The organism is Thauera sp. WH-2, from assembly GCF_048321015.1.
Lineage (GTDB): Bacteria > Pseudomonadota > Gammaproteobacteria > Burkholderiales > Rhodocyclaceae > Thauera.
Genome location: NZ_JBLWFG010000008.1, coordinates 57672 through 115342, shown reverse-complemented (window position 1 = coordinate 115342; position 57671 = coordinate 57672). Strand labels below are relative to the sequence as shown.

The window sequence follows — 57671 nt, the reverse complement described above, 5'->3', positions numbered from 1 at the left end:
CTTCCAGCGCTTCGAGGGCTTGCTGCTGCAGATGGACCAAGTTGCCCAGCAGCGCGGCCTCGCCCTTTATGGAGAGGTCGGGCAGGAGGTCGATTTCGCACCGAAGTATTTTCAGGCGGTGGGTGATGTGGCGCGCCAGAAGGTCATCGTCCGCCAGCCTGCGGTGGTGCGCATACGCAAGGACGGAACGGCAGGCGACGTGGTGTTGAAGGGATTGGTCGAATAACTCAGAACGCGGTAAAGGAGGCGGTAGGTGAATCCAGAGATTGCCAAGTTTCTGCTTGAGAGTTTGATCGAGCGTATCGATCGCAATGCCATCGGGACTGTTTCGTCTGCAGAGCGTCAGGCGCTGGGTGTGGCCTTGGCCGTGCTGCGGGGCGGAACTGCGAGTCCGTCTGCGACCCCAGTCGAAACACCTACGCCGCCGTCTGTGGCAGGCCGCGTAGCGGATGCCCCACCGACTACTGCGGAACAAGTCATCCCCGTGCCGCCACCCCAGGAGGATGCGCCCCCTCCTGAGGTGCCGAAAACGGTCCAGCCGAAGGTCGTCTTGGTTACCGACGCACTGGACAGGAGCACGCCTGATGACCCCGATGTGCTGCTTTGCCTGGACTTCGGGACGGCCATGTCCAAGGCGTTTGCTCAGTCGGACGATGGTCAGCCGTTTGAGCTGGAGTTGGGCGCGCAAGCCGGCGGGGAAGGCTATGCAGTGCCGTCATCAGTCTTCATTACCGATGGCGGAAAGGTGCTGTTTGGCTTCGAAGCCGTGGATGCAAGCCAGGAGCTTTCAGACTCCAACCGGGCGCGCCTGGATTCGATCAAGAGTTGGCTGAGTCAGCGCTCGGATGGGAATCTCGATGCCTACCCTTTGCGGGCCGAAATGAATCCGACGCAGGTCAAGCTGACCGAAGGCGATTTGATCCGGATTTATTTGGCCTATTTGACTGATCTGGCCGTTTCTCAGGTTCAGACTTGGTCGGTGGAAGACACGAAAGGCCCGCTCTCCCGCTATGTACGGCGGAGATTTGCGCATCCGTGCTGGCCGTCTTCGGCGCAGAAGTCTTGGGCGGACCGGTTGATGCGCCACTGGATGGCCGAAGCGCAGATTCTTGCGGACACCTTTCACGGACGGTGGCAGGGCGGTCTGGATGTGGCAGAGGTTAAGGCGGCTGTCGATCTAGTGCGCGCCTTGGAGCGGCGCCCCGAGTATTTGATCGCCGACGGTGTCCCCGAGCCTGTGGCCGTGGCGGCTGGAGCGCTGGTCGACGGTGAAGACAAGCGTCTTCCTTTCATGGTGATCGATGTAGGAGCAGGCACGACCGACTTCGGCCTCTTCCTCCTCCGCGAGGATGAGCAGCGAGAGATCACACGGGTGTTTCAGGTGCCGGGCTCGATCAAGGCCCTAATGCAGGCCGGCGATCGGATCGACATGATGCTGAAGAAGTTCATCCTGGATGCCCAGGGTGTCGACCTGACCGAGCCGCACGGTCGGCTGGTTGCAGCCGATCTGAGCCGTCGCATACGTGGATTGAAGGAGCGTTTGTTTGCGGACAACAGGGTCCAGTACGTGCTTAGCGACGGTACGCTCGGAAAGATCGAACTGGGCGACTTCATGGCTTCGCGGCCGGTCAGGGAGTTTTCCGAGCGTGTCGAGCAGGGCTTCAGGGATGTGCTCGAAGGGCTACACGACACGTGGCTGAGCTATCTCACCAAGACCGATCTCACGGTGATTCTGACGGGTGGCGGCGCAAGTCTGCCGATGATGCGCGCGCTGGCCGAGGGGTGGGTAGAAGTGCGCGGCAAGCGGATCGCACGCAAGCTCGTGAATCCGTTACCGAGCTGGATTTTGGGCGAGAGCCCGGAGTTGGAGCCTGTCTATCCGCAGCTGGCAGTGGCGATTGGCGGCGCGGCACATGAACTTCCGGAGACTGTGGATGGCCCCGAAGCCTTTGCCGGTGGTGGGGGCAGAACAGCGTATGCGGTAGGGAACCTGCAGGTGAGTGGGGCCTAGACCAAGTTGAGTCAAGAATATTGGCGGTATCGAAGTTGCCGACGCGACGTGCTGCTGCAGCTTCATGGGAGATGATGGGGATGAGTTTGAAGCCGTGGCGCGAAATCGCCGTTCCACACGAGGACGTGCTCAAGGGCACCTTCCAGCAGGCCGAGTTCGCGGCCGACCTGTCGCGCGTGCATCTGGGCACGGCGACCGCCGAGTACCAGGACCCGTCGCTGTTCTTCCAGCGCACCTTCATCACTGAAGGCATGCGTCTGCTGCTCGACTCGGTGGTCCATCGCCTGACCGGCCGCGGTGGCGATCCGGTGATCCAGTTGCAGACCGCCTTCGGTGGCGGCAAGACGCACACGATGCTGGCGGTGTATCACCTAGCCAAAGGCGAGGTGTCGGCCTCGGACATGCCCGGCATTCCGTCGATCCTGAACGCGGCCGGCGTGGTGGAGATGCCGCGGGCGCGCATCGCGGTGCTGGACGGCATCCGGCTGTCGCCCAACCAGCCGATGAAGCGCGACGGACTGGCGGTGCGCACGCTCTGGGGCGAGTTGGCTTGGCAACTCGGTGGTGCCGAGGGCTACGCGATGGTGCGCGAGGCGGACGAGTCCGGCACCTCGCCCGGCAAGGGCGTGCTCGCGGACCTGCTCGGCCGCTACGCACCCTGCGTAATCCTGATCGACGAGCTCGTGGCCTACATCCGCCAGTTCGAGGAAGGCAAGACGCTGTCGGGCGGCTCCTTCGATTCCAACCTGAGCTTCGTGCAGGCGCTGACCGAGGCGCTCAAGGCCGTGCCGACGGCGGTGCTGCTCGCCTCGCTGCCCGAGTCGGACAAGGAAGCCGGCAGCCAGCGCGGCGTGAAGGCGTTGGCTGCCCTGTCGCACTACTTCGGGCGGGTCCAGGCGCTGTGGAAGCCGGTGTCGTCCGAAGAAGCCTTCGAGATCGTGCGTCGTCGGCTTTTCTCGAGCATCGGCGACAAGCTGGGCGCCGAGACGGTATGCCGGGCCTTTGCCGACTACTACATCGCCAACGCGGCCGACCTGCCGCACGAGACCCAGGAGGCCCGCTACTTCGAGCGCCTGATGCACGCCTACCCCATCCACCCCGAGGTCTTCGTGCGCCTCTACGAGGACTGGTCCTCGCTCGACAACTTCCAGCGCACCCGCGGCGTGCTGAAGCTGATGGCGAAGATCATCCACCGGCTGTGGAAGGACAACAATTCCGATCTGCTGATCATGCCGGGCAGCCTGCCGCTGTACGACGCCGACACCCGCAACGAATCGATCTACTACCTGCCGCAGGGCTGGGACCCGGTGCTGGAAAGCGACGTCGACGGCGAGCGCGCGGAGACGACCGAGCTGGAGAGCGTGGATACCCGCCTGGGCAGCGTGCAGGCGTGCAGGCGGACGGCGCGGACGATCTTCTTGGGCAGCGCGCCAACGACCTCCAGCCAGATGGTGCGCGGCATCGAGCTCGAGGGGGTATTGCTGGGATGTGTGCAGCCCGGGCAGCAGATCGGCGTGTTCAAGGACGCGCTGCGCCGCCTGAACGACCGCCTGCACTATCTCAACTCGGGCAACAACCGTTTCTGGTTCGACACCCGGCCCAACCTGCGCCGCGAGATGGAAGACCGCAAGCGGCGCTTCCAGGACAAGGACGATGTGATTCCTGCCGTCCGCGACCGCGTGCAGCGCACCCTGGCGCCGGGGGTGTTCAGCGGGGTGCATGTGTTCACCGCCAGTGCCGACATTCCCGACGACTGGGCGCTGCGTCTGGTGGTGTTGCCGCCGACGGCCGGCTACAGCCGCAGCGGCGATCAATCGGCGATCCGCTACGCAACGGAGATCCTCAAGCACCGCGGTGAGCAGCCGCGCTTCAAGCAGAACCGCCTGATCTTCCTGGCCCCGGATGCGGACAGTGTCAGCCGCCTGAAGGATCAGGTGCGCTCGGTGCTGGCTTGGCAGTCGATCGTCGCCGACATCAAGGACCTCAAGCTCAACCTCGACCAGTACCAAGCTCGGCAGGCAAGCCGCAGCCTGGACGACGCTAACGATGCACTGCGCGGAATGGTGAAGGAGAGCTACCGCTGGATGCTGGCGCCGGCCCAGTTCGCCGAGCGCGGCAAGGGGCTCTCGGAGCTGCAGTGGGAGCCGTACCAGATCAACTCCGGCGCGCAGAACCTGACGCAGGAGATCGAGCGCGTGCTGCGCGAGAACGAGCTGCTGATCACAGAGTGGGCGCCGATCCACCTTCACAACGCGCTGAAGGCTTGGTTCTGGAAGGACGGCACGGGCGAGGCCAATGCGCTCAACGTCTGGCAGCAGACCTGCCAGCAGCTGTACCTGCCACGTCTGCGCGACGACGCCGTGTTCCACAACACGCTTGCTGCGGGTGCTGAGAGCCGGGATTTCTTCGGCTTCGCGCAAGGCAAGGAGGATGGTCGCTACCTCGGCTTCAGCTTCGCGAAGCGGACGACGCCCATTCTGGACACCGCGCTGATCCTGATCGAGCCGTCGCTCGCACAGGCCGAGGCCGAGCGCATCGCCGCCGAACGCGCGCAAGAGGCTGCGGGCGCTGCAGCGGTCACCTATCCGCTTGGCACACCGCCCAGTGCGCAAAAGGCTGCAGACTCGGGCGCCACCACGCGCGTTCTCTCCACTCCAGCCGCGGCCACCACGGCGCCACGGACACACTTCTTCGGGACGATCGACCTCGATCCCGTCATGGCGAAGCGGCAGTTCGCCGACATCATCGACGAGGTGGTGCTGAACTTCACCGCGAAGCCGGGCGTGAAGGTGCGGATCTCGATCGAGATCGACGCCGAGAGCGATGCGGGCTTCGAGGACGGGTTGCAGCGCGCAGTGAGGGAGAACTGCAACGTGTTGAGATTCAAGAACGCGGAGTTCGACTGAGCCCGATCTCTGAACCGATCAACGCCCGGGAGCGCGCTGTCGAGCTTAGCTCGGCGATAGCTGCATCCTGCTTCGGTTCCCGCCGGGACGAACGTCAGCGTCGCGGCGCTGACTTCATAACGAGACAAGAAAATGCTTTCTGAACTTGGTTTGAGCGTGGCCCGTTCCATCCCCGTTGAGCAGGTGATTGGTTTGGCGACGGGCAACCTGAGCCTTCACGGTGGGGTGATCCGGGACGCTGCAGGTCGAATCGTCTCCCACTTGGCAATGCCGGCTTCTGCTGGCCTGCTTGGTGCGGTTCCAGGCTTGGGCGCGATCGGGTCGGTCGTGACCGGAATCCAGATGCAAGCCTTGAGCGCGAACGTGGCTGCAGTGAAGGCGGCGACCGATCAGATCCTGAACTACTCGATCGCGACCACCGCGCTGTCGGGCTTGGGTATCGTCACGTCGGTAACTGGCTTCGCCTATCTTGCTTCTCGCCTGAACCGCATCGACAAGCGGCTGAGCACTCTTGAGAAGCAGACGAAAGCCATCAAGCAGTTCCTGCAGTCTTCGCAGCATGCCCAGCTTATGACCGCGGTCGATCACCTGCGTCTGTCTCAGCAGGCCACGGATGGCGAGACGCGGCGACACTTGCTCCTTCAGAGCAAGCAGCTGTTCACGACCCTGGCCCATCACTACAAGGTCCAGCTCGGGGAGATCGACGACATCACCGAACTGAATGCGACGGAGGACTGCTACGTCCTCGCCTGCCTCGGCAGCGTGATGGCGATGAGCGACCTCGGCATGGGTGAGGCCGCCCGGGATGAAATGCTTCGCCACTACGCCGACTGGCGTGTGATCGCTCGCAAGCACTGCGGCAAGCTGCTGCTCAAGGATGACCCTGCACGCCTGTTTGACGCCCGGTACGTGCAGTCGGTGCCGGCCGCAAACCTGATTCGCTTCCTCGACTTCACGAACGACAGCAACCGCGGCGTGCAGTGGTTTGACGAGTTACGGCGAACTCTTGACAAGGCCACACTGGTCCGCAGCGCGATGTCAGTCGTCGAGCCCGCCTGCATCGAGTACGCAAACAAACTGCTGGTGAAGAACGAGGTGTTGCAGGGCTTCAACGCCCATATGGGGTTCCTGGCCGAGAAGAAGCTATCGCTCTCGTACTTTGCCCAGAGGGTCGAGGAGATCCGGGAACGAGAGGGCGCGAAGTTCCTGGTGCTGCAGAACACCGCTTCAGCGTAGCTGCATGGCAGACCGTCGGATCGATGAGCAGGGAAGACGATTGACCCGTCACCTGCTGTTGCTGGGGGTATCTTTGGGGGTATGAAAGGACTTAGAGGTCTTAAAAGGCTTTCGTTATGTGGCTTTTAGGCAACAGTTCGATAGCCCTTCGGCACCAAATACAAAAGGCCAGACATTGCTCTGGCCTTTTTCACGCCTGCCCGAATCCCCAGTGTTGGCGCGGGTTTCGCGTTTCGTGCGAAAAGGGGCGCCAGCCCCGCCACCCCTGTTTTGGGTGGTTTTTCTCCCTTCCTGTTCTCTGTTTCTGCGAAAATCCATTTTCGCACGCGGCCTATAAAAATCAATGGGTTGCAAGAGAACGGTTTGGCCTGTCACTTGGCAGGCGAGGGCGACAGTGGAGCAACGGACACCGATCGGTATCCTCCAGGTGTTTCAGCCGCCAACACCCCCGCTACTCGGAGCGGGCTCTTGTCCGTCCATCGCTACCCCCCGCGCAAACGCTCGCACTGGCTACTGCTGGTTTGCCTGGTCACCGGACTTTCGGGTTGTGCCGTGATAACCGTCGCTGACGCCGCGGTATCGGTGGCCGCGACTGCGGTTAAAGTCACCGCGAAGACCGTTGGCGCGGTGGCCGACGTGGCGATCCCTGATGGGGACGACAAAGAGTAAGGCGCGCGGGTCGGTTTGACCCGTTACATGGCAGGCGAAGGCGACAGATCGGTGGCTGAGCGGATCAGCGCGGTGCCGGCTCGGCCACGAAGTCGCGTGCGTCGAAACCCCGGAAGAACGCCTGCGCCGCGCTTTCGGACTTTGCCCGCAGCCAGTCTCCCCAGGCGTCGTCGGGCAGGATGACTACCGAGCGCTTCTCGTCGCCTAGCTTGTGGAATCGCTGCATGAGGGGATGGCCATCGGCGTTGATCGTCAGCAGGGTCATCGACCAGAAAGGCGCCCCGGCCTCGTTCTCTTTGCGTTCCCACAGCCCGGCAATGCCCATCGGCTTGCCATCGGCGCGTCGGATCGCCCACCGCACCGCCTTGCCGGTCTCGTAGCAGGGCTCGTAGAGCACCTCGGCCGGCACGATGCAAAGCTGCCCGCGCTGCCAGGCCTGGCGAAACGACGGCTTCTCGCCTAGAGTCTCCGATCGCGCGTTGTAGTTTGAGCGCATGATCTTCAGGTCGTCTGCCCATGTTGGCACTAGCCCGAAAGTGGCGGGTGTCCACTGGCGCGGGGCGAAGTTGGTGACAATCGGCACGACCGAGGCCGGATAGGCCTCGCCATAGGCGAAGTCCGGTGGCGGGAGCGGGAGCGCGGCGAGCGCTTCGCGCGAGGCGGGGCGGTAGTTGGCGCACATGGGATACGATGCAACGCATCTGCAAGACGAGGATAAATCATGGCCCAACGAAAAGGCGAAAAGCTCGGCTGGACCTGGGGCTGGATCGGCGGCTTTGTCTGGGTGGCAATCGTCGGGGTGGTTTTTCTTGCACAGGGCCAGGTAGCGGCGGGGAGCGTCGGGATCGGCCTCTTTACAGCGGCCTGCTGGGCCATCCGTCGTTTTGCCCCGTGGCGCCACCCGACAACGCCTTACTGGCGCCTGTACATCGTACTGTACGTCCTTTTCTTTGCGACGATACCTTGGGCCCTGTGGGGGTTTGGCGCGCGGGATGACGAGTCATTCAACGGCTGGATGCTGCTCATGCTGTTGCCCACTCTGACGCCCATACTGATCATGGGCCGGAAGACCTGGGTTGATGGCGAGCCGGGGGCTCAAGAAAAAAGTTGATCTGTCTCAGACGGCACCACACCGCGAGCAAGTGCCACGACGACAAGTGTGCGGAGTTGCGGGTCCTTGATGTGGATCGGCTACAGGACGAGGCTCGCAGTGCCAGGCGAGGGCTCTGGGCGGACAGAAGCCCGATGGCGCCTAGGGATTGGCGGAAGCGTTAACCAAGGTGGTTTCGAGCAAAGTGGGTGCTGCTCCGCGGCGGCGGGATCCGGCCAACTGCTGCCGGCCACCATCACTCCACACCGGGCGCCTGAATGACTGCTTGAGTCTGAAACCCGCCAGAAGGGCAATTCCAGCAGGGCTTCCGCAGCTACGCATTCATCATTCATCGTCATCCTCGTCAGGCGCTTCGAAGCCCAGCAGTGCTGCGCGGAACTTGTCGGATGTCGCGGCCAGTAGTCGCTTGGTCTTGATGCTGGTCTTGATCGAGGTTTCGAGTCGGATGAGGTTGAGGGCCATGTGGCGGACCAGCTCGAGGTTGTGGGCGACGTGGCCGGAGCGAGCGCGGGCGTAGTCATCACCGAACTGAACATCGAGACACCAGTGCAGACGATTCTCGACCTCCCAGTGGCTTCTGACTGCCTGCGCGATCCGCTCGGCGTCTGCGGGCAGGCTGCTGATGTAGCAGACGCGCTCGATGCTGGTGTGATCGCCCACCGTTCGGATGCGTTCGATCACGGCGAAGCTGGCGACATCCTTCTAGGCGGCGGGGTTGTGAAGCCGATCGGCGGCATCGTAGACGCGGCAGCGACGCACTTCGATCCTGCCGTGCCCGGTGCTCGTGCTCTCGTGGGTCGAAGTCGGTGTCAGCGGGCCGCGTGGGTCGAGGTTGGCGAGGATGATCGAATCGTGCAGGTTGCGGTGGTTGTCTTTCACACACAGCACGTAGTGCGCACCACGTTCGCGAATGGTGCGCGCGATCTTGGTCTGCGTGCCCATCGCGTCGATGGTGACGACGCAGCCCGCGATGTCGAACACCTTGAGCAACTCGGGAATCGCTGTGATCTCGTTGCTCTTCTTCGCCGTGGCCGTCTGCCCCAGCACCACGCCCACGTTGGCCGCAAACGCACTGACCATATGCAGCGGCGCAGCGGCCGCCTTGCTCGTGGTGCGTCGGCTCGCCTTGCCATCGATTGCGATCACCTGATCCTGGGCCAACGCCGGAATGATGCCGCCCACCCAGGTGCGAAAGGCCTGCTCGAACTGCTTCGGATCGAGCAGCGCGAACACCCGCTCGAAGGGATCGGGGGAGGCCACGCCGTAGTCGAGCCGCAGAAAACCCCGCAGCCACGGCAGTTTGGCCTGTCCCCACTGCGAGATCTCCTCGAAGTCGTCCGCACCGCTGAGCGCCGCGCACACCGCCACGGTGAGCAGTTCGCTCAACCTGTGCCGCGTCTGTTGCGCGTTGCGCCAGTCCTCGAGCCCCTCGAAAACCTCCACCAGGTCGGCCAGCTTCCCTATGTCCATCGGTCGCCCAAAAAGATAGGAAGCTACACAAAACAAGGGCTTGTGAACAGGGGTGTCGCAAGTGCTTGATCGTGAACATCATTCTGGAGTGGTCAACGACAAGCGGCTAGCTGCGGGAGCCCTGGCTCGCCTCCGGGGATTGCACCCGGACTGCATGAGGCTGTTTGGGGGAAAGCCCTGGCGCCCCTGGACGCGGTCGTCCGAGTCAGCGTCAGGGTCCTTTCCTTTTCGTGAGATCGAAGGGGGCGTTGCCTGGTGGTCACGAGTTCGATTGTCAGGAGTGGGATCGAACTCGGAACATCCTGGGGTCGGAACGCGGGCTACGTCGTCAACCAAGGGTGCCAGGCTGCTTCCTAACTAGATTGCGTTTGTCGATTGTACTAACATTGCGTCAGTTGAACTAACAAACGAGGTGCCACTATGGTTTCCATTGCATCTTCTCCTGCTGTTCGTTCCGCCCGCTTGGGGCTGCGCGCCACGCCTGAACAGGAAGTCGTGCTGCGCCGTGCTGCCGAAGTGGCGCGTAAATCCCTGACCGATTTCATTCTTGACAGTGCTTGCCTGGCCGCCGAACAGACGCTGCTCGATCAACGATTGTTCATGGTCTCAGGCAGCCAGTACCAGGCCCTGTTGGATCTGCTGGATCGCCCTGAGCAGCCTAATGCAGGCTTGGCCGATCTGTTCAGCCGAAAAGCACCGTGGGATGCCCAGTGAACTTGTCTCGACCAGAACCTCTGGGGAGTCAGCATGAACTCGATGGTTTCGACTGCGGCAAGCCAGCCCTGAACGACTGGTTGCTGCGCCACGCCCGGCAAGCCCAAGGCCGCGGATCTGCCAAGACCTTTGTGGTGGCGGACGATGGTCGGGTTGCTGGTTACTTCAGTTTGACCGTCGGCCAGATCGACACCCTGGAAGCACCGGAGCGCATCCGGAAAGGGATGGGGCAATATCCGGTGCCGGTGGTGATCCTGGCAAGGCTGGCCGTATCCCAGCAGGATCAGGAGCGCGGCATCGGCTTCGGCCTGTTGCAGGATGCCATCCGGCGCACGTTGCTGATTGCCGATCAGGCTGGCATCCGGGCCATGCTGACACACCCCATTGACGAGGATGCCGCGAAGTTCTACACCCGGTTTGGGTTCGTCGCCTCGCCACTGCGGGAGCGGCAATTGCTGCTGCTACTCAAGGATGCTAGGAAGGTCGTGATGGCCTGAGTTCAATTCTAGGCGCGGGATCGAACTCATGGCACCCTGGGGTCGGAACGCGGGCTGCCGAGGAAAGCTCGCATACGGGTGAGCACAGCCTGCTGCTCGGGGTTGAGCTTCACTTCTTCGGGTTGGGTAGGTGGCATGGTCTCTTGAGCGACCGGCTGGCGGGGAGGGGCGGGCTTGACCGTGCTGTTCGCTTCAAAAGCCCTCACCGCGGTGAGCGGGTAACGAATGAAGTTGCCGAGTCTGATGTACTCCGGGCCTTTTCGTAGTGTCCGCCAACGCTTGAGTGTGCTTGTGCTCGTACCCAAGTAGGTTGCAAGTTCCTGCTCGTTCAAATATTCCGCATCCATGGCCAGGGTCCTCCTGCGTTGTTGAGTGGGTCCGCATGAAGGCGCTGCGCGGGGGACGAGTCAACCCCTTTTTCCGGTTTGAGCGCTAGATCGCGCTATAATCCGCCAGAAGAAGTTGACGCGATCAGAACTTGAAAAGCCGTCAAAATTCGACGAAACGCGCCGATGATGTCTGCAATGCGGAGAGCATAATCAGTCATCTTGAGTCCATGTGCCGCGTCAGCACCACCAAGAATTCCATGAAAAAAACAGCGCATTACACTTTGCAGTGTGATGCGCTGTTTTGCTTTTGGCTTCTGGAGTTCGTCTCCCGGATGCTGCGCGATTTCGGCTACAACGCCTTTCAGCGCCCGCAGCCCTGGCGCCACATCTCTTCCTTGTGATACCGGCGCTGTTCCCGCAGGCGTTCCATTTTCCGTGACGTGCCGCCGATCCGGCCGGCCGCGTCGATTCTCTTGATTTCCCGTTCGTGCCCCTCGCACGCACCTTCGCTATCGATGAACTCGGGAGGTGTGCGCGCGATCATGCCTACGCCAGCACCGCTATTGCGTGCTGTTGCCAGCGACGAATACTGCACTGCCGGCCCGGGCGGGGGCGACACGAAGCTGACCGTTCCGCCCACCACGGCTGCCTGCTTTGTTCCGGTCGGGCATGGCTCTGCCTGGTAGAGGACGCCGCTCGATCCCTAGCAGCGGTAAAGCCCGTTTGCCGGGGGCGCAGCCTGCCGGCCCAACGCTGGGGTGTTGTCCGGTGCGAGCGGGTCGAGCCGCGACCTTGTTTCCGGCGTGCCTGTTCTTGGTGCTGCGCTCTCATGCATCGGGGTCGGGTGCAGTGCGTCCCACCAAAGCAAGCCTCCCACACCGCAGCCCGTAAGCACCGTCAGCACGAGTGCCAGTATGTTGTTCTTCATCTTCATGACATTTCTCATAAGCATTCCTGCGTAACTGTATCCATCCAGGATTGATTGGTCTGTGACCTCCGGTACGGTGCCGACATTGACACTTGAGGGGCGAGCCGCGTTGGCGTTAGGCCATCCGCTCCGGTGGACGCGTCTGGCGCTTGGCAATCTCGGCGATCAGGTTCGTGGTTTCGTTTGCTCCCTCGCCCTGAGGTTGAGCAATGCCCTGATCACCAGCGGCCACATCATCAACCAGGACAAGGCGGGGCAGGGGAGGTGCTGAGAAAATGTCATCTATGCGCTGCGTTTGCGCAGCGATTTGGCTGCTAACAGCGCTTTACAGGAATAAGAATAAATATCAATAAGCTCTGTCTATCATATATTTCAAGAATTTAATCTCACGCATTGATTCCTTGATCTATGTGGCACACCGCTTGCTAGATCCTGCTTTACAAAAAGTGAGCTACGCCAGCGTGCCCTTGGACAATTACGAATGTCCAGGCGCTTGCCTCAAGCAACCAAGACAAGGAGACAAAGCCATGAAGAGTGCAGGCCCCTGACGTAACGCATTTGCGTTTCGCGACCCCAGTTCATGGTTCCAGTGTATGCGCCGAAAGCGGTGTGATACGCGTGTGCTCGCTCGGGGAATGCGTTCGCAAATGTACGCAGGCTGTCCGCCAGATAGAAAACCGATGCCCCGCCTCGTTGTACAGCAAGTGTGATTCTTCACGCACATTCTGTGTCTGCGAATCGCACTGTATTGCGGGCGGTTTAGGAAGATGCCTCTGATCAGAGGCTCAGTCGAGAATGCCGGGCCCGGGATGTGAAGCCTGGTGTACCTGGTTTCCAGATCATTTCGCACCAAGATGCGAGGAGACAGTGAGATGAAGCAAAACAATACTTATGGAAAGCCCTTGCCGGGTAGAGCTCTGGGGTATGAGCTGAGGGCTTTCAGCAGTACTTCGCTCATGAGCATTTCAAGCGTGGTCGTCAAGAAAGTGGCTGTCGAAGAAGGGGGAGTGTGATGAAGAGTCTACGTAATCTTGCCCCGGAAAACTGGGGTCTCGTCCTCTCTGCGTTCGCATCGGCTTACGGCGTTGGCCTGCTCGGTCTCTGGGCGCTGCCCTATCTGATGGGCGCCATGATTGACGGTCTTGGTATCGACGAGGCGCAGGCGGGTCTCCTTCTTTCTGCAGAGTTCGTATTCGCTACGGTGGCGTCTTTGGTTGTTGCGCCGGCTATGGGGAGAGCCCCGCGGCGAACCTTGGCGCTCGTCGGTGTCGCCATCGCAGTGGTCGCGAATATCTTCTCGGCCTCTATCCAGGATATTTACATCCTTACGATGATGCGGTGCATCGCCGGGATCGGCGCTGGACTGTGCCTGGCTTCGGGCAATGCCTGCGTTTCAAGTGCAGAGAATCCAGACCGGATGGCTGGGCAGATGAATGTGTTGATCGTGATTCTGTTCGTCGGGATCATGTACAGCTACGCGCACGTGATGTCCTCTTTCGGGCTGTCGGGGCTTTTCTACGCGCTCGCTGCGACGCAGGCAGCAATGCTGCTTTTCATTCCCCTCATGCCGCAGCGCCCCCCTGCGCACCACTATGAGCATCATGCTCACAAGCCGGGGCGCAACCTCTTTTCGATGGCCTCGGTGTGCATGATGGCTGCGGCGTTTTTCTTCGCCATGCGCGATGCGATGGGATGGTCCTTCGTGGAGCGTGTCGGTATCAATGCGGGTTATGACGTCGAGGATCTTGGGCTTCTGTTCTCGGCCCAGGCCATGGCTGGCATCATCGGCCCAGCATTGGCAGCAATCGTTGGCAAACGGTTTGGTTTTGGGATCCCGCTGTTCATCGGCATCATCGGGTCCGGTTTGGTCAGCTTGGGATATGTGCTCAGTGAAAGCTCCATCCTTATCTACTCCATCGCAGTGATGGGTATCACGCTGACATATTTCTACACGCTCGCCTATATCACTGCGCTCGCAGCCGCGCTCGATCGCCAGGGGCGTGTGGCCGCAGCAGCAGGCAGCTTCCTGATCTTGGGGGTTGCCGTGGGGCCGGCTGTGTCCGGGTTGCTTGTGACTACCGGCGGCTATCCCCTGGTCGGTTGGGGGATCGGTGTGGCGGTTCTGGTCACTGCGCTTGCGGCGCTGGTGCCTCTTGCTGCCCTCCGACGTGAGCATCAACCAATTGCGCCGCCGGTTGCAGAGTCGCTGACCTGATTCGAAGAGAAGGGCTGGCCGTTCCCGGTACCCGCCAACTCGGCGAAGGCGCTGTCTGTCCTTGGATCTTCCTGTGCGCTTCAGCTCAACCCGTAGGTTGAACTGAAGCGCAGGGTCCGACGTTCCCCAATTCAAGCCCCTCTTGTGTGCAAGGCAGCCGCTTGGTTGCCGGAGTGCTCATGCGCTCGTGCGGGCGATTTCCGCGCACAAGGCATCGATTCAACAAGTCAAAGGAGGTTTACGCGATGAAAAACACCTATTTCAAGAGCGCGGTTCTTGGAGTCGTTCTTTCTGGCCTTGCAGTGGCAACGCCGACTGCGTTTGCGAGCGATGCGGTAGAGCCCGCTTTTACGGCGAGCGCAAACGTTGCAATTGTTTCGAACTACACGTTCCGCGGGGTTACCTATACACAAGGCAAGCCGGCGGTACAGGGAGGTTTCGATCTTGCCCACAGTAGCGGAGCGTATTTGGGCGTTTGGGGTAGCAATGTTAGTGAATCGCCGCTCAACGGGGCGGCAGGGGAACTTGATATCTATGGAGGCTATGCGAATTCGGTCGGAGCGATCGGCTACGACGTCGGCTTCCTGAGGTTCATTTTCCCGGGCGGGCAGATCGCAGGAACCGGCGAGAAGTACGACACGCTTGAGCTCTATGCGAGTCTCAGCTGGGAGTTCTTGAATATAAAGTACTCGCGCACCTTGAGCGACTACTTTGGATTCAATGACAAATCCTTTGGTCTGGGGCGTGGGGACTCCAAGGGATCTCACTATGTCGAGGCGAATGTCGCCTATGAGTTCATGCCGGGATGGACATTTGTCGCGCATGCCGGCCATCAGTCCGTGAAGAACTATGGAGAGTTCGACTTCAGTGACTGGCGGCTGGGGCTCACTCGAGACTTCGAGGGGGGCTGGCAGGCGGGCGTCGCCTGGGTCGATACGGATGCCGACAAGGCGCTCTACACCATCTGCAATAGCGGGGGCGGTGCGTGCAAGGACACCGGCGCCGGGAAGTGGGTCGTGCACCTGAAGCGCGCCTTCTGAGTCTTCGGACTTCGATGCAAGCGGCATTGTGCGCTTGAGTCGCCCTTCGTTCGCGAATCCCCGGATGCAGAGGGCAACGGGCTGGCTGATCGTGATCTTGGGGGCAGCGTCTACCCGGTTCCAAGCACGAGAAGATTGCGATTCAGCGCATTGCAAGCAGATTCGCAGCGCGCTGCAGAAATGCAGCAACCCCCGTGCCGCCATGTAAGCCGTCGCGCTCGATGTGAAGACGAAGCCGCGGAAATATATGGATTATTAATGGTGGCACTAGATTTGCTTAAGAGATCGAGACTAATCGCCGGCGTTCGTTCGGCAGCTCTCACGAAGGAGGAAGTTGGAAATGGCACGTGATCCGAAATATGACATTTTGTTCGACAAGGTAGCGATCGGACCGAAGGTTTCACCAAACCGGTTCTTCCAGACCTCGCACTGCGCAGGTATAGGTTCCGAGCGTCCGGGAACGCAGGCGCTGTTCCGTGGGACGAAGGCCGAAGGTGGTTGGGGGGTGGTTTTCACTGAGTTCTGCTCCATTCATCCTGAATCCGACGAGTACCCGTACACCTCCGCCCGGCTCTGGGATGACGGTGACGTGCGTAACCTGCGTCCGATGTGTGACGAGATCAGAAAGCACGGTTCCTTGTCCGGGGTTCAGCTTTGGTACGGTGGAATTCACTCTCCTCGGCTTGAGTCGCGTGCCGTCGCCCGTTCGGCCTCCTGCCTCCCTTCCAACCTTCTGCCCGCACGCACGCTCTATGCCTCCGAGTGCGACGATGACGATATCCAGGCCGTGATCGACATGTATGTCCTGGCTGCCAAACGCGCGCAGGATGCGGGGTTCGATCTGCTCGAAGTGACCGGTGGCGATAGCACGTTCCCGATTCAGTTCCTTGAGCGTCGCTACAACAAGCGCACGGACAAGTATGGTGGCTCGCTGGAGAACCGGGCCCGGGTGTACATCGAGCTCATGACTGCGCTCAAACGGGCCTGTGGCGACACGAGCGCCATCACCACCCGCTATGAGATTGATACCCTTCAGGGCCCGCATGGTCTGCAGGCGATGGACGAGGGGATCAAGTTTGTCGAACTGATGCACCGCGAGGGGGTGTGTGACCTCTGGGCGGTCAAGATTGGCGACTACGAGGAGTGGGGCGAGGACGCGGGTACGTCCCGATTCCGCAAGTCGGGCTGGATGCTTCCGTTCGTGAAGGAAACGAAGAAGGTCGTCGGCAACGTTCCGGTCGTGGTGAACGGCCGGTATACGAGTCCGGACGACATGATCAGCGTGATTCGGGGGGGCTTTGCCGACATCATCGGTGCAGCGCGTCCGTCCATTGCGGATCCGTTCCTGCCGAAGAAGATCGAAGAAGGGCGCCTTGAAGACATCCGCGAATGTATCGGCTGCAACCAGTGCGTTTCGAAGTTCAACCAGTGTGGCCTGCTGAACTGCACCCAGAACGCAACCGCGATGGAAGAGTACCGCCGCGGCTGGCACCCCGAGCGCTTCGAGAAGGCCAAAGACACGTGCTCCGTGCTGGTGGTGGGCGCTGGACCTGCGGGCCTCGAGTGTGCCCGGGTGCTCGGTGAGCGTGGCTACGATGTCCACCTGCGCGAGGCTGAGGCGGAAATCGGTGGCCATCTGCGCAACGTGATCCGGTATCCGCGTATGAACGAGTGGGGGCGTGTCATTACCTACCGCCAGATTCAGCTCTCGAAGATGAAGAATGTCGAGGTGCACGTTGGGGTTGGCAAGATGACTGCCGATGATGTGCTCAACTACGGCGCAGACAAGGTCGTGATCGCGACTGGATCGCATTGGGCGACAAACGGTCTGGGTGCCGAAGGACATAGCCCGCTGCAGGGTTGTGATGCCTCCCTGCCGAACTGCCTGACGCCCGAGCAGATCATGAGCGGCAAGCCCATCCCGGGTAAGCGCGTTGTGGTGCTGGATGGTGATGGCCACTTCACCGGCATCAGCATGGCTGAGCTTGCGGCGGATCTGGGCAAGGAGGTCACGCTCGTGACCAACATGTCCGATCCCGCGGAGTACAGCCAATTCACCATGGAGATTCAGAACAACAAGCGATTGATGCACGAGAAGGGCATCACCGTGATGCGAAACCACTGGGTCGACTCCTTCGAGAACGGAAAGCTGACCCTGTTCCATTTGTATCGCCATGGTTGGGCGCTCACCGAGCCCGAGAACGGAAAGATGCCGCGCCGCGAAAGCACGGATGTTGTGGTGCTGGATGTCGATGCGGTGATCCTGGTCACCTCCCGTGTGCCCAATCACGATCTGTACCAGGAACTCAAGCAGCGCAAGAGCGAGTGGGAGGAAAACGGCATCGAGGCCATTTACCGTGTTGGTGACTGTCATGCGCCGCGCCAGATCTCGGACGCCGTGTTCGACGGACATCGACTGGCGCGCGAGTTCGACAGTCCGAATCCGCAGTATCCGCTGCCCTGGATCCGCGAACGGCAACTGTGGGGATCGGAGACGGTTCCGACCATTCAGGACCGTGAAATCTGATCGTTAGCGTTCTCCTCGACTGCACCGCATCCCTTGGGTGACTCCTTGGGTTGTGGTGCAGCTTCGTTCTGCTTGGCCTGATCATTTCAGCCCTTGACCCCAACAAGGCAGGGCCTGCGGCTGGAGTGTCTTTGTTCCGTTTCAATGCCAACGAATCCTCTTTCGTCGCGTCAGCGTGCGCTGAGCATCGCAGCTGTCGTCATCTCCACCCTTGGCGTGGGGATATCGTACGGTATCGGCTATCCACTGACCTCGCTGACCTTCGAGAAATGGGGCTTGGATGCCTGGATGTCCGGGCTGGCCGGGGGTGCGCCAGCGCTTGCCATCTTTCTTCTTCTCCCGCTCTTTCCGCGCTTGGTCGGATGGCTTGGTCCCGTGCAATCGATGACCTTGGGTTGTTTGATTGTTGCCAGTGGATTCATGCTGATGGCGGTGCTGCCCATCCCGGAAGCATGGATTGCGATCCGTTTCCTGATGGGGGCCGGGTTGGCTCTGCCTTGGTTGGTTGGTGAAACCTGGATCAACACGGTGACGACCGACGCGGCAAGGGCGCGGATGATCGCGCTCTACTCGATCGCGCTGTTCTCGGGTTTTGCGGCGGGTCCCTTCTTGCTCGAGATCGTCGGGATAGACGAAATCTGGCCGTTCCTGATCGGCGCGCTCGGAATCATCCTGGCCGTCGTGCCGATTCTGCTGGCCACTCGCTTGGCGCCCGTGCTGCCGTGCCACTCCGAGACTGGCGTAGCCGGGGCATTGCTGCTCGTTCCGGTGGCGATGACAGGCGCTTTTCTGGGAGGCTTCCTGGAGATGAGCCACTTCTCGCTGCTGGCAAACTATGCGGTTCGCAACGGCATGACCGGTGAGGAGGCGCTGCGTTTTCTTACCGTCTGCATGGCGGGCGGGGTCGTGTTGCAGTTCGCCATCGCGTGGCTTGCGGATCGATTGCCGCGGGCCCTCGTGCTCATCGCACTGGCTGTCTGTTTCGTCATCACAAGCACAGTGACGGCGGCGTTGATCGATACGGGCTGGCTGGCCCACGTCCTGATCTTCATTGTCGGCGGGCAACTCGTGAGCTTCTATACCCTCGCCCTTGCGATCATCGGTGAGACCGTTCCAGGCCGAGATCTGGCCGTCGCAAATGCGGCATTCCTGATCATGTACCAGGCAGGTGCGATCCTTGGCCCGACGGTCTCGGGCCTTGCCATGTCAGCCAGCCCTGATTTCGGCTTCATCGGAACGATGATCGTGGGCACGCTCGTTGGAATCCTGGTCCTCTGCTTCTTTGCGCGCAGGCAACCCAAGCATGGACGGGGCCTGCCAGGTACCTCTGCCCCTTGATTGGTGCTAGTGCGTGGTCGTAGCCACCCGCTACGGTCCTCGGAAGACTGAAGGGCGGGCGCTCATGCACCCGCCCTTACGCGGAGGAAGGGTAGCCTCGATCCGCGGTCCATCCCAGGCTGGATCAGCTATTCGAGCTCATCACATGCTTGACGCGTGTGTATTCCTCGAATCCATAGGCCGACAAGTCCTTGCCGTACCCGGAGCGCTTGAAGCCGCCATGCGGGGCTTCGGCGGTAAGCGGAATGTGTGTGTTGATCCAGACTGTACCGAAATCCAGCTCGCGAGAAAGTCGCACGGCACGCCCATGGTCTCGCGTCCACACGCTCGACGCCAGCCCATACTCGACGTCGTTGGCTTTGTCGATCGCATCCTCTTCGTCCGAGAACTTCTGTACCGTGATTACCGGGCCGAAGATCTCGGTCTGGATCGCTTCGTCATGCTGCTCCAGACCTGTGATCACAGTCGGCTCGAAGTAGTAGCCGGCACGGTCGCCTTGCTTGCCTCCGGTCTCCACCTTTGCATGGGGCGGAAGGCGATCAATGAAGCCCTTGATTCGCTCCAGCTGGCTGGCGCTGTTCAGCGAACCGTAGAGCGCATCCTTGTCGTCCGGGGATCCGAAGCGGGTATTGCGCGCCGCCGCGACCAGTTTGGCGACGAAGGCATCGTGTACGGATTCCGCGACCAGAACGCGTGCGGCAGCCGTGCAGTCCTGGCCGGCATTGAAGAAACCGGTTGTGGCGATATGGGAGGCAGCAAGATCCAGGTCGGCATCCTCAAAAACCACAACGGGAGCCTTGCCGCCAAGTTCGAGGTGAGCGCGCGTCAGGTTGGCGGCTGCGGACGCCGCAACCTCGAGTCCCGCGCGCACGGAGCCGGTGATGGACACGAGCGCCGGGGTTCTGTGCGAGACGACCTTTGCGCCGGTGCTTGCATTGCCGAGAACGACGTTGAAGGCGCCCGGGGGAAAGTGGGGTGCGGCGAGTTCAGCCAGCAGCAGGGTGCTTTCGGGGGTTGTGTCGGCGGGCTTCAGAACGACGGTATCCCCCGCGGCGAGCGCGGGAGCAATCTTCCATACAGCCATCATCAGCGGGTAGTTCCAGGGGGTTACCTGGCCCACGACGCCCACGGGCTCCCGGCGGATGCTGGACGTGAGGCCGTCCATGTACTCCGTGGTTGCCTTTCCCTCCAGAAAGCGGGCAGCTCCGGCGAAGAACCGGATCTGATCCACGGAAACCGCAACCTCTTCGGCCGCAATCATGTGCTTGAGTTGGCCGGTATTCCGGCTTTGCGCCTCGATCAGCCGGTCGCCATTCTTCTCCACTGCATCAGCCAGCGCCAACAGGGCTTTCTGTCTTGCAGAGGGCGTGCTGCGTCCCCAGGTCTTGAATGCAGCGCGCGCAGCGGCGTAGGCCGCATCCACGTCTGCATCGTTCGAATTCGGGCTGCGTGCATATGCTTCGCCCGTCACAGGGCTCACCAGCTCGAAGAATTCGCCGCTTTGAGAATCGACGTACTGCCCGTTGATGAAATTCTTGAGTGTATTTGTACTCATGGCGTCTCCTTCTTTCCAGGTATGGACAATCAATTGGTATTGCCGGTCATCGTCACACCCGAACAGGGGCGCTGAATATGTGCGGTTCACAGGCGTCAGCCGATCGCCGCAAAGCGGTCTGCGATCGGAATGCGCTCGTTCTTTTGCATCTGCAGAGGGGGCGAAGATCCACTGCCGTGCTGCGAGACCGAATGGGCGGTTCGATGTGGTGATCCTTTGCCGCCCACCTTGACTCAAGCGCAAATATTCAGCGTGAAAATACGATCGGGCTTGACGGACGAATTAAGCATGTTCCATGCCAGTCTGGGAGGGCATGCTTTGCTGGATTCTGCTGGGTGAGCGCAGGATTCGTTCGCGGATTGACGGTGCACTTGCAGCGGATGTGATGATTTTCTGCAGCACTCTGAATAGGTGCGCTCGACACACACCGGTATTTAATTCGCCTTGCTCTTGCGAACGATCGTGGCGATGTCGACGCCGAGCAGTTCAGCCGCCTTGCGTTTGCTGCCCTCGGACTTGATCGCCGCGTCGATCAGCTGAGATTCGTAGCGTCGCACAGCAGAGCGAAGATCAAAACTGGAGGAGACTGGCGGAGGGAGTGAATCCTCGGTGGATTCGTTAATAAGCTCGGAGGCCAATGGTGGCCGCGCCAAGTCAATACTTCTGTCAATCGGAAGGTCAGATGCTGTCGCCACGCTGTCACACACGACTGCAAGGTATTCGACTATGTTTTCCAACTCTCGAATGTTGCCTGGATACGAATAGCCTTGAAGATGGGCCTGGCAGCCACTATCAAGCTTGAGTGGTGTCGCGCGACGCCGATTCACTTCGGCAAGAAAGCGCTCGGTCAGTGGCGCAATCAACTCCTGCCTTTCCCTCAGTGGGGCAAGGTGCAGGGTGACTACGCTTAGGCGATAAAAAAGGTCACGTCGGAATCGACCTTCCGACACAAGTTGCCCAAGGTCCCGGTTGGTTGCGGTAATGATCTGCAGGCGCAGCTTTCGTGGAACAGTCGCTCCGACCCGTTGCACCATTCCTTCCTCGAGAACCTGAAGAATCTTTGCCTGACAGTGGAGGGGAATCTCGCCGATCTCGTCCAGAAACAGGGTTCCTCCATCGGCAGACTCGATAAGGCCCTTCTTTCCCTTGTTCAAGGCACCGGTAAATGAGCCGCGCTCGTAGCCGAACATTTCAGATTCGAACAAAGAGTCAGGGATGGAGCCACAGTTCACATGAACGAAGGGGCGGCCACTCGAGCCCGAACGCCGGTGCAGGACGCGGGCCAACTCGCTCTTGCCGACGCCGGACTCACCCAGGATCAGCAGGCGACTACCCATCGAAATAGCTCGAAGTCCGCGCTGGAGCATCGTGGTGGTCGCATCTCCGATGATGACGGGATCCTTCCCGCCGCGCCCGTTTTCGTTCGATTGCGATCCAGGCGGGGCGGATGCATCTCCGCCTTCCGCTTCGGCAACGAGTTTCTTGAACGCACTGAGATTTCTCAAAAGGATGAGAAAGCAGTTCTTTTCCCCGTCGATATGGCGATGAATGCGGGTGGATAACAGATAGCTTCGACCTTCATGGTCGCTGATCACCTTGTTCACCCTGCCACCGCGCACAAAGATGTCGATCACGTCTGCGAACTGAAGATGCGATTCTGACGCGAAGCCTGAAAGCGTCTGCCCGACCACTGTCTTCCGTGCCGTCTCCGTAATGCTCTCGGCCGCGGAGTTGATGTATCGGATGATTCCGCTGCGGTCGACCAGAATCAACCCGTCCGGCATCATGTCTCCGAGCGCTTGCCATCGCTTGTCTGCGAACAGGGGCTCGAGGTCGACACCTGAAAAGCCGTTGGAAAAACTCTCCGCACTGCTCAGGAACTTCATTCCCATCCTCCTCCTCCGTGCCTATGGAAGGCAGGGGCTCGTACTCACCCGATCTAGGTCAGGTTCTCTGTGGTGTTTGCCGGGCGAAGTGACAGTACGAAGCGCTCAGGCGCTTCTTCATCGACTGGTGCGCTCTGGATATCGCAGAGAATCGGCTTGCCGGCCTGTGCTTTGATCTCGGCCAGCCAGCGTTGGCGGTTTATGCTGTACCAGCATCCGCCGCCGGGCAGTGGGCAGTCAAGGTCGAGAATGGAATTGATGTCGTTCTCCAGTAATTGCTCGGCGTTCCATCCTGAAAGTCGTTCGAATGCCGGGTTCAGGGCAATTACCTCTCTGTTGCGGTTCACCACGACAATCGCGTCAGGAGCTGCACCCAGAATGCTGCTCACATCACGGGCTTCCTCGCTTAACCGGTTGTTCGTCCTGCGGAAATCCGTGACATCCCGAACCGTACCCCACATTCTCAATAAGTGGCCGTCGTGTATCTGGGTCCGTACGGTGTTTTCAACGTAAATCGGAGCGCCATCGTGGCGGGTATCGATGCTGAGGACGCCGTCGATCGAAAAATTCGCCTCCAGAATCTGACGAACGAAAGCCTCATTCTCGGCCGTCCGTGGAAAATACTGGGCGACGGGCTGCTTGTTCAGGTCGAGCCCTGGCGGCAGGTTGTAGATGCGCGCCATGGAGCTGTTGCACATGAGCCAATGACAGTCATTCTCGAACACCTGCCGAATCACGTCGTCATCGTCGACGGAGAGGTCCACTGGCTCCGAGAATTCGATGCACCACATCGCTTCCGATGAGAGTTCTGCAAAGCTCTCGAGCAGCGCTTTGGACTGCACGAGGTCGTTGATCCAGCGCTCGAACCCGGGAGTTGGAATGGCCGTCACGCGCCATGCGGATGAATGGTCCGGGAGCGTGATTCTTCCGACCTGGGCGGCGACGGCAATCATGCTCCCCTCGCGGGTGAGGAGGGTCAGCATGCTGGGTGTCGGGGGTACGCCAACCGGGAGCGTTGTGGCGAGTTCGAGCAGGATCTTCGTGCTGGCTGCTTCGACAAGCTGCGAAAGATGCCGTTGCCCACACGTGCCCAAGAGGTTCTCTGCCGATGGGCTGCAATACCTTATCGTCTCGGTCTCGTCGAAAACGAAGATCAGCATTGCATCAAGATCGCACGTGCCATCAATAGTCATGACATTTCTCTAGCGGCAATGAGGGGATACCGGGACGAAGCATTCTACGGTCGTTTGGATACGACTGGGCAGGGGCCAGCAGTTCCTGCATCTGGCTGTCGCACGAATCTCGCAGCCGCCCGGGATGTCCGCAATGAGTCGTTTTTTCCTGTGGCCCAGCGTCGAGCGACGCTAGATCGGATTGGCCGGCCCCGACCCGGCCCGGTGCTCAGGCGCTCGTCCCTTCGATGGCTTTCTCGAGCGCGTCCGCAAACGCGAAGACATCCATCACGCAGCCGTAGGTGGCGACGTTGTAAATGGGTGCGTTCGGATCCGTGTTTACGGCGATGATGGTTTCGACGTGCTTCATTCCGTGCAGGTGCTGTACTGCGCCCGAGATGCCAAGGGCAAGATAGAGCTTGCAGTTGCCGGCAACCTTTCCGGTAAGGCCGACCTGGTGTGCCTTGTGTAGCCAGCCGGAGTCGGCGATGGGGCGCGAGCACCCGAGGGTTGCTCCGATTCGGTCTGCCAGGTCGGCGAAGCGCGGCACGTTCTTTTCGTCCTGGATGCCGCGCCCGATGGACATGATGAAATCGGCTTTGCCGATGTCGACGCCCGACGATGGGGCTTCAATGAAGTCCTCATGGGCGTACCGTCCAGTGACCGATTCGAGATCGAGTTGAAGAGGTGTGACGACGGCTTCTCCGCCGCTGAGAGGGGGCTTGAAGGTTGCGCCGCGTACGGTCAGAACCACGATCGGTTTCTGGGGAAAGTCGATTTCCACGTTCACCTTGTTACCGTAGCCACTGCGGGTGACGCGTAGGCCATGCTCGGCGATGTCGATCCCGAACACATCTGCTGCAAAGCCGCTTCCCAGGCACACCGCTAGTCCCGCCCCAAAGCTGAGGCCATTTGCCGAGTGCCCGACGAGGATCAGCGATGGTTCGCACTGCTTGGCGGCTGCCAGCACGGCTGCTTCGCTGGCGGCGGCGTCGAAATGCGGGTTCTCGGTGCGGGCAAGGAGGATTTCATCGACACCTTCGAAGCGAAGGGCTTCGACAAATGTGTCCGGCTGCTCTCCGACCACCAGCACGCGTACGGGGCCGCCGATCTTGTCCTTGATCTGCGTGGACGCACCGATCAACTCGCCGGTCAGATCCGACAGCGCGCCGCGCGTGTGTTCTGCAACAACCAGGATTCCGCTCATGCCTTGGCTCCCATCTTTTCCTGAATGATCTCGATTACTTTTGCAGCAACTTCGCTGGCATTGCCTTCGAGCATTTCTGCTCGGGTCGCGGGCGGAACGAACATCCTGTTCGTGTGCGCCGCACGGTAGGCGGCCTCGTTTTCTTCCACCGTGATTTCCACGATCGGCTTTGATTTTGCGAGCTTAACCATCCGCATCGTGGCGTAGCGCGGTACGTTCGCGCCGGTCTGCATCGTCACCAGGGCGGGGGTTTCAATCCTGACCTTGTGCCGGAGCCCGCCTTCAAGCTCTCGGGTCACGGTCATTGCATCCTTGCCGTTCCATTCCGTCTCGACCACCAGTGCAGCGCAGGGCAGCTTGAGCAGCCGTGCCAGCGCAGTGCCGGTTGCGCCGTTCGATTGGTCTCCCGACTGCGCGCCGGTGATGATCAGGTCGGGCTTTTCTTGCTCCGCCACGCCGGCGAGCAGGCGTGCGACCGCGACTGGATCGGCGTCGGACAGCGCGTCGTTCCAGACCCTGATGCCGCGATGAGCACCTTTCGCGAGCGCCTTGCGCAGGGTGTCCTCGGCCTCCGGGGGTCCGACGGTGACTACGACCACTTCTCCGCTCCCCAGGGATTCGATGGTTTTGAGCGCCTGCTCCAGCGCAGTGTCGTCCCATTCATTGAACTGGTATTCGAAGTACTCGGCCGGGATGCTGCGTTGGTCGGATGCGAACTTGAACTCGTCACCCAGCTTTCCGATCTGTTTGACCGGCACGAGGATACGAACGCCTTCGCGTGGCGCAAGCTCATAGGGGCTGAGCTTGGCGGCACTCACCGGCGTTGCCTGCCAGGCGGGCGTGGCGGCAATCGGTGCATTCGGGGCGGCGACCGGCGTGATGGGCGCGGCAGGAGCGTGGGGCGGGGCGTCACTGGAAAGGCTGGCAGGGCCAGCGGATTGAGTTGGGAGTGGGGTGGGAAGGTGGGTTGGGAGTGGGGTTGGGATGGGCATGGCGCCACGGCTGCTGAGCAGGGCGTCCAGGCGATCGGCGACCGCTGTTGCCACGCGCTCGGCGATGGCGGCGGTGATCTTTTCCGTGAGGTTCGGCAGATCGCGCAGATCGATTGCGTCCAGTTCGATGGCCTTGGCGACCAGGTCAGCAATATCCTCGACGACGAAGTCCTTTTCGTAGCCGGCGGTTTTCCGTGCATCTTCAAACATGGTGAGATCCTTGGGACAACTGGTGACGAATACATCGATACCGCCTAGCTCGGCTGCTTCCTGAACACGCATCTGCGACGGCTTCTGGGTGCCGGGGCGATCGGGAATCCAGATGCGGCCCCCGCCTGCGCCGCAGCAGAAAGAGTTGTCGCGGTTGCGGGGCATTTCGATCAGCTCGCATCCGATCAGCTCGAGCACACGACGCGGCGCGTCATAGCGCTTGTTGAGGCGACCGAGGTGACAGGGATCGTGGTAAGTCACCCGCAGGCCGAGCGGCTTGGTTACCTTCAGCGCGCCGCGCTCGAGCAGGTCCTGGAGCAACTCCGTGTAATGGAAGACGGGTGCAAGCTCACCGTATTCGGGGTACTCGTTGTGAAGGGTGTTCAGGCTGTGCGGGTCGGTGGTGACAATGCGTTGGAAGGGTTTTGCTGCCTTCATCTGCTCAAGGTTATGGTCCACGAGCGATTCGAACAGGCCCTCCTCTCCGATGCGGCGCACATCATTGCCTGCGGTTTTCTCGCCTTCATACAGCAGCCCGAAGTCCACGCCGCCAGCCTTCAGCAGACGGGCGACCGTACGGCTTACCTTCTGGTTGCGCGGGTCGAACGAGGCTTGATCGCCTACAAACCACAAGGTCTCTGCCTGGTCGTGGCGGATATCCTTGATCTTGAACTCCAGTTCGCGGGTCCAGGCGGCGCGTTTTCGCGCGGGCTCACCGAAGCTGTTGCCCGACGTTCCAATCGTGTTGAGCATTGTTCGCAGCAGCGGGTCGAGCTGGTCGCTTTCGATCAGCTGACGGCGCATCTGCACGATCTTTACCGGGTGTTCGATGCCGACCGGGCAGATTTCCAGGCATGCGCCACAGGTGCGACAGGACCAGAGTGTCTCGGGATCGATAACGTCCCCGATCAGACGGACGGACGGATCCTCTTTACCCTGTGTCTTCTGATTATGGAGACGGAGGTCGAGGATCAGGTCGCGCGGGCTCAGGGGGTAGCCGGCTGCGCGCGCTGGGCACGCCTCGTGGCAGCGGCCGCATTTCGTGCATGCATCGAAGTCGAGCATGTCCTTCCACGAGAAATCGGACATCTTGCTGACGCCGACCGTAGCGGCATCGGGTGCTGGCTTGGGGAGGCGTTTCAACGCTAGCGGATCGCGTGCCGCGAGCGAACCCATTGCCGCGATCATGTGCTTGGCCTTGTACCAGGGCAGTGCAACTATGAACGATAGTGCCGCGATGCCGTGCAACCACCAGTTGGCTGAACGGATGGAGGCGACACCCTCGGACGTCAGGCCAAGACCGAGGAAGAGCGTGCCGAGCGCATTTCCGACGGGTTCCCAGGCGCCCCACGAAGGTTGTTCCAGTGCATGGCGAAGACCTTCCTGGACAAAGCCGGTAAGGATGATCACCAGCAAGGCGACGAGAAAGACCCAGTCCTCCACCTTCCATTGACGACCCACTTCGCGAAGCTCGGTTTCGCCCGCGTAGGTGCGTCGATAATCGAGCTTCTCCAGTTTGAAGGTGGCGCGCCTGATCATCATGGTGACGACGCCGCCTGCCACGGCGAGCCCTGCCAGGTCGAGGGTCAAGCTGAAGATGAGGAAGAAGGTTCCCTTCCAGAACGTGACCCCGAACAGGGGGTTGAGGATGTCATATTCAAGGGTAATGATTGCGGTGCCGATGAAGAGCACCAGAAAACCGAAGAAAATTGCAGCGTGCGCAGCACCAGCGACCGGGTCGCGACGGCGCAGCGTGCGATGCGACAACAGGTCGGACGCCATGCGCTTGATTCCAGCCGTCCAGTCCAGTTTCACCGGGGACGGTTGTCCCCGTCGGTACTTCGCAATGCTGCGGGTGACACCCCAGAGAAACGCTCCGATGGCCGAGAAGCCGATCAGATAGAAGATGATCGTTCCGAAGGATGTCAGGCCCCAAAAGAGCTCTCTTGTTTCCATCACGTACTCTTCGATTTGGAATAAAAAAACCGGGCGGGATGGCGGTTGCTCCCGCCCGGAAGCCAATTGCCGACTGAGAAAGCCCGGCAAGTGAAGGGAGCCTTTACGCGACTTTGCTCAAGTCGATTTGCAGATCCGGGGCGAGTACGCACCGATCCACGACCTCCCGGAGCGGGTGATGGCTCTCCCCGCGCACGCGCCCCTTGTGCGTTGTGGAATGGCGCGCAGGTTGTGGCGGGAATGCGGCATTTCGGTTCTTCACCTTGTTGCTCCTTCTGGAGACGCGTTGCTTGCTAGACCGCCTGGCCGCACATCAGCGGCACCGGCGTACCTGCCATTCAATAATCGTGCCAGCCTTGGATTTGGAACGTTTTTCCTTGAATTCAAGGATCTAATGGTTGTTTGACGTGGGTTCTGCGTGATGCAGGAATAAGCTCATTTGCTGAGGGTGATGCAGAAATGCAGCATAGGGCTCGGAAGGTTGCTATCCGCGTTGTGGCTGGGTTGGGGTTCTGGATGGCACGAGAACAGTCCATGCGGCGTAGGTGCAGCACGTCATGGCAAGGGAGGGCTATCCCTCGTGTGGGCAGAACGGCTGGCGCGCCTGCATTTCCGCGGGCTGCACGGCGGCGCAGGGGCGGGTGGGGGGATTCTTTGCCCGCGATCTCGACCTGCTGCAGGATGGCAGCACAACGGCTTTCTGCGCATCGAGCTGGAGAGCGTAGATCAGCGGAATCAATGGATTAATAAGCCGGGCGCGCTTCTTGCTCAGGGAGTCCAACCGAAAGCCAAGGAACTGCCATGGACCACGTGATTGCTGAGAAGATCGACCCTGAGACTGAGTGGAAACAGTATCGGCGCGCTTTGTCGAGGTTTGCCACCGGGGTGACGGTGATGACGACAACGCAGGAGTGCGGTGCGCCCGCGGGGGTCACCGCCAACTCCTTCAGTTCTGTGTCGCTGGATCCACCGCTGGTGTTGTGGAGCCTTGCGCTTAACTCTTCCTCGTTTACTCACTTTGAACGCGGGGACCGTTTCGGGGTGAATGTCCTGGCCAGCGATCAGACTGACTTGTCCCGCCGCTTTTCCACCAAAGGACTGGACCGATTCGCAGGGGTGCCGTGGCGGCTCAGCCCGAGAGGTGTTCCTGTGCTGGATAAGGCGCTTGCAATCTTCGAGTGTGCGGTGCAAGCGCGGCATCTGGCTGGAGATCACATGATTTTTGTGGGACGGGTACTGCATTACGATGACTGTGCCGGGGAGCCGCTCGTTTTTCACTCGGGGGCCTACTGGCAAACACGCGCGCTCTGAGTTGCCCGCCCAGTCGCTGCAGTGGCCGAGGCTTGAGGTGCGCCGGAGGGGGCTTGGGGCGGTTATGTCCCCGGTTGTGCCGGGGCGTTCGTGCGTGTTGGTTATTTCGTCGCGCCATGGGGCGTGGCCGTCTGCAGCCTTATCCTCTGTGGGACGTTAGCTGGCGCTCGATCAATCGGACCAGAATTTCGGCGGGGGCGCGGATCCGCTCGGCCGGGACGGGTGCGAACCCCAGGACCATGCCCGCCTGGCGCGTATCGACACCGGTGGAATAGCTCGATAGGGGCATGCAGATGACGCCCATTTGCAAGGCCTGGCTGGACAGCGCTCGGTCGTCAACTGGCACTTCGAACCGCACGGGCAAATGCAGGCCCGCATGTCCGCCCATACAGGTTGCGGCGCCACCGAGCTCGCTGTGCAGGACGCCTCTCAAGGTATCCAGGCGTTCATGGTAGATCGCGCGCATTCGCCTGATGTGCGCTCCGAAGTGGCCGTCCTCGATGAACTCTGCCAGCGCGGCCTGTTCAGCCAGGCGCCCCTCCCTGTAGAGCTCTGTATTGCCGACCGTGAAGGCGTCCACCAGGGCGGGCGGAACAACCATGTAGGCCAGACGCAGCCCCGGGTAGAGCACCTTGCTGAAGGTTCCGACGTAGATCACGCGCTGTGCCGCTGAGAGGCCGAAGAGGGACGCGAGCGGTTGCGGGTGATAGCGGATCTCGTTGTCGTAGTCGTCCTCGACAATCCATGCGTCGTTGCGAGCGGCGTAATCCAGCAAGTCGAGCCGGCGTTCAAGGGACATCACCGCCCCGGTCGGGTATTGACTCGATGGGGATACGAAGATCAGCCGCGGTGGTCGGTCGCGGTCACCGGGCCTGATTGCCAACCCCTGAGCGTCAACGGGCTGCGGAACGACGTCAAGGCCGCTCGCGCGCAGAACGTTGCGAGCGCCCCAATACCCGGGATCCTCCATCCAGGCCCTGTCCCCCGGATCGGCGAGGAGCCGCGCTGCAAGGTCCAAGGCTTGATGAGTGCCATTCACGATGATCAGCTGTTGTGGTGCGCACGCCATCATGCGCGTCACTGCAAGGTAGTTGGCCAGTGCAGCTTTTAGAGGGCCATAGCCGCCAAAACCATACTGTGCGAGCTGGCGATGCTCCGGGCGCAAATGGCGGGCAAGCAATCGACGCCAGATCGAGAACGGAAAGCGGCTGATATCCGGGACCCCCGGGACGAACGCGCCGGCCTGCAGGCGACTGCTCGCGGCCCCACCCAGCAGGTCTTGCCCGCGCCTGCTGAGGACCACCGGGGCAGACCGACCCACATTCCGTTGAACGGCCCCTTGATCGGGCGCAATCGTGTCTGACACGAAGGTCCCCGAGCCAGGGCGGCCAGCCAGGTAGCCCTCTGCAAGCAACTGCTCGTATGCCCTGACCACCGTGTTGCGCCCGACCCCTAACTCGGCGGCGAGTGCGCGGGACGAGGGGAGCTCGCTCCCCGGTTGCAGCCGACCGGTAAGAATGGCTTGGCGAACGGCAAGGTAGAGCCGGTCGCGTAGCCCGCCACGCTCTGCCTGGCGAGAAAAGGCGTTGGCAATCAGTTCGGTGTTCAGGTGGTCATCCATGCTTCCCGATTCCGGAAAAGTGGTTCCATCAATTTAGCGTGAACTGGTTCTATTGTGGTTCCAGTTAGTTCTTAGACTGCTTGCGTGCACCGCCTGCTTGATGGATTGCCGCAACGCTGACGGCCCCGAGCCGGTTGACCGATCGTATCGGCGCAAATGCGCACGACTTCTTGACCACTCGACGGAAACTCGCCATGACCCTGAACCTCAAAGACCCCGACTTGTTCCGCACCCGTTGCTACGTCGACGGGCAGTGGATCGACGCCGATGATGGCGCCACCTTGACCATCCACAACCCTGCCAACGGCGAACGGCTTGGCACCATCCCCCGAGTGGGTGCAGCAGAGACCCGCCGCGCGATCGAGGCTGCCAATGCGGCCTGGCCGGCGTGGCGTGCGCTGACGGCGGGTGCCCGGGCGAAGATTCTGCGGCGCTGGTTCGAGTTGATTCTTGCAAACCAGGAAGACCTTGCAGTGCTCATGACCAGCGAGCAGGGCAAGCCGCTTGCCGAGGCGCGCGGCGAGGTGCTTTATGCAGCCTCCTTCATCGAATGGTTTGCTGAGGAAGGCAAGCGCATTTATGGCGATGTGATCCCCGGTCACCAGTCGGACAAGCGCATCGTCGTAACCAAGGAACCGATCGGGGTGTGCGCGGCGATCACCCCGTGGAATTTCCCGGCAGCGATGATCACTCGCAAAGTGGGGCCGGCGCTCGCAGCCGGGTGCACGATGGTGCTCAAGCCCGCGAGCCAGACGCCTTACTCTGCGCTCGCGCTGGCCGTCCTCGCGGAACGCGCCGGCGTGCCGAAGGGTGTGTTCAGTGTGGTTACAGGCGGAGCGGCGGAGATTGGCGGCGAGCTTACCGCCAACCCGATCGTCAGGAAGCTGACCTTCACCGGCTCAACGGAGATTGGCGTCAAGCTCATGTCGCAGTGTGCACCGAGCATCAAGAAGCTCTCGCTCGAACTCGGCGGCAACGCGCCCTTCATCGTCTTCGATGATGCCGATCTTGATGCTGCGGTCGAGGGAGCGCTTGCCTCCAAGTACCGCAACACCGGGCAGACCTGCGTCTGCGCCAACCGCTTGCTCGTACAGGACGGCGTCTACGATGCCTTCGCGGCCAAGCTAGCCGCCGCGGTTGCGCGGCTGAAAGTGGGCAACGGTCTGTCTGAAGGCACCACCCAAGGTCCGTTGATCGACATGAACGCGGTTGCGAAGGTTGAAGAGCACATCGCCGATGCGGTGCAGAAGGGCGCTCGTGTTCTTGCTGGGGGCAAGCGTCATGCGCTCGGCGGCAGCTTCTTCGAGCCGACCATCCTTGCAGACGTCACGCCGGCGATGAAGGTGGCGCGCGAGGAAACTTTCGGCCCGGTCGCACCCCTGTTCCGATTCAAGGATGAAGCCGAGGCCATCCGAATGGCCAACGATACCGAGTTTGGCTTGGCCGCCTACTTCTTCGCCAACTCGATGAACCGTGTTTGGCGAGTGGCCGAGGCGCTCGAGTACGGCATCGTCGGTATCAACACCGGCCTGATCTCGACTGAGGTCGCTCCGTTCGGGGGGATGAAATCCTCCGGCCTCGGGCGAGAGGGCTCCAAGTACGGCATCGAGGACTATCTCGAGATCAAGTATCTGTGCATGGGTGGTGTGCAGTGAGCCCCCCGATTCACCAATCGACTCATCAGGAGACAAGCATGAACGCCAATTCCCTTCCCTCTGCGCCGACAAATTCCGGACTCATGGAGCGCCGTGCTGCCGCACTGCCGCGCGGTGTCGGCCAGGCACACCCGCTCTTCGCGGCCAAGGCACAGAATGCGGAACTATGGGATGTCGAAGGCCGCCGCTACATCGACTTCGTCGCGGGTATCGCGGTCGTCAACACGGGTCATAACCACCCAAGGGTGGTTGAGGCTGCGCAGCGACAACTCGAGTGCTTCAGTCACACTGCCTTTCAGGTCGTTGCATACGATAGCTATCTGCGTCTGGCGGAGCGACTGAATGCCCTTGCCCCCGGAGACGCACCGAAGAAGTCCATGTTGGTGAGCACCGGCGCAGAGGCCGTCGAGAACGCGATCAAGATTGCGCGTGCCTATACGGGGCGCCCGGGCGTGATTGCTTTCAACGGTGGCTTCCATGGGCGCACGCTGTTGGCTCTTGGCCTGACTGGAAAGATCGATCCGTACAAACTCGGGGTTGGCCCTTTCCCGGGAGAGATCTACCACGCCCCTTATCCATGCGCGTTGCACGGAATCAGCGTCGATGACGCCATCCATGGCATCGAGCTTTTGTTCAAGAACGATATCGAGGCGAGCCGCGTTGCCGCATTCATCATCGAGCCGGTACAGGGCGAGGGGGGCTACTACCCGGCGCCTGCAGAATTCCTGCAGCGACTCCGCGCCCTCGCCGACAAGCATGGCATCTTGCTGATCGCCGATGAAATTCAGTCCGGGATCGGTCGCTGCGGCAAGATGTTCGCGATCGAGCACAGCGGCGTGGTTCCTGATCTGATCACGCTTGCCAAGGGCTTGGGCGGCGGCTTCCCCATATCTGCGGTGGTGGGCCGTGCCGATGTGATGGACAAGCTCGGACCGGGAGGTCTTGGTGGAACCTATGCTGGCGCCCCGATTGCCTGCTCGGCTGCGCTTGCGGTTCTTGATGTAATGGAAGAAGAGAGCCTCTGCACGCGAGCCCTGGAGGTGGGTGATCACATGCAGATGCGGCTGCGCGAGATGGCTGCGCGGCACAAGTGCATCGGCGATGTGCGCGGTCTCGGTGCGATGGTGGCAGTGGAGTTCTTCCATGACGGCGACCATGCGCGCCCGGCCCCGGAGATTGCCAAAGCGGTCATTGCTGCGGCCCTTCAGCGAGGTCTGTTGCTGCTGTCGTGCGGCAGCTACGGGAACGTGCTGCGGCTCATGGTGCCTCTGACCATCGAGCGTGCAATTCTCGATGAAGGCCTCGACATCCTGGCGGCGGCAATGGATACGCTCGCCTGAGCGGATCCTCAAGCAGTCTGGTGAGCAGGCGGGTGCGTCATCGACGCGCCCGCCTTGTGTGCCATGCGGGTTTGAATTTCACGCTAAAGCTCTTTGTCGCCTGAAAAGAATCATATAATATGACTCTTTAAGGCGCCAACAAGAGATCAAGATGTTCTTCACTCGACAGAAAGCTCGGCTGCACACTGCCGAGGCCGAGAATCTGCAACTGCAACAGGCCAACGCCTCCTTGCATGAACGTGTCCGCTTGCTTGAGGATGAACGGCTTGAGCTTCGCGCGCAGACAGAGATGCTGCGCCGTGAGCGTGCGGTTCTTGATGGCGTATTCACGAGTTTGGGAAGCTTTGGCGATTCGCTTGGCGGCGTGCGTGAGTCCTTTTTCGGCCTCGCCACCACGCTCAACGACGAGAAGGCATCTGCACTCGAGGCGGCGGCGCAGTCCGACAGCAGTCGCAGCGCCTTCGAGCGCATCGCGGACAACCTGCACAAGATGTTCGAGCGCATGGAAGAGGCCTCCAGGAATGTCGGAACCCTCAGCCGGCGTGCCGAGGAGATCGGCGGTATCGTGCGGCTGATCAAGGAGATCGCCGATCAGACCAACCTGCTCGCCCTCAACGCGGCGATCGAGGCGGCGCGCGCCGGCGATGCGGGCCGGGGATTTGCAGTTGTTGCCGATGAGGTGCGCAAACTGGCAGAGCGGACGGCGGGCGCGACCACCGAGATCGCGACCCTGGTGGAGAATATCCAGGAGGAGACGCGGGCCGCACGCGAAGTCATGGAAGTCGGTGCGTCAGACGCTGGCCGGCACTCCGCCGAGAGCAAGCAGGCGGTGCAGAGCATGAAGAACCTGCTCGAGTTGTCCCGCCGCATGGAGCAGGCGGTGACCTCTTCCGCATTGCTCTCCAATGTTGAGCTGGCGAACATCGACGAACTCACGCTAAAGCTCGAGGTGTACAAGGTGTTCCTTGGTGTTTCGAGCCTGCGTCCGGAAGACTTGCCTGACGAGAAGCACTGCCGACTCGGTCGGTGGTACTACGACGGAGAAGGGCGTGAACGTTTTGCAGGGCTTGCTGGATATGCAGAGCTCGAAGATCCGCATCGCGCAGTTCATGTGCACGCACGGCGCGCGGTGGAACTGCATGCGCGCGGCGAGCTCGAGGCAGCGCTGGCTGAGCTGCAGGCAATGGAGAAGGCCAATCTCACCGTGATGCGCGGCCTGGACAAGATGCTCGAAAAGGCTGTCGCGCGCTAACGGCGCTCGCTTCTCCCGGAAATGAACATCACACAGCACACCGACTACGCGCTTCGGGTTCTTATGTACCTTGGGGCATGTCCCGAACGGCGCGTCACCATCAAGGAGGTGGCCGAGCGCTTCGACATCTCGCGTAGCCACTTGATGAAGATCGTCACCGAGTTGGTCGGAAAAGGCTTCATCGACGGCGCGCGTGGCAAGGGGGGAGGAATGAAGCTGGCGCGACCCGCAATCGAGATCGGCTTGGGCGACGTGGTTCGTCAGATCGAGCCCAGCCTCGCATTGGTCGAGTGTTTCGGAACGAAATCGCACTGCTTGCTCGATCCGGCCTGCCGGCTAAAGGGCGTCCTCGATGGCGCTTTGCATGCATTTCTCTCTGCCTTGGACGGTGTGTCGCTTGCAGACCTCGTTGGTGATGATGCGTGCCTCCGCGAGGCGCTCGGCCTGGAAGGACCGGATCGCAGCGGATGGCCGGTCATGATCCTGCGTCAGGAGGGGCGCCGGGCAGGGGAATGATCCGCGTGGTTTCACGCGGGTTCCCTGGAGACATGCCGCTCGCGTCTCCGATGCCGAAAACGGGTGCGCGGCAGCCCGCGTCTCTCTGGCAGTGAGTCAACGCTCTCCGCCCCCGGCTGGCAGTTCGTTGAGTTCGCGCTGGTCGCCGCGCAGTTTGTTGGTTTCCTGATGACATGCGGGCTGATCGGAGCCGTCGCGGAAACCCATGGCGCAAAGAAGAGGGGCTTTGGCCGCCTGATTGCGGATGCTCGGGTCAGGGCTCCTCCGCCTCCTCCGTTTCGTCCGTTTCGTCCACGGGCTCCGGAATGAGCGCTTCGCGGCTGAGGTTGAGGTCTTCGCCATCCAGAACGAGGTCCTTGCGCAGGGCGCTGATGGTGAATGCGCTGTTGGCGCCGGCAAAAGTCATCACCAAAGATTCGGCGCTGGCGCCGAATATGGCGCCGTGGACCGCCTGCCAGCGATCGGTTACCGTCGTCAGTGGTGCGGTGCTGATGTCGTTGGGGCGGATCGTGGCCGTGTAGCCCACCGCGGGTGGCTGCACCGGCGCGACGATACGCGACGCCGCCACGCCTGGCCGCTCGGAGGACACAGCGCCGCCAAGTTGCGCGCTGCCGATGTCGAGTCGGCTCCCGGTCGAGTTTGCGTCGCAGGCGACAATTCCCGTCAGGGCGATGGATCGGGTCGCGGCATCGAGCGTGAGCGTCACCATGCAGCCCGCCGATCCGAACTTCAGCCAGTCACTCTCGGGGGCGCTGATCGGGCTGCCGTCCCCGGCCGTCATGCGCAGAATGCCCACGTAGTCGATCCGGGAGCGCATCAGATTTGCGGCATCGCGCTGATCGGTCAAGGTGCCCAGCCAGCCCGACCAGCGTTTCTCGTCGACCACGTGCGCTCGCTGGCTGATGTCCACCGGCGCGATGTCGAACCACTGGACGCCCACCGTGCCCGGCGAGGGCTCCAGGATCATGCTCCCCGGCTCGGCGCTTTCGAGGGGAAACTCGAGCACCACGCAGTGGTGAGGGTAGTCGGCGCAGTAGTAGCGGCTCTCGACCCCACCCTTCACGTCGAAAGTGCCGTGGTAGGGGTAGTCGCGCTGGTCGAAGCGGACATGCCCCTTGCGCACAACGATTTCGGGCTGGTGCAGGCCATAGCGGGCCTGGCCGCCGCGCGCCCGCTGCGTCCGCCGCTCGCCGCCGTCGGTGCCGGCCTCGCGCACGTGGTCGAACTCGCCGCGAAGCTCGAACAGCGTCCCGGTTTCGGCGAAGCGAAGGGCCTGCGGTGCGCGGCCGTCGAGCACGTCGCGCACGAGCTTGGCGAAATCCGTGACGGCGGAGGAGGTCGGCGCGGCGCAGGGTTCGGAGGCGGACGCGCAGCCGTCGCTGGCGGCGGGGGCGAAGGCGGCGGCGATGGCATCGGCCGGGAGCTTGCCGGTCTCGACGCGGTCATTCGCGCCAGCGGCTGTGCTGAGGATGAACAGGGGGAGGAGGGCGGAGCGGAGACTGCGCATGATCGTGTGACGGATTTGGGTTGGCTGAGAGCGGGCTGAGAGCGGGGTGCGGGAGGGCGACGGCGTGCGTGAGCGGCTGTCGGCGTCGCGAGGGGGGCGTCATGTGGGCGGGCATCTGGGTGTGTTTCAGTAGTCGGTTTCGATACGCTTGCCCGTTAGGCGGTCGATGTACCAGCCCTTGCGTACGGGTTTGCCGTTGAATATCTCCGCCTCGCGAAAGTCGCCGCCGGCAAAGGAATGAACCGGGCCGACATAGACCGCTTCGCCCCATTGATCCCGCTTCCTGGGGTCGAAGCCCGGCCGCCGCTCGATGTCCCAGCCGAAGAGCGTGCCTTGGTCGCTCATGCGGAACTTCAGGCGCAGATTGCCGCGCGGGTCGCGCTTGAGATCGTCGATCAGTTCCTGCGGAATGCGGGTGCCGACTTCGATGGTTTCGTCGCCGATGATGTTGCCGATATAGCGACTGCCCACGCCCTGGATGAACCGCCGATCGGACGAATCCCGCCAGATGACTCGAACGCGTTCGGGAACGGGCGATGAGAGAACCCTCTTGCTTTGATTCTTTAACGTTTGTCCTCCCTTTCCGTAGAATTCGTACTTCGCGTTTTCCGGAAAGAACTCGACACCGAGGAATTCCTGCCCGGCCATGGCATCGACGACCAACTCGAAGCCGGGGCGACCGAAGCGTTCGAGCATGCGTTGACGGCTTTCCAGATAGCGGGCCTGCTCGGGAGTGACCGGTTTGGCCGGTGGGGGCGGTGGCGTGCGGCAGCCGGCGAGAAAGGCCAGGCCGAGCGCCAGCAGCGCGCGACGCGGGGGTGAGCGGAGGGTCGAATTCATGGGTTGGGTCCGGCTGGGGCGCATCGCGTTGACTTCCTGTCGAAATAATCGTGGGTGCACAACCATTGCAGGTAGGCCTGCATGTTCACCGTGCCGGTGACGTTGCCGAGTTCGCGCGGATCGAGTGCCGAGCCGGTGCCGAGTTCGCCGACGTCGCGCGGCTGCCAGGTGATGACTTCGTGGGTGTCGGCGTGAGTCATGCTGCCGTTGTCGAAGCCCATGTTGCGCTGGCGGTTGCCCGAGGTCGCGCCGCGAACCTCGCGGTCTTCGGGGAAGACGTAGTCGATCCAGGCCAGATCGCCCCCGATGAGCTTTCGGGGAACGGTGTTCTGCGGATTGCCGGCCTGAATGACGTTGCTCTGGTCGTGGAGAACGACGTTGTGAGATGGAATGGGATCGATGGTTTTCATGCTTACCCCGGCAAAGCTTGCCTGCTCGACCATCCAGTTCAGCGCCACCAGTGACAGGCCCTGCTCGTCGTCCGGATAGCTGCCGCCGATGTCCGCGTGCGCGCCGACGAAGCCGCGTTCGATGCGGATCCGGCCCGGCGTGTTGCTGCTCGCGCCGATCGATTCGAGCGGAAAGCCGCCCCAGTGCATGCTGTGCGGCTTGGGATTGCGGTACGCGTATTCGCCGACTGCCCCCGAGCGATGTTCGTTCAGCGCCACCGCCTGGGCCACGTACGCGAATTCGTCCGGAATGCCACGCTTGTAGCCCGTGCCGCTGAAGTTGGTGGAGAGCACCGTGTCGAAGAGCCCCATGAAGCGGAAGCTGACGGGCTGGCAGCCTGCGGTGCCGTCCGCCTTGGTGTACTTGTAATAAGTACGGCCGTCGTATTTGATCGCGTCCGGGACGATGCGGTTGGCGAAGTCGCGGGCCTGCGCCGCGCCGCGACTGAAGCCGATGATGTCGATGTCCATGACCTGCTCGTCCTCGAACAGATCCGCTTCGTCCCGCAGGTACCGCATCATGCGGTCGATGCGGGCGGGGCCCGAGTAGTTGCCGCCCATGTCGTTGACGTAGGTCGGGTCGCCCGGGGTGAGCCACCAAAGGAAGGTATGGGTGGCGTAGTCTTCCGGGCGGATGTCGCCGTACTTGATGTCCCGGTGAACGGTACCGACGCCGGTGACGTATCGGTCGTTGCCGCTGTCGTAGGCACGGGCGAAATGCACTACGTTGCTGAGGCCGTTGCCGTCCATGGCCGGATCGTTCAAGTCGTCGCTGTTACCCGTCCCGTCGAACGCAAACAGAATCAGCCCGTCCGGATCGACGTAGCGCAGCGGGTTGAACGCTGCATACGCATACGGATTCGGTCCGTCCGGCGTGCCGAGCGGGTCGGGGCTGAGGTACTGGCCGGCTGCGGGGTCATAGTAGCGCGCGCGGTTGTAGTGCAGCCCAGTCTCGGCGTCGAAGACCTGGCCGGGCAGGCGCAGGTCGAGGGTGAAGTCGCGGGACTGGGTGGTGGCGGCGCCGAAGGGGGCGTAGGTGGCGCGCCAGAGCACCTGGCCGGTGGCGTCGGTGGCGAGTTCGGGAGCGCCGAGGTGGTTGCCGTGCAGCCAGACGATGCGCTCGGACTGCATGAATGCGGCGCGGATCATGCGGACGAGTTTGTCCGCGAATTGCATCGTGCCGGTGCCCTTGTGCTGCGCGGGTGTCACGCCCTGCGGGGTGTCGATGACGGCGAGCGGGATATCCGCGAGCCATACGTACTGGCGCAGGATGCGGCCGTCGGCGTCGAGTTCCGCGAGCGGTTGGCGATGCTCGTCGTACACCGTGTGCATCGTGCGGTCGCTGACCTCGCGGGTATTGCGCAGGTCTCGGTGGTCGTAGCGATAGCGTGCCAGCACGGCACCATGCTCGCGCACTTCAACCAGGCGGCCGCGGGCGTCCCAGTCGTATTCGCGATCACCCAGGCGTTCGGGCTGGCCGCTGGCGGTATAGTGCGCAGCGGCGGATGGGTCGGCAAGCCGGTGGGTGCCGGGTTCGAAGCCGGCGGCTTGCGTGCCGGTGCTCAGATCCTGCTGTGAGCCGGCGCCCTGCTGACTGAGGACGCGGCGCTGGGTGGCGTCGTAGGCGAAGCGCCAGACGGCTTCCTCGGTGGGTGCCTGATCATCGCCCTGCCAGCGGACCGATGTCAGCAGGCGGCCGTGCCGGTCATAGGCGTGGCCGGTTGCAGTGGGCTGGGCGCCATCGGCCGCGGCGTGCTGGCGAGTGTGCAGGAGGTTGCCGCGCACGTCCCACAGGTAGCGATGATCGAGCAGTGCAGCCGGCTCGTCGGCGAGGCCGAGGGCGCCGGGAGGGGCTGGACGCTCTGCCTGCGTGCTCGTGGTATCGAGGGCGACCTTGGCGCCGGCGTCCTTCGTCTGAGCCTGTGCGGGTGCGATGCCGAGCAGGCGCTCGGCGATCTCCCGCGTGCTGCGGCCGAGCAGTTCAATGGGCGGCGTGGCCGCCGTATCGAGCCTTGGCAGTGAAACACGCCGATGCACGACGCGGGCCAGCACTCCCTCACGGCTGCGCTGGTAGAGCGTGTGGATGCCGTTGCCAGTGACATAGCTGCGCAGGCCGGCCAGGTCGCGCTCGAAGCCTTCGGCGATGATCTGCCCGCCAGTGGGCCAGACTGACCATGGAGTGTCGACGGTGTCGCGTTTGAGCGCCACGACCTGGCCCTGACCGTTGCGCACGTATCGCAGGCGGCTGCCGTCGGGCAGCGTGGTCGCGACCAGTTGGCCGCGCTCGTCATGCGTGTAGCGCGTGACGGTGGTCCGTTCGCCGTGCTCGGTGGGCAGGCTGAGGATGCGTGCAGTGCGCAGGCCGCGGGCATCGTATTCGTAGCGCTCACGTTGGGTGGGGTGGATCACCTCGATGAGGCGGCGGCCCTCGTAGCGCCACTGCGTCTCTTCCACGGCGCCGCTGTGGGCGTCGGTGATGCGCTGGTGCCGGATGCGGCCCAGGACGTCGTAGTCGTAGCGGGCATGGTTGCCGAGGGCGTCGCGCATGGCGATGAGACGGTCGAAGGCGTCGTATTCGAGCAGCACGGTGCCGCTGTCTGGGCTGTTTCGCCAGACGATGCGGCCGAAATCGTCCTGGCGCTGGCGAACGGAGGCTGGGGGTGTCGCATCCTTGGCGCGTGGTGACGCTTCGGCCCGTGCAGGGTGGATGAGGCCGTCGGTGTCGATGGTGTATTGCAGGCGTCCGAGCGCGTCGTAGTGCCAATCGCGCCCGCGGCCAGCGTTGTCGCGGACCGAGGCGAGGTGGCCTTGTGCGTCGTAGTGCAGGGCTTCCGTCTGCTCGAAGCTCGCGCTGCGACGACTGCGTTCGAGCGGCCGTCCTTCGGTGTCGTAGCGGAAGGTGGCGAGCACGCCAAGGGCACTGGCGTGCCAGCGCAGATGGCCGTGCTCGTCCCATTCTTGAAGCCAGTTTGAAGATGCTGCAGAGGGGTTGCGAGATTCCACCCGCCTCCCGAGCGTGTCGTATTCGAAGCCCACTGTCTGCGTGGGCTGCTGCCCGGGAGCCTCGAAGCGTACGGTAGTGGGCTGCAGGCGCAAGTTGTAGGTGTAGTGGGTGGCGAAGCCTTCGTCATTACGCACACCCTTCAACACGCCGGTCACGGGAGCGTGCGCGAGCGTGCTACGTCGGCCGCCGGGCAGGGTGAGTGCGGTGAGGTGGTTCCCTGTGGCATCCCACTCGAATATCGAAATGTCGGAGTCGGCTGGCGAGCCGTCGGGGCCATTGGGTAGTGGCCCGTCCGTGGTGGTGAGCAGTGAGCGGCCATTGATCCGGGTGTAGCTGAAGGTACTGCTGCGCTCGATCGGCGTTGCACGACTGCGGTGATCGATCGGCTCGTTGTCCGCGCTGAGCGGACTGAAGCCGCTCTCCACCATCCGCGTGACCTGGCCCACGTCGTTGTAGCTGAACTGCAGTCGATGCTCGTGGCCCGGCACCACGCTGGGTTGCGCGATGAGCGTGGGGCGAGGCGAATCATCGGTGTACGCATAGCGGTTGAGCAGGCGCTCGGGCACGGGCCTACCGTCAATGAAGGTCTGGAGCGACCGGCGCAGCAAGCGGCCAGCCCCGTCGCGCACCAGCGTGGTGGTTGCAAGCGGCTGGCCTGTTGGATCGAGCCGCGTGATGCTGGCTAGGCGTCCGCGCTTGTCGTACTGGTAGCGCACGTTTGTCTCGCCGCAGCGTGCGCAGCCCGGGCCGATCGCCTCCAGCAGACGGGGTTCGCCGTAGATGCGGGTGTGGCGGTAGATGGTGCGCTGGCCGAGGCTGTTGGAGAGCACGGTTTGATCGGGCGCAACGAAGCCGAGGTCGATTTGTTCGATGCCAGTGCCGGGCTGCGGCTGGGCGGATTCGTCCAGGGTGCGCGGTGCGCCGAGCACGCTCATGACCGCGCGTCCGACATGGTCGTACGCGTAGGTGGAGAGCCGCCGCTCCCCCGCTTCGCGTCCCCTTGGTGCCGCTGCCGGCGCGATGAGGGAAATCCCGGTGAGATGGTGCGGCCAGGCGGGAGCCGCTTCTCCAGTGTCGGCGCCGTAATGGTAGCGCCGGATGGCGCCGTCGGGGTGGGTGGCGGCGACCAAGTTGCTCAGCCCGGGAAGCGCACGCTCGTTCTGGTGTGCATAGGTGAAGCGCCCGAGCGGGCTGGTGATCGCGACCACCCCCCGGAAACCGCGGCTGCTGCGCGGTGCGTACTCGAACGTGAGGCTGCGGCCTTGCGGGTCGGTCACCTTCACCAGCTCGCCATCGAGGCCACGCGCGAGGCTGAGGAATTCGCCGGTCGGCATCCGGATCTCGACCAGCTTGCCGAGAGCGTCAAAGATCAGCTCGCGGCCCTCGGGCCAGATCCAGCGATAGCCAGCCGCGCGCTGGCCCGGGCCGGCTGCGATGAACTGTACCCAGCCGCGCGCCGGGTCAGCGTGGTTATGACGCCCAGCCTGGTTTCTGTCGGGAGAGAACACGAGGCGTGCGCCGTCGGCCTGGACAATGTGCAGTTGCTTTCCGCTCACATACAGATCGGTTTCGTAAGACAGCCGCCAGCCGCGCCCAAGCAGTCCGAGGGGCGCATCGGTTGAGGCTTGCGCGCTGTTGTAGTGGCGTACGATCTCGATGCCCAGTACACCGGGCAGCGCTGGAAGGTCGGTCTCGCGCTGGTACTTGTTGCCAGTGATGACGTCGATCGGGTTGCCCGCCCCATGGGCGACACCGTCCGGGGTTTCCTGGCTGGCTGGCGGCGTTTCACCGCAGGGGGGCACGCCGTCCGGATTGCCTCCATCGATCGGGGTGCAGTCGGGGTCGAGGGCGCCGGACTGGGGCAGCGGTTGGCTGGCGGTTGTGGGGACATGCTGGCTGCTTGAGGTTTGCGCGAAGACTGCAGACGGGAGGAGGAGCGCAATTTCGAGCAGGCAGATTGCGAGCGCTGCTCGTGCGGAGTTCTGGGCAGTATTCATGGACTTGGACGGGGCTTCAGGGCGTTGTCGGAAGCGATGGGAAACCGCCGAGCCAGTCTGCTGGTGCCTCGCAGGAAGGCAGTGAGCTGCAGCCGGGGTCGGTGAGCGGGTCGCATTCAGCAGGCGCTGGGTCTGGTTCTGGGAGCGCACCCTTCTGGGTCGTGCAAGCCGGGTCAGTGACCGGGCAAATGGGCAGGGCAGGCCCTTCAGGCGGCGGCCCCGGATCGCGCGGCTTGCCCGCGTTTCCGGCACCGGGGCTCGAGGCGTTGCCGTTTTCGATCGCGGGCGACTGCATGCGCATGACGGTGTGGGCCACGATGGGGATGCGGCCGTCGGCGACCAGTCCGGCGCGAAAGGCATCACGATCGGTGGGGTCGAGCACCGCAAGCGCCCGTGCCATGAAGGGGCCGGCGAGCGGGATCTGCTTCTGCGCGGGGATGCCGTAGGTGATGCGCAGCTTGAGCAAATTGGCGTCGTGCAGGGTCTGGCCGCTGGCGTTGCTTGCGGGGTTGTGCTTGCAGCCGGGGCGATCGATGGGGCAGGCGAGGTGGGCGAGGTTGGCGTTGGGGATTACGCGCCTGGGAGCGCCGAGGCGCGTGGCGAGCGCAGGGCTGTGGTAGTCGTCGAAGCTCTCTTTTGTGGGGGAGAGGATCTCGATGCGGGCGAAGGGTGCCTCGGCGAGCGCTTTGGCACGTGAGAGGGCGAGTTCGGCCGTGGTGGTGCCCCCGCCGTGGTAACCGGTCATGGCGCGGTCGAAGGCGGTGCGCATCGCCTCTGGGCGAGCGTTGGAGACGGTGCCTGCGCGGGCGGCTTCGAAGGTGGCGTAGTTGAGCTGACTCTTCGCGTGAAAGAGCAGCGCGTACTGCATCAGCACGAGCATGATGAAAAGCACGAGTGGGCCGACGATGACGAACTCGACCAGCGTGGCGCCGTGCTGAGAGAACGGCGTGGTTTTGGCTTTGCAGGGATGGATGACCTTTGCAGTTGAAGCTGCGATCACGATGGGTGTGCGGGGCGGGCGCCCGAGCCTGGTGTGCTTCGTCTGCGATGAGCGTCGAGGCGCGCTGCCCGAAGCGTCTGCGGTGGAGGGCGGTAATCCGCACATCAAGGTGTCCACCCATAGCGCAGCAGGTGAAAAAACACTGGTGCGGAGAACGCCAGCGAGTCGACCCGGTCGAGCATGCCGCCGTGGCCTTCGATCAGGTGGCCCCAGTCCTTGACGCCGCGGTCGCGCTTGATCGCCGAGAGCACGAAGCCGCCGAAGAAGCCCAGCGTGTTGATGACCAGCGCGACGAATGCGGCCTCCAGTGGGCTGAAGGGTGTGATCCACCAGATCGATGCGCCCATCGCGGTTGCACTCAGCACGCCCCCGACCAGGCCCTCGACCGTCTTCGAGGGTGATATCTGCTGCGAGAGTGCGTGGCGACCGAGAAGCTTGCCCCAGACATACTGGAACACGTCGCTTGACTGCACGGTGAGCAGAAGGAACACAACCAGCAGCAGGTTGCGCCCCTCGTGGCCGGGGATCTCGAGCGTGAGCAGCGCCGGTACGTGCGACAGGCAATACACGCAGATCATCAGTCCCCACTGGATCTTGGCGCTTCGCTCGAGGAAACGCGTGGTGTCTGCGCCGAGCGAGGCTGAGATCGGCAGCAGCAGGAAGGCGTAGACCGGGATCAGGATCGAGAACAGGCCATACCAGCCCGCCGCGATGAGGTAGTACTGCAGGGGCAGAAAGACGTAGAAGCTCCAGATCAGCGCACGGTGGTCGCCCTTGCGCGTAGGCGCGAGCGAGACATACTCCCGCAGGCACTGGAAGGAAACGAGCGCAAACAGGCCGATCACTGCCCAGGCGCCGATCCAGGTCGTAGCCGCGATCGCGCCGATCATGATCCACCACGCCTTGATGCGGGCGTTGAGGTTGTCGATGGTGGCGTGCGGGCGATCGAAGCCGCTGCGCGACTTGAGAGCGAGGCCGATGATGCTGGCCATGGTGAGCACAAGGAACACGGCGCCGAAGATGCGCATGAGGGTGGCGGAAACGTCCATGGCGATCATGCGGCGGTCGGTGCGAGCGCGATCAGCGCGTCGCGGCTGCGTTTGAGGAAACTGTCCCGCGCCTCGTCGTCGCCCAGGCAGAGCGCGTCGCCGAAGTGCAGTGCGCACAGCAGGGGCACGGGGATGAAGCTGCCTTTGGGCATCACACGGCCCAGGTTCTCCACCCAGACGGGAACGCAGCGTAGCCCCGGTTGCGCTTGGGCAAGCCGGAAGATGCCGCTCTTGAAGGGCAGCAGGTCGTCGCCGACGTTTCGCGTGCCTTCAGGAAAAAGGATCAGCGACTCGCCGGCATCGAGTGCGGCTTGCATCGCAGCGAGTGGGTCGGTGACGGCCTGTGCCCCGCCGCTGCGCTCGACCAGCACCGCACGGAAGATGCGCAGCGCGACGTAGCGCCGCAGCGGGCTGACGAGCCAGTAGTCGGCACCGGCTACCGGTCGAGTGCGCCGGCGCACCGAGGGTGGCAGCGCTGCCCACACGAGCAGGAAGTCGATGTGACTGCGGTGGTTAGCGTAGTAGATGGTGGTGCCACCAGTGGTGTCGGGGCCGTTTGCAGCGTGGTGGATGGCGCGTGCGCCGGTGATGATGCGCGCAAGACCGCACAGTGTGGCGCCGAGGAGTCGTTCGATCTTCATGGCTGTGCGGGGCGCTCGAGCACGAAGCGCCGGGCTGCGTCGTGCAGGCCAAGCAGCGTGTTGACCGAGATCGCACGCGTGATCAGCGGGTGGCTGTCGTACGACGCCTGGCGTGCACGATCGTGGGTGAGCGGTTTCGACCTGACGTTGCGCACCGAGGTGCCGACGCGGGGCGAATGTCCGCTTGCCCCGGTGGACATGCCGTGCCCGCGCGTGTCCCACGCGAAGAAATCGAAATCCGGCAGATCAAGCTCGTCGACGATGTGGGCCGCCCGCTCCGAATGCTCGTGCCCGCGGTGCAGCAGCATGACGGCTACGCGCCGCATGCCCGTGGCCGGCCAATGAAGATAGAAGAGCTGCTCGCCATCGCGGGAAACGAAGTGGCGTTCGGTGCAGGTACGCTGGCGGATGATCATGATTGGGCTGCGTCGGAGTGAGTCGGGGTGGAGTGGGGGGCATCCGCGCCGGTCGCGCTGCTGTGTGCTGCGTGCACGCCATTGCGGACCCGGTTGATGATGTTGACGAGGAGTGCGAAGCCGATCAGCGGCATCAGCCAGAAGGCCCAGCCCGGCAGGCCGCCGAGCAGCCCCACGGCGAGCGCGAGCGCCCCGAACACGAAGGCCCGGTCGCTCTTGCCCATGGGGCCGTCGTAGCGCCGTGGCGCACCGACCATGGGCCCGAGGGCGCCCGCCATCTCGGACACCGTTGCGAGAAAGATCACCGTGCCGATGCTGGCCCAGCCAAAAGGTGAGACGAATACGAAGGGCAACATCAGCGCAGCGTCGGAGGCCACGTCGGCCAACTCGTTGAGATAGGCGCCGAGCGCGCTCTGGTGACCGAACTCGCGCGCGAGCATGCCGTCGATGGCGTTGAGGCCCATGCGCACGAACATCCAGACGGGCATGAGCAGGAAGAGGGCGGTGCGTCCGGGAGAGTGGGCGAGCAGGGTGCCGAGCGCGAAGGAGCCGAGCAGCGCCCCGGTGGTGACCACATTCGCGGTGACTCCCCGACGTGCGAGGCGTGTCACCTGTGGGCGCAGTAGGGACTGGAAGGCTGGTTTCAGCTGGTAGAGGGAGAGCAGCATGGCACTAACACTATAAAAATCCATTTGGCATTATATCGGAATATGCCATAAGAATTAATGCATCGAGTTTGTGCTGAATTCCGCTCACCAGATTTCCTGCCACGCCAATGCTGATGAGAGGGCAGAGCGCGCGGTTTCGGGTTGGGCGGTCAGCGAGGTGACGGTCGTTTGATTCATGCTGGCAGCGTGCATGTCCGTCGGCGTGCGATGGGGTTCATCACGAAGCCTTGCAAGAAGACTTGTGAGCGGGCTTGAGAATGCGAGGATCGAGGCGTACGCCTGGGATCAGGCCGAGCAGCAGGGCTTGGCCTGCTGCCAGCTCGAGGGCTTGCGTGGCGCCGGTGCAGGCGGCGGCGCGCCACGGTTGGAGGGCCTCGACGAGCTTGAGGATGCGCCCTTGCCGGTCGAGGAAGACGATGTCGATCGGGTAGCGCATGAATGCGGTGTGTACCGAGGCGCAGGGCGTGAGCAGTAGCCCGTGCCCGGGGGCGGGTGGGGGCTTTCCGAGCAGGCCGCGCAGTCGTTCGGACCATCGCTCGGCGCGGTGGACGGTGAGTGGTGGCTGGGCGCCCGGCGAGTGCGACGCGGTGGTTTCGCGGATGCGCCGGGGAGTGGAGCGGGAGGGACGCTTGGTCAGGCTCACAGACCTGCCCCCATGAACTTCATCGCGATCGGGAACATGAGGATGGCGAACACGCACGGGAAGATGAAGAACAGCAATGGAAACAGCAGCTTGACCGGCGCCTGCATGGCGAGCTTCTCCGCCTGGGCGAAGCGTTCGGTGCGCCGTTGCTCTGCCTGGGCGCGCAGGATGGGGCCCAGGCTCATGCCAGTGGCCTCCGCCTGAATAAGGGTCGTTACGAAGTTCGACACTGCCGGCATGTCGAGCCGGGTGGCCAGTTCGCGCAGGGCTTCGCTGCGTGCGCGGCCGGCGCGCACGTCGCGCATCAGGCGGGCGAATTCGTCGCGAAGCGGGCCGGCGGGGCCTTTGGCGACGGCCTGGGCGATGGCACTGTTGAGGTTGAGCCCGGATTCGACGCACAGGGTGATGAGGTCGAGCATGAAGGGCAGGGCCTTGAAGGTCTGCCGGCGACGTGCCTGGATGCGGTCGCGTAGCCATACGTGCGGGAAGAGGAAGCCCAGTGCGAAGCCTGAGAGCTGCAGCCAGCCGAGGGGGCTTCCGAAGGTGTCGGCCAGCCACCCAGCGATGCCCGCACAGACCAGCGCCCACACCAGACATCCGGCCAGGAACTGGGCGGGGTCGAGAGCAAAATCGAGGCCGGCGAGGCGGAGCCGGCCAAGGATTGCCTGCGTGTGGCGCTCGGGCAGCAGCGCACGCAGGTAGTGTGCGAACCATTGCACTGGCCACCACACGAGGCGGTAGCCGGGAGGTGGGGCGTCGAGCCAGAGGCGGTCCTGGCGTGGGACGGCGGCTGCGGCGCGCGATAACAGCCACACGACCAACGTTACCGAAAGGCCTGCGGTCAGTGCGATGACGCCGATGACCCAGTGCGGCCCCGATGGCGGTACGGGAAAGGTCTCGGGGCTCATATGTCGATGCTCACGATACGGCGGATCAGCAGCACGCCGATGATCTCCATGATCAGCACGACCGCGAGCACGCCCCAGCCCAAGCGGGTGGTCCAGAGCAAGGACATGGCATCGGGCTCCATGCGGGCGAGCACCCACAGCAGGAACACCGGAAGCAGTCCCACGACCCAGGCCTGCAGCTTGCCTTGCGCGGTGAGCGCACGGATCTTGAGTTCCATGGCTTGCTGGCTGCGTAGTGTGGTGGCGGTGCGCTCGAGGGTCTCGGCCAGCCCTCCGCCGGTTTCGGATGCGATGCGCATGGCCGACACCATCAGCTTGACCGGCTGCGCCGGAACACGAAGGGCGAGGTTCTCGAGTGTGTCGTCCAGACTCACGCCCAGCCGCTGCTCATGCAGCAGAAGCATCAGCTCCTGTTGCAGGGGTGGGGCGAGTTCGCTGCTGACCTGGCGGATGGCAGCAGGCAGTGACAGGCCCGCGCGTGCGGTGCCGGCGAGCATCTGCAGTGCGTCGGGCAACTGCTGCTCGATGCGCGCGAGCCGGTGTGCACGCAGCCAGCGGAACACGACGCCAGGCGAAACCGCGAGCAGCAGCGCCACGATGACGGCGAGCGCGAGGCTGCCGCTTCCCACCCAGGTGCCACCGGCAGCCAGAACAGTCAGCGCCAGATTGAGCGCATAGAGCCGCGCCGGGTCGACGAAGAGGAAGAGCTCGCGCAGATGAAAGCCGGTCTCACGCGTGAAGCGGGTGCGCCAGGCTTGCAAGAGGCGGCTGCCGATATCGACCAGGGCCCATACCAGCAGCGCCACGGTGAGCGCGACGATGAGGAGGAGGATGGTGAGGTTCACCGGGCCACGCTCCTGTCGCCACGCGAGCGGCGCCCGGACCGAAGGTGGCGCCTGCCGTCGGTGGGGGGTGTGGGCGCGGTCATGCGTCCTGAGGTCCGTCGAAGATCGAGAGGTCGAGCGCCATTCCGGCGCCGCCCAGCGCTTCGTAGAACGCGGGTACGGCGTTGCACGCAGCGAAGCGGCTCAAGCTGCGGCCGTCCGTGTCGCGTCCGAGCTGCTCGTGGCGAAACAGCTCCTGGATCTGGATGCGCCCGGATTCGGTGCCAGCCACCTCGACGACGCCGGTGACCACCCTTTTGCCGTCGGGCATGCGCGCCTGTTGGACGACGATGTCTATGGCCGAGGCGATCTGCTCGCGGACTGCAGTGAGCGGTAGATCCATGCCGGCCATCATTACAAGGGTCTCGAGGCGGGCAAGTGCATCGCGCGGGCTGTTGGCGTGCAGTGTCGTGAGCGATCCGTCGTGGCCGGTATTCATGGCCTGCAGCATGTCGAGCGCCTCGCCGCCGCGGCACTCGCCAACGACAATGCGATCGGGGCGCATGCGCAGCGCGTTCTTCACCAGATCGCGGATGGCAACCTGGCCGCGACCTTCGGCGTTGGGCGGCCGGGCCTCCAGGCTGATCAGATTCGAGTGCGCCAGACGCAGCTCGGCAGCGTCCTCGATGGTGATGATGCGTTCGCCGTCGGGAATGAAATTCGACAGGACGTTGAGCAGCGTGGTCTTGCCCGAACCGGTGCCGCCCGAGATCAGGATGTTTCTGCGCTGCTGTACGCAGATGCGCAGGAACTCGGCCATCTGCGCACTGAGCGCGCCGAGCGCGACCAGGTCGCCGTGCGAGAACAGTTTGCGGCCGAACTTGCGGATGGTGAGGGCTGGGCCCTTGATTGCGAGTGGCGGAATGATGGCGTTTACGCGCGAGCCGTCCTTGAGGCGGGCGTCGACCATCGGAGACGATTCGTCGATACGTCGTCCGATCGGGGTGACGATGCGTTCAATGACGCCGAGAACCGCTCGGTCGCTGGTGAAACTGCCAGGGTGTCGTTCGAGCCGGCCATTGCGCTCGAGATAGATCTCATCGTGGCGGTTGACCATGATCTCGCTGATGGCCTCGTCGGCCAGCAACTCGTCCAGCGGACCTAGTCCAACGGCCTCGTTGAGTACGTCGCGACGCAGGCTGTCGCGGTCGAGTCCGTCAGGCAGTGCGGACTCCTTCTCGATGATCTCGATCAGTAGCGTCTCGGTCTCTGTGCGCAACTCGTCGTCGCTCATGCGCACGAGGTCGCGCCTGCGTAGATCGATGGCGTCGAGCAGGGCCTCGTGAATGTGCCTGCGCCAGTATTGGTCGGGGGTGAGGGCCGTGCTGCGCGCGTTGTGACTGGCGGATGCCGCGGGCGATGAAGCCGCTTGAGGCGCTTGCGGTGTTGTACCCGACCGTGGGCAAGGCGACGTTGATCCGATCGTGGCCTGTGGCTGCAGGTGATCCTCGATGACGAGAGTGAAGGGGCCGACCGTGATCCGATCGTCGGATGCGATCGGGCCGTGCTGCTGGATGCGGATGCCGTTGACGCTCGTGCCGAAGAACTGACCGAGGTCCTGGATGTAAAGCCCGGATTTGGTGCGGTAGATGCGCGCGTGCTCGCGCCCGACTTTCCAGCCGGGTAGCTGTACGCGGCACTCGCGCCCCTTGCCGATGACGGCCGAGGTTTCGCTGATCGACTCGATGCGAGGGGCCGTCTCGGGGTGGCGGATGGTGACCTGGAACATGCTTCGTGCCTTGGCTCAGTTGCCCGTCCACGGCGCTTTCCCGGGAATGTCCCGGTCTTCCACCGGCACGGCAGGCCAGGGGATGGCAGACAGATCTGGCGCACGTGCACGCGGTGCTGCTTCGAGTCGCTGGCGTGCCAGCAGCATGCGCTCCGCCTGCTCCAGCGTGTGCTTGTCCACCGCGTACGGCGTGACGAAAACGACCAGTTCGGTCTCGTTGTTCTGGAAGCGGCGCGACCGGAACAGCGAGCCCAGCACCGGGATGTCGCCGAGGAAGGGAACCTTGTCGATCGAGGCGTTGACGTCGCGGCTGAGCAGGCCGCTGAGCACGATGGTGCCGCCTTCCATGACGTTGAATTCAGTCTCGGTCTTGCGCGTGCGCAGCGCTGGACCGGCTGCGCCCATCACCGAGAGGTCGAGGTCGCTGACCTCGCTCATGATGCGGGCGCGAATGACACCGTTGTGGTCGACCCTGGGCGAGATCTCGAGGCGTATGCCGTAAGGCTTGAACTGGATTGTGGTGCCGTTGATGTTGCTTACGCTGTAAGGGAACTCGCCACCTGCCAGGAAGCTCGCTTCGGCGCCGCTGCGGGCGGACAGGATGGGCTGGGCAAGGATGCTGGCCGAGCCATTCTGCTCCATGAGGCGGAGCTGAGCGTTAAGCCCGGCGTTGATCGCCGAGAGGAGGTTGAGGCTGGACCCGAGCGGCACGGGGCCACCCGCGCCGTCCGGGTTCATGATCGGAGGGCTGTTCTCCGCGCCCGCGCGGATGTCGATCTGCAGCGGGGCGTTCCCGCGCCGGCCGGGCATCCAGACGCCGCCGATGGCTGCGCCGCCGGTAGCATTCCAGGCGAGCCCGACCTCGCGCAGCATGTTGATCGGGAATTCGGCGATCTGCACTTCCATGACGACCATCTTTTCCCAGCCGACCGGGTTGGCGAAATTGAGGATCTGCGGGTAGTGCTTGGTGAGCGCCTCGATGCGGGCCTGGTCCCGATCGCTCAGGTTGTCGCCTTCGATGACGATCTTGTCGCCGATCACGGCGCTGTGCGCGTTGGGAATGCCGGCGAGAAAGGCCGCGATCTCCCGATTGACGCGTGGGGTCTCGGACGGAACGACGGTGACTTTCAGTCTGCGGTTGCGACCGTCTGCGCTCCATATGTGGAGCGATGAAACGCCAAGTTCGTTGGCGATGAGCAGAATCTCGCGATCGTCGAGCACGGCCGCCGAGAGCACCTTGCCGTTGCCCACCGCCAGGCGTCCGGCGTTGGGTTCGGCAATGACGCGAGTTTCGCCCTGGAACAGGGTGAGCTCGGGCATGCCCTTGGCGAGGGCGGTGGGCACCAGGGCGAGCGCGAGGAGGAGTTGCAGCAGGGTTCGGGTCAGGCGTTGCATCGATTCAGTCGCGATGGAGAGAGGGCTGGGAAAAGAGGGCGTCGCGGGGGGCGTCCCGGCTCAATGGCAGCGGAGAGGTGCCAGGACGTGGTTTATTTGTGGGAACTGGGCTGGGGTCAGTCATGGGGTGTCTGGGCACGTGCGCTCATTTGCAGGCCGTTGGTGATCGGGCCGCCGCCATAAATCACGGGCACGGTGCTCACGGCGTTGCCGTCGCCTGTCGGGAGACCGAGCAGCTTGCGGGCGTCGGTGATCGCGCTGGATACGGCGGCAAGATCGTCCGGCGCGCGCAGCAAGGCGGTGACGCGGCCGATCTCGCGTGCGGCGATCACGCGCTTCGCATCCTCCGGTGATGTGTCGAGGGTGATGGTCGTGTAGCTGTGGCGCTGGGCCTCTCCGCCTGTCACACCAGGGTCGGCAAGGCTGCCTGTGGCGAGCACAAGAACGTTCTGCAGCAAGGTGAAGGTGAAGTTGCGCGTCTCATTGCGCGCCGAGACCACGATGTCGATGCGGTCGCCCGGCTCGACCATGCCCGAAAGTGAGCTGATTTCGTCCACCGGCACCGTTACCGCGCGCTGCCCGGCCTGCAGCCGGGCCGAGAAGCTCGGCGCACGGCGCCCTTCGAGTTGGGCCCACAGGATCGGCTCGCCTGCTGCAGCAGGATGGGCGAGCGCCGCGCCCTCTGCGCGGCTGAACTGGTCGGGTGTGATCGCGCTTGAGTGCGCCCAGGCGCGGGGAACCTCGCGTACGGCCACGGTTTCGGGGGTGATGCGCGCCCCGCCGGGCAGGTTGGACTTTGCAACGATCAGTTGCAGGGTCTCGGCGTCCCGTCCGCGCGCCTCGATCTCTGCCATCCGCTCGGACAGGTAGTTGCTGGCGGCGAAGGCGGCGAGTGCCCCCAATACGAGTGCGAACACCAGCAGGAGCCAGTGCTTGCGGGAGCGAGGCGGGGTGGTGGCTGAAGTCATAGCGGCAGGGAGAGGAAGGTGCTGAGGCGGCTGAAAGCGGTCTCGACGGCGGTGAGCAGGGTGTCGATCACCGAGTCGTCGCCTGCAGCGATGCCGAACAGCATCGTCAGCACAAGTAGCGCGACGAGGTACTCGGCGAGCGCCTGACCCTGTGCCGCGGATGAAGGCTTGCGGCTCATGGGCGTCGTGAGAGCAGGGTGAGGACGGCGTGGGTGGTGGCTTCGCGGCGCACGAGAACGATGCGTGCCTCGCCGGACGCTCCGCGGAAGGCCTGCACAAGCGAAGCCTCTCGGCCGGCAAGCGGAGGGCCGTCCGGGTGCAGTCCGCGCTGTGCGAGGCTGTCCGAGAGATGATCAAGGTTGGTGCGCAGGCCATGCGCATTTGCGATGACCAGCTGCCGCGAGGCCGTTTCGCCATCGATCGACTCCAGGTCCGAGATCAGCGTTGAGTTCGCGGGGAGTGCCAGTCCAATCGGCCGGGCGAGGGCCGGGTGTCCGGCCTGGCTGTCCGCCACCGCCACCAGTGCCTCGCTACCCCCTTCGGGTTGCGGCTGGATCGTAATGGTGATGAAGAAGTCGCCGCGCCCCTGGGCCAGCACCTGGGCGCCCCCGGCCTCGGCATCGGCCAGCGGCTTGCCGAGCACCTTCCGGTAGTGGGTGGCGAGTGCGCTGACGGGGAGCGCTGTCAGCACGCGCGAGATGCGCATCGGCGTCCCGTTCAAGCGCAGCTGATCGCCGATCGGCTCGATACGCGCATGCTGCGGGTGCTCGAGGACGGGCCATGCACCGGCCACGGATGTGGCAGATAGCCCGGAGAGGAGACTGAAAGCCAGTGTGCGCAGCGTCACGTTGAGGCCCGCTGGGATGGGGAATGCGAACTTCATCGGATGCGGTCCTCGGGAACGACATCTGGGTCGACACGGCCGATTTCGGGTAGCTGGCTACCTTCAAGCACCGCTGCGAACGGTCTGAGTGGCGAGATGACCGCGTCGAGCGGGCCGAACGGAAAGTGGCCGGCAGGATTCCACCGATCCCTGCGCAACACGGCCCGCACGCCTTCCGGTCCGGATGCGGACCAGCTGTCCACCAGGACGGTCGTATGTCGCTGGATCCGCAGCCCAAGCGCATCGAATGGCTCGAGCGCTGCGACATCCGCGACGGCGACCCGTACCGTGCCGGCGTGCAGGTTGTCGGTGTCCAGGCCCATGCCAGAAGCGAACACCGCGCCAACCGGTTGCGTAAGGGCCGCACGCTGGCTGACTGCACCGATGTTGGCCGCGAATGCGGGCAGCAATGGGTCGCCACGGTGGTCGGTCCACAAAGGGTTGCGATGGGCGCTGAAGTCGCCCGCCAGGTCGTCCGTCTTCACTGGCGCATCGCTCGTGCTGAAGAAGCGCCTCCTCACCTCATCTGCCAACTGGGCGTCGGATTTCCACGGCTGCAGGCTGCTGCCATGGCGGACCATGCCTTCGAAAGCGATATAACGACTGGCGCTGGCTGCGGCCTGAGCGATGTCGAGTTGTTTGCCCAGAAGCGGCACGATCAGGAACAGCGGCAGCAGCACCAGTGACAGTACGAGGAGCTCGACGGTGGACTGACCGCGGATGCGACAGGTGGATCGAGGACTCGGGTGCATCCCTTCGGAAAAGCGTTTCATGGGAGCTGGATGCCCCCTTGGCGGAGCTGAGCCTGGGCACGGGCTGCGGCCGATACCGGTGCGAGGCGCGCCTGCCAGTAGGGGTTGAAGAGACTGCCGAGCTCGGTACGCCCGGGATGTCGGGTGTTGCCTGCGTCGGGACGTTCGAAGAAAACCTCGACGCTCGAGATTGCCGCGCTCTCTCCGCCGGACATCGCGCCGTCGAACAACTGCAGCCGGCCCGCAGGCTTGATGCTGCTCGCGCCGCCCGAATAGCGCTGAACCGATGCAGGCTTGGTCACCCGGATGGTCAGGCGAGTGGTGGGCGCTTCCATTGCCAAAGCTCGGGCCGATAACGCACGAAAACTCGGGATGGCGCCGCCACCGAGCGTGCTTGGTGCAAAGCCCCGCGCCCTGCCTTCGGAGGCGTCAGCGCGTTCGCTTGCCCTGGGGTTGGTGCTGCGTGACCCGGCGTAGCTGTAGGCGCCGTCGACGAGGCCGTCGTCGGAAGCGGCGGTGCCGTAACCGATTGGTTGCTCGCTGCGGCGACACCGCCAGCGACGCACGCGGTAGTGGTGGGCCGAGAGTGTATCCATGGACTTCCAGCCGTCGACGAGGTCGATCAGTTCGGTGCTGCCGCGCTTGCGCAACTCGATCCCATGGCACAACACGACAAGTCCGAAGTTCCAGTTCCGGCTCTGGAGAAAGGCCTCGCGGCTGTCATGTACCAGCCTGCCCATGCGTTGGCGATCCTCGCGCGAGTTATAGGTGCGGCTGAAGCCGGCGAGGTCGTCGTCGATCGGGAGCGGGTCGACGGTGGCCTGCAAATCGTTCTCCCGCGCGATGCGTCGCATCAGGGCGAGGCGCCCGGAGACGGCCAGCGCGTCGCCCGGTCCGTGCATGATCTGTTGCGAGAGGGCGAGGGCCTGGATCGCTGCATCGTGACTTGCGACGGTGACCGCCAGGGCTGGCGTCAGGATGTCCATGATCCTTTCCATGTAGTCCATGGCCCGGGCGAGTGCGGTTCCGACGACGGGAATGAGGTACAGGTACGGGCCGATCGTACCGGCTGAGGTGCCCATGTACTTCGCCCAGGACGCCACGCCGACGGCCTGCCCGATGGCGATCTCGTTGGCGATGATGGCGCGGTTGGTGTAGGCGTCGTAGTTGAGCATCCGAGCCTCGAACACGCCGGCGCTATACGCGACTGCGTCGGCGGTGTTGGTGAGTCGTAGCTTTTCTTGCACGAGCTGACCGCTGTTGAACAGGAAGAGCGCGGTTGCGGCGATGGCGAGAAGCAGAACCGCGCCGAGCGGCAGGATTTGCCCCTGCTGGAGGCGCACCGCACGGGCATGCCCGGTGCCATGCCTGCCCATGCCCGCGCGGCTCACGATCCGGTCGACGATGGCGCCGGCTTACTTGCCGACCTGGTTAACGTAGGTGTCGAGCGTGTGTTTCTGGTTACCGACCGTCTTCGCCTGGTCTGCGGAGGTCTGCGCCGCATTCTTGGCCGCCGTGCCGTCCTTTCCGGACAGCTCCTGCGCGATCGCAGCGGTCTGGTTGCGCACTGTCTGCCCGAAGTACTGATACACCGCGATGGCGGCGACGGCGATCATCGCGACGATGATGATGTACTCGGTCATGCCCTGGCCGCGCTCGGCCTGGCGGCGATGGGTGTGCAGGGGGAGCCGAGGTGCGCGTGCTGACATGATCGTGCCGTCCGTGGATGAAAGATGCATGATGATGTCAAATGAAAAATGCATAGTCAATATGCAAATGGCGTTTGTTTGAATGGTTGGTGTGCGATCGCGTTGTTGGTGTTGTGCGCGCTGAAATGGAAAAAGCCCGCTGCAGGTTCACTGCAGCGGGCTTCGGGGGGGAGGGGGCGACGGGCGGGGCGTCAGCGCGCGATCGGCTTGTAGCGGATGCGCTTCGGCTTCGCGCCTTCCTCGCCCAGGCGCTTCTTCTTGTCCTCTTCGTATTCCTGGTAGTTGCCGGCGAAGAAGGTCCATTGCGAATCGCCTTCGGCTGCCAGGATGTGCGTGCAGATGCGGTCGAGGAACCAGCGGTCGTGCGAGATCACCAGCGCGCAGCCGGCGAACTCCAGCAGCGCGTCTTCGAGCGCGCGCAGGGTCTCGACGTCGAGGTCGTTGGACGGTTCGTCCAGCAGCAGCACGTTGCCGCCCTGGATCAGGGTCTTGGCCAGGTGCAGGCGGCCGCGTTCTCCGCCGGAGAGGTTGCCGACGATCTTCTGCTGGTCGCCGCCCTTGAAGT

48 protein-coding genes and 1 pseudogene (2 of these 49 cut by a window edge) are annotated in these 57671 nt (G+C 63.1%); 18 read left to right on the top strand and 31 right to left on the bottom strand.

Features of this window, described 5'->3' with window-relative positions; genetic code table 11:
- The 5 genes from ACNKW1_RS13380 to ACNKW1_RS13360 form a co-directional block, all read left to right on the top strand.
- Window positions 1–226: the final stretch of a hypothetical protein gene (locus ACNKW1_RS13380; protein WP_418365093.1), read on the top strand. 1244 nt of this gene lie to the left of the window's left edge; only the last 226 of its 1470 coding nucleotides appear in the window; the start codon falls outside the window, past its left edge; it ends in the stop codon at window positions 224–226.
- 27 nt (window positions 227–253) lie between these two features.
- Window positions 254–2011: a hypothetical protein gene (locus ACNKW1_RS13375; RefSeq protein ID WP_418365092.1), complete on the top strand. Its 1758-nt coding sequence runs from the start codon at window positions 254–256 to the stop codon at window positions 2009–2011.
- An 80-nt stretch (window positions 2012–2091) separates the two neighbouring features.
- On the top strand, window positions 2092–4917 hold the full coding sequence (locus ACNKW1_RS13370; protein ID WP_418365091.1) for an ATP-binding protein: 2826 nt from the start codon (window positions 2092–2094) through the stop codon (window positions 4915–4917).
- A 132-nt stretch (window positions 4918–5049) separates the two neighbouring features.
- The gene (locus ACNKW1_RS13365) at window positions 5050–6153 is read left to right on the top strand and encodes a hypothetical protein (protein ID WP_345794666.1); all 1104 of its coding nucleotides are present in this window, start codon (window positions 5050–5052) and stop codon (window positions 6151–6153) included.
- Window positions 6154–6423: 270 nt separating this feature from the next.
- A complete protein-coding gene (locus tag ACNKW1_RS13360) occupies window positions 6424–6822 on the top strand; it encodes an NF038104 family lipoprotein (protein ID WP_418365090.1) in 399 nt (132 codons plus the stop codon).
- 64 nt (window positions 6823–6886) lie between these two features.
- Here the strand turns inward: ACNKW1_RS13360 and ACNKW1_RS13355 are convergent, their stop codons facing one another.
- Window positions 6887–7504, bottom strand: coding sequence for an SOS response-associated peptidase (locus tag ACNKW1_RS13355; protein WP_418365089.1), 618 nt, complete (start codon window positions 7502–7504; stop codon window positions 6887–6889).
- 39 nt (window positions 7505–7543) lie between these two features.
- Here ACNKW1_RS13355 and ACNKW1_RS13350 point away from each other — a divergent pair, with 39 nt between their 5' ends.
- Complete coding sequence (locus tag ACNKW1_RS13350) at window positions 7544–7933, top strand: hypothetical protein (RefSeq protein WP_418365088.1); 390 nt, start codon at window positions 7544–7546, stop codon at window positions 7931–7933.
- 324 nt (window positions 7934–8257) lie between these two features.
- Here the strand turns inward: ACNKW1_RS13350 and ACNKW1_RS13345 are convergent.
- Window positions 8258–9403 (bottom strand): annotated as a pseudogene (locus ACNKW1_RS13345) (ISAs1 family transposase).
- A gap of 420 nt (window positions 9404–9823) precedes the next feature.
- On the opposite strand from ACNKW1_RS13345, the gene ACNKW1_RS13340 reads away from it, so the two are divergent.
- Window positions 9824–10117 (top strand): DUF1778 domain-containing protein, encoded by a 294-nt coding sequence (locus ACNKW1_RS13340; RefSeq protein WP_418365087.1) that lies wholly within the window; start codon window positions 9824–9826, stop codon window positions 10115–10117.
- A complete protein-coding gene (locus tag ACNKW1_RS13335; protein ID WP_418365086.1) occupies window positions 10114–10614 on the top strand; it encodes a GNAT family N-acetyltransferase in 501 nt (166 codons plus the stop codon). The genes ACNKW1_RS13340 and ACNKW1_RS13335 overlap by 4 nt, the downstream gene beginning before the upstream one ends.
- Before the next feature lie 26 nt (window positions 10615–10640).
- Here the strand turns inward: ACNKW1_RS13335 and ACNKW1_RS13330 are convergent, their stop codons facing one another.
- The 3 genes from ACNKW1_RS13330 to ACNKW1_RS13320 all read right to left on the bottom strand — a co-directional run bounded on the left by ACNKW1_RS13330 (window position 10641) and on the right by ACNKW1_RS13320 (window position 11487).
- The gene (locus ACNKW1_RS13330; protein WP_418365085.1) at window positions 10641–10961 is read right to left on the bottom strand and encodes a helix-turn-helix transcriptional regulator; all 321 of its coding nucleotides are present in this window, start codon (window positions 10959–10961) and stop codon (window positions 10641–10643) included.
- Between the two features lie 95 nt (window positions 10962–11056).
- Window positions 11057–11329 (bottom strand): hypothetical protein, encoded by a 273-nt coding sequence (locus tag ACNKW1_RS13325; RefSeq protein ID WP_418365084.1) that lies wholly within the window; start codon window positions 11327–11329, stop codon window positions 11057–11059.
- Window positions 11305–11487, bottom strand: coding sequence for a hypothetical protein (locus ACNKW1_RS13320; protein WP_418365083.1), 183 nt, complete (start codon window positions 11485–11487; stop codon window positions 11305–11307). The genes ACNKW1_RS13325 and ACNKW1_RS13320 overlap by 25 nt, the downstream gene beginning before the upstream one ends.
- 1256 nt (window positions 11488–12743) lie before the next feature.
- Between ACNKW1_RS13320 and ACNKW1_RS13315 the strand changes: the two genes are divergently transcribed.
- The 5 genes from ACNKW1_RS13315 (at window position 12744) to ACNKW1_RS13295 (ending at window position 18991) form a co-directional block, all read left to right on the top strand.
- Window positions 12744–12884 carry a hypothetical protein gene (locus ACNKW1_RS13315; RefSeq protein ID WP_418365082.1) on the top strand — a complete coding sequence of 47 codons (141 nt, stop codon included), beginning with the start codon at window positions 12744–12746 and terminating at the stop codon, window positions 12882–12884.
- Entirely contained in the window at window positions 12884–14086 is a 1203-nt protein-coding gene (locus tag ACNKW1_RS13310) for an MFS transporter (protein ID WP_418365081.1), read from the top strand. The genes ACNKW1_RS13315 and ACNKW1_RS13310 overlap by 1 nt, the downstream gene beginning before the upstream one ends.
- Window positions 14087–14331: 245 nt before the next feature.
- Window positions 14332–15126 carry a TorF family putative porin gene (locus tag ACNKW1_RS13305; protein ID WP_418365080.1) on the top strand — a complete coding sequence of 265 codons (795 nt, stop codon included), beginning with the start codon at window positions 14332–14334 and terminating at the stop codon, window positions 15124–15126.
- Window positions 15127–15466: 340 nt separating this feature from the next.
- Window positions 15467–17653: an FAD-dependent oxidoreductase gene (locus tag ACNKW1_RS13300; RefSeq protein WP_418365079.1), complete on the top strand. Its 2187-nt coding sequence runs from the start codon at window positions 15467–15469 to the stop codon at window positions 17651–17653.
- Between the two features lie 144 nt (window positions 17654–17797).
- A complete protein-coding gene (locus ACNKW1_RS13295; protein ID WP_418365078.1) occupies window positions 17798–18991 on the top strand; it encodes an MFS transporter in 1194 nt (397 codons plus the stop codon).
- Window positions 18992–19115: 124 nt separating this feature from the next.
- Here the strand turns inward: ACNKW1_RS13295 and ACNKW1_RS13290 are convergent, their stop codons facing one another.
- The 5 genes from ACNKW1_RS13290 to ACNKW1_RS13270 all read right to left on the bottom strand — a co-directional run bounded on the left by ACNKW1_RS13290 (window position 19116) and on the right by ACNKW1_RS13270 (window position 27969).
- On the bottom strand, window positions 19116–20636 hold the full coding sequence (locus ACNKW1_RS13290; RefSeq protein WP_418365077.1) for a gamma-aminobutyraldehyde dehydrogenase: 1521 nt from the start codon (window positions 20634–20636) through the stop codon (window positions 19116–19118).
- Between the two features lie 344 nt (window positions 20637–20980).
- Window positions 20981–22432 (bottom strand): sigma-54 interaction domain-containing protein, encoded by a 1452-nt coding sequence (locus ACNKW1_RS13285; protein ID WP_418365076.1) that lies wholly within the window; start codon window positions 22430–22432, stop codon window positions 20981–20983.
- A 53-nt stretch (window positions 22433–22485) separates the two neighbouring features.
- A complete protein-coding gene (locus ACNKW1_RS13280) occupies window positions 22486–23625 on the bottom strand; it encodes a PAS domain-containing protein (protein WP_418365075.1) in 1140 nt (379 codons plus the stop codon).
- Window positions 23626–23833: 208 nt separating this feature from the next.
- Window positions 23834–24811 (bottom strand): electron transfer flavoprotein subunit alpha/FixB family protein, encoded by a 978-nt coding sequence (locus tag ACNKW1_RS13275; protein ID WP_418365074.1) that lies wholly within the window; start codon window positions 24809–24811, stop codon window positions 23834–23836.
- Window positions 24808–27969 (bottom strand): heterodisulfide reductase-related iron-sulfur binding cluster, encoded by a 3162-nt coding sequence (locus tag ACNKW1_RS13270; RefSeq protein WP_418365073.1) that lies wholly within the window; start codon window positions 27967–27969, stop codon window positions 24808–24810. Before ACNKW1_RS13270 ends, ACNKW1_RS13275 begins: the two co-directional genes overlap by 4 nt.
- An 801-nt stretch (window positions 27970–28770) precedes the next feature.
- Between ACNKW1_RS13270 and ACNKW1_RS13265 the strand changes: the two genes are divergently transcribed.
- Window positions 28771–29280 (top strand): flavin reductase family protein, encoded by a 510-nt coding sequence (locus tag ACNKW1_RS13265; protein WP_418365072.1) that lies wholly within the window; start codon window positions 28771–28773, stop codon window positions 29278–29280.
- A gap of 139 nt (window positions 29281–29419) precedes the next feature.
- Here ACNKW1_RS13265 and ACNKW1_RS13260 read toward each other — a convergent pair whose 3' ends face one another.
- On the bottom strand, window positions 29420–30901 hold the full coding sequence (locus tag ACNKW1_RS13260; RefSeq protein WP_418365071.1) for a PLP-dependent aminotransferase family protein: 1482 nt from the start codon (window positions 30899–30901) through the stop codon (window positions 29420–29422).
- Window positions 30902–31095: 194 nt separating this feature from the next.
- Here ACNKW1_RS13260 and gabD point away from each other — a divergent pair, with 194 nt between their 5' ends.
- From gabD to ACNKW1_RS13240, 4 genes are all read left to right on the top strand, one after another.
- Window positions 31096–32556 (top strand): NADP-dependent succinate-semialdehyde dehydrogenase, encoded by a 1461-nt coding sequence (gene gabD, locus ACNKW1_RS13255; RefSeq protein ID WP_418365070.1) that lies wholly within the window; start codon window positions 31096–31098, stop codon window positions 32554–32556.
- A gap of 38 nt (window positions 32557–32594) precedes the next feature.
- A complete protein-coding gene (gene gabT / locus ACNKW1_RS13250; protein WP_418365069.1) occupies window positions 32595–33896 on the top strand; it encodes a 4-aminobutyrate--2-oxoglutarate transaminase in 1302 nt (433 codons plus the stop codon).
- 151 nt (window positions 33897–34047) lie between these two features.
- Window positions 34048–35148: a methyl-accepting chemotaxis protein gene (locus tag ACNKW1_RS13245; protein ID WP_418365068.1), complete on the top strand. Its 1101-nt coding sequence runs from the start codon at window positions 34048–34050 to the stop codon at window positions 35146–35148.
- A 21-nt stretch (window positions 35149–35169) separates the two neighbouring features.
- On the top strand, window positions 35170–35664 hold the full coding sequence (locus ACNKW1_RS13240) for an RrF2 family transcriptional regulator (protein ID WP_418365067.1): 495 nt from the start codon (window positions 35170–35172) through the stop codon (window positions 35662–35664).
- 253 nt (window positions 35665–35917) lie between these two features.
- On the opposite strand, the gene ACNKW1_RS13235 is transcribed toward ACNKW1_RS13240, so the two are convergent.
- The 20 genes from ACNKW1_RS13235 to ettA form a co-directional block, all read right to left on the bottom strand.
- Window positions 35918–37171: a hypothetical protein gene (locus ACNKW1_RS13235; RefSeq protein WP_418365066.1), complete on the bottom strand. Its 1254-nt coding sequence runs from the start codon at window positions 37169–37171 to the stop codon at window positions 35918–35920.
- Between the two features lie 126 nt (window positions 37172–37297).
- Complete coding sequence (locus ACNKW1_RS13230) at window positions 37298–38011, bottom strand: hypothetical protein (protein ID WP_418365065.1); 714 nt, start codon at window positions 38009–38011, stop codon at window positions 37298–37300.
- Window positions 38008–43461: an RHS repeat-associated core domain-containing protein gene (locus tag ACNKW1_RS13225; RefSeq protein WP_418365064.1), complete on the bottom strand. Its 5454-nt coding sequence runs from the start codon at window positions 43459–43461 to the stop codon at window positions 38008–38010. Before ACNKW1_RS13225 ends, ACNKW1_RS13230 begins: the two co-directional genes overlap by 4 nt.
- 16 nt (window positions 43462–43477) lie before the next feature.
- Window positions 43478–44461 (bottom strand): TadE family protein, encoded by a 984-nt coding sequence (locus ACNKW1_RS13220; protein ID WP_418365063.1) that lies wholly within the window; start codon window positions 44459–44461, stop codon window positions 43478–43480.
- A gap of 104 nt (window positions 44462–44565) precedes the next feature.
- Entirely contained in the window at window positions 44566–45519 is a 954-nt protein-coding gene (locus ACNKW1_RS13215; RefSeq protein WP_418365062.1) for a phosphatidate cytidylyltransferase, read from the bottom strand.
- Window positions 45516–46151 carry a lysophospholipid acyltransferase family protein gene (locus ACNKW1_RS13210; RefSeq protein WP_418365061.1) on the bottom strand — a complete coding sequence of 212 codons (636 nt, stop codon included), beginning with the start codon at window positions 46149–46151 and terminating at the stop codon, window positions 45516–45518. Before ACNKW1_RS13210 ends, ACNKW1_RS13215 begins: the two co-directional genes overlap by 4 nt.
- Window positions 46148–46567: a serine aminopeptidase domain-containing protein gene (locus ACNKW1_RS13205; protein WP_418365060.1), complete on the bottom strand. Its 420-nt coding sequence runs from the start codon at window positions 46565–46567 to the stop codon at window positions 46148–46150. The genes ACNKW1_RS13210 and ACNKW1_RS13205 overlap by 4 nt, the downstream gene beginning before the upstream one ends.
- The gene (locus ACNKW1_RS13200) at window positions 46564–47235 is read right to left on the bottom strand and encodes a CDP-alcohol phosphatidyltransferase family protein (protein WP_418365059.1); all 672 of its coding nucleotides are present in this window, start codon (window positions 47233–47235) and stop codon (window positions 46564–46566) included. Before ACNKW1_RS13200 ends, ACNKW1_RS13205 begins: the two co-directional genes overlap by 4 nt.
- Before the next feature lie 217 nt (window positions 47236–47452).
- On the bottom strand, window positions 47453–47878 hold the full coding sequence (locus tag ACNKW1_RS13195) for a DUF192 domain-containing protein (protein WP_418365058.1): 426 nt from the start codon (window positions 47876–47878) through the stop codon (window positions 47453–47455).
- Window positions 47875–48786 (bottom strand): type II secretion system F family protein, encoded by a 912-nt coding sequence (locus tag ACNKW1_RS13190; RefSeq protein WP_418365057.1) that lies wholly within the window; start codon window positions 48784–48786, stop codon window positions 47875–47877. The genes ACNKW1_RS13195 and ACNKW1_RS13190 overlap by 4 nt, the downstream gene beginning before the upstream one ends.
- Window positions 48783–49631 carry a type II secretion system F family protein gene (locus tag ACNKW1_RS13185; protein WP_418365056.1) on the bottom strand — a complete coding sequence of 283 codons (849 nt, stop codon included), beginning with the start codon at window positions 49629–49631 and terminating at the stop codon, window positions 48783–48785. The genes ACNKW1_RS13190 and ACNKW1_RS13185 overlap by 4 nt, the downstream gene beginning before the upstream one ends.
- 79 nt (window positions 49632–49710) lie before the next feature.
- Window positions 49711–51399, bottom strand: coding sequence for an ATPase, T2SS/T4P/T4SS family (locus tag ACNKW1_RS13180; RefSeq protein WP_418365055.1), 1689 nt, complete (start codon window positions 51397–51399; stop codon window positions 49711–49713).
- Between the two features lie 15 nt (window positions 51400–51414).
- Complete coding sequence (locus ACNKW1_RS13175; RefSeq protein WP_418365054.1) at window positions 51415–52794, bottom strand: type II and III secretion system protein family protein; 1380 nt, start codon at window positions 52792–52794, stop codon at window positions 51415–51417.
- A gap of 116 nt (window positions 52795–52910) precedes the next feature.
- A complete protein-coding gene (gene cpaB / locus ACNKW1_RS13170) occupies window positions 52911–53762 on the bottom strand; it encodes a Flp pilus assembly protein CpaB (protein ID WP_418365053.1) in 852 nt (283 codons plus the stop codon).
- The gene (locus ACNKW1_RS13165) at window positions 53759–53941 is read right to left on the bottom strand and encodes a hypothetical protein (protein ID WP_418365052.1); all 183 of its coding nucleotides are present in this window, start codon (window positions 53939–53941) and stop codon (window positions 53759–53761) included. Before ACNKW1_RS13165 ends, cpaB begins: the two co-directional genes overlap by 4 nt.
- Window positions 53938–54645 carry a hypothetical protein gene (locus tag ACNKW1_RS13160; protein ID WP_418365051.1) on the bottom strand — a complete coding sequence of 236 codons (708 nt, stop codon included), beginning with the start codon at window positions 54643–54645 and terminating at the stop codon, window positions 53938–53940. The genes ACNKW1_RS13165 and ACNKW1_RS13160 overlap by 4 nt, the downstream gene beginning before the upstream one ends.
- The gene (locus ACNKW1_RS13155) at window positions 54642–55325 is read right to left on the bottom strand and encodes a hypothetical protein (protein WP_418365050.1); all 684 of its coding nucleotides are present in this window, start codon (window positions 55323–55325) and stop codon (window positions 54642–54644) included. Before ACNKW1_RS13155 ends, ACNKW1_RS13160 begins: the two co-directional genes overlap by 4 nt.
- An 89-nt stretch (window positions 55326–55414) precedes the next feature.
- Window positions 55415–56788 carry a pilus assembly protein TadG-related protein gene (locus ACNKW1_RS13150; RefSeq protein WP_418365049.1) on the bottom strand — a complete coding sequence of 458 codons (1374 nt, stop codon included), beginning with the start codon at window positions 56786–56788 and terminating at the stop codon, window positions 55415–55417.
- A gap of 24 nt (window positions 56789–56812) precedes the next feature.
- Complete coding sequence (locus tag ACNKW1_RS13145; protein WP_418365048.1) at window positions 56813–57106, bottom strand: hypothetical protein; 294 nt, start codon at window positions 57104–57106, stop codon at window positions 56813–56815.
- 191 nt (window positions 57107–57297) lie between these two features.
- Window positions 57298–57671: the 3' end of an energy-dependent translational throttle protein EttA gene (gene ettA, locus ACNKW1_RS13140; RefSeq protein ID WP_418365047.1), read on the bottom strand. It continues 1291 nt past the right edge of the window; the window shows 374 of its 1665 coding nt (coding positions 1292–1665); the start codon falls outside the window, past its right edge; its stop codon occupies window positions 57298–57300.

What these genes read in the sequence shown, in the direction of transcription:
- ACNKW1_RS13210 (WP_418365061.1), bottom strand. Translation starts at nt 46,151, where the DNA reads ATGAAGATCGAACGACTCCTCGGCGCCACACTGTGCGGTCTTGCGCGC.
- ACNKW1_RS13355 (WP_418365089.1), bottom strand. Translation starts at nt 7,504, where the DNA reads ATGTGCGCCAACTACCGCCCCGCCTCGCGCGAAGCGCTCGCCGCGCTC.
- ACNKW1_RS13165 (WP_418365052.1), bottom strand. Translation starts at nt 53,941, where the DNA reads ATGAGCCGCAAGCCTTCATCCGCGGCACAGGGTCAGGCGCTCGCCGAG.
- cpaB (WP_418365053.1), bottom strand. Translation starts at nt 53,762, where the DNA reads ATGACTTCAGCCACCACCCCGCCTCGCTCCCGCAAGCACTGGCTCCTG.
- ACNKW1_RS13260 (WP_418365071.1), bottom strand. Translation starts at nt 30,901, where the DNA reads ATGGATGACCACCTGAACACCGAACTGATTGCCAACGCCTTTTCTCGC.
- gabD (WP_418365070.1), top strand. Translation starts at nt 31,096, where the DNA reads ATGACCCTGAACCTCAAAGACCCCGACTTGTTCCGCACCCGTTGCTAC.
- ACNKW1_RS13305 (WP_418365080.1), top strand. Translation starts at nt 14,332, where the DNA reads ATGAAAAACACCTATTTCAAGAGCGCGGTTCTTGGAGTCGTTCTTTCT.
- ACNKW1_RS13330 (WP_418365085.1), bottom strand. Translation starts at nt 10,961, where the DNA reads ATGGATGCGGAATATTTGAACGAGCAGGAACTTGCAACCTACTTGGGT.
- ACNKW1_RS13200 (WP_418365059.1), bottom strand. Translation starts at nt 47,235, where the DNA reads ATGCTGCTCTCCCTCTACCAGCTGAAACCAGCCTTCCAGTCCCTACTG.
- ACNKW1_RS13370 (WP_418365091.1), top strand. Translation starts at nt 2,092, where the DNA reads ATGAGTTTGAAGCCGTGGCGCGAAATCGCCGTTCCACACGAGGACGTG.
- ACNKW1_RS13240 (WP_418365067.1), top strand. Translation starts at nt 35,170, where the DNA reads ATGAACATCACACAGCACACCGACTACGCGCTTCGGGTTCTTATGTAC.
- ACNKW1_RS13205 (WP_418365060.1), bottom strand. Translation starts at nt 46,567, where the DNA reads ATGATCATCCGCCAGCGTACCTGCACCGAACGCCACTTCGTTTCCCGC.
- ACNKW1_RS13175 (WP_418365054.1), bottom strand. Translation starts at nt 52,794, where the DNA reads ATGCAACGCCTGACCCGAACCCTGCTGCAACTCCTCCTCGCGCTCGCC.
- ACNKW1_RS13280 (WP_418365075.1), bottom strand. Translation starts at nt 23,625, where the DNA reads ATGACTATTGATGGCACGTGCGATCTTGATGCAATGCTGATCTTCGTT.
- ACNKW1_RS13350 (WP_418365088.1), top strand. Translation starts at nt 7,544, where the DNA reads ATGGCCCAACGAAAAGGCGAAAAGCTCGGCTGGACCTGGGGCTGGATC.
- ACNKW1_RS13215 (WP_418365062.1), bottom strand. Translation starts at nt 45,519, where the DNA reads ATGATCGCCATGGACGTTTCCGCCACCCTCATGCGCATCTTCGGCGCC.
- ACNKW1_RS13145 (WP_418365048.1), bottom strand. Translation starts at nt 57,106, where the DNA reads ATGTCAGCACGCGCACCTCGGCTCCCCCTGCACACCCATCGCCGCCAG.
- gabT (WP_418365069.1), top strand. Translation starts at nt 32,595, where the DNA reads ATGAACGCCAATTCCCTTCCCTCTGCGCCGACAAATTCCGGACTCATG.
- ACNKW1_RS13235 (WP_418365066.1), bottom strand. Translation starts at nt 37,171, where the DNA reads ATGCGCAGTCTCCGCTCCGCCCTCCTCCCCCTGTTCATCCTCAGCACA.
- ACNKW1_RS13365 (WP_345794666.1), top strand. Translation starts at nt 5,050, where the DNA reads ATGCTTTCTGAACTTGGTTTGAGCGTGGCCCGTTCCATCCCCGTTGAG.
- ACNKW1_RS13180 (WP_418365055.1), bottom strand. Translation starts at nt 51,399, where the DNA reads ATGTTCCAGGTCACCATCCGCCACCCCGAGACGGCCCCTCGCATCGAG.
- ACNKW1_RS13270 (WP_418365073.1), bottom strand. Translation starts at nt 27,969, where the DNA reads ATGGAAACAAGAGAGCTCTTTTGGGGCCTGACATCCTTCGGAACGATC.
- ACNKW1_RS13300 (WP_418365079.1), top strand. Translation starts at nt 15,467, where the DNA reads ATGGCACGTGATCCGAAATATGACATTTTGTTCGACAAGGTAGCGATC.
- ACNKW1_RS13225 (WP_418365064.1), bottom strand. Translation starts at nt 43,461, where the DNA reads ATGAATACTGCCCAGAACTCCGCACGAGCAGCGCTCGCAATCTGCCTG.
- ACNKW1_RS13265 (WP_418365072.1), top strand. Translation starts at nt 28,771, where the DNA reads ATGGACCACGTGATTGCTGAGAAGATCGACCCTGAGACTGAGTGGAAA.
- ACNKW1_RS13230 (WP_418365065.1), bottom strand. Translation starts at nt 38,011, where the DNA reads ATGAATTCGACCCTCCGCTCACCCCCGCGTCGCGCGCTGCTGGCGCTC.
- ACNKW1_RS13245 (WP_418365068.1), top strand. Translation starts at nt 34,048, where the DNA reads ATGTTCTTCACTCGACAGAAAGCTCGGCTGCACACTGCCGAGGCCGAG.
- ACNKW1_RS13340 (WP_418365087.1), top strand. Translation starts at nt 9,824, where the DNA reads ATGGTTTCCATTGCATCTTCTCCTGCTGTTCGTTCCGCCCGCTTGGGG.
- ACNKW1_RS13315 (WP_418365082.1), top strand. Translation starts at nt 12,744, where the DNA reads ATGAAGCAAAACAATACTTATGGAAAGCCCTTGCCGGGTAGAGCTCTG.
- ACNKW1_RS13160 (WP_418365051.1), bottom strand. Translation starts at nt 54,645, where the DNA reads ATGAAGTTCGCATTCCCCATCCCAGCGGGCCTCAACGTGACGCTGCGC.
- ACNKW1_RS13275 (WP_418365074.1), bottom strand. Translation starts at nt 24,811, where the DNA reads ATGAGCGGAATCCTGGTTGTTGCAGAACACACGCGCGGCGCGCTGTCG.
- ACNKW1_RS13320 (WP_418365083.1), bottom strand. Translation starts at nt 11,487, where the DNA reads ATGATCGCGCGCACACCTCCCGAGTTCATCGATAGCGAAGGTGCGTGC.
- ACNKW1_RS13190 (WP_418365057.1), bottom strand. Translation starts at nt 48,786, where the DNA reads ATGAGCCCCGAGACCTTTCCCGTACCGCCATCGGGGCCGCACTGGGTC.
- ACNKW1_RS13295 (WP_418365078.1), top strand. Translation starts at nt 17,798, where the DNA reads ATGCCAACGAATCCTCTTTCGTCGCGTCAGCGTGCGCTGAGCATCGCA.
- ACNKW1_RS13285 (WP_418365076.1), bottom strand. Translation starts at nt 22,432, where the DNA reads ATGAAGTTCCTGAGCAGTGCGGAGAGTTTTTCCAACGGCTTTTCAGGT.
- ACNKW1_RS13310 (WP_418365081.1), top strand. Translation starts at nt 12,884, where the DNA reads ATGAAGAGTCTACGTAATCTTGCCCCGGAAAACTGGGGTCTCGTCCTC.